Source organism: Acinetobacter sp. 24-47-62, from assembly GCF_056779765.1.
On sequence record NZ_JBWYIN010000020.1, the window covers coordinates 1 to 47,675 of the forward strand.

Consider the following 47,675-nt stretch of genomic DNA (forward strand, 5'->3'; position numbering starts at 1 on the left):
TAGTGTGGGGTTACCCATGTGAGAGTAAGTCATCGCCAGCTCATTATTCTAAACACCCCCTTCAATAGAAGGGGGTGTTTTTTTATATATATAAATTGAATTTGAAAATAATTTGAGTAGATATCGCGAAATTTTTGGATTCATACTGATGTTTAGTGTACTGCTGAAATTTTCTCTAAAAAATATTTTGTCCTTTCATGTCGCTCTAGTGGCTTATTAAAGAAGTCATCAGTCGAGCAATCCTCTAGAATTTTGCCTTGATCCATAAATATCACTCGATCTGAAACTTTTTTTGCAAATCCCATTTCATGGGTAACACACATCATCGTCATGCCTTCTTTTGCAAGTTGGCTCATGACTTCAAGCACTTCACCCACCATTTCAGGATCTAATGCAGAAGTGGGTTCATCAAAAAGCATACAGACTGGGTCCATACAAAGACCACGTGCAATCGCGACACGTTGTTGTTGACCACCTGATAATTGTCCTGGAAATTTATCTTTGTGTGCTGTCAAACCTACTCGATCCAAATATTGTAAGGCCTTTATTTTAGCGTCTTCAGTTGAGCGATTAAGTACTTTGATTTGTCCTATTGTTAGGTTATCTAACACTGTCATATGAGGAAAAAGTTCAAAATGTTGAAATACCATACCTACTCTAGATCTGAATTTTGCTAGATTCGTTTTAGAGTCTTTTAAAGCGGTACCATCAACGATAATATTTCCTTGTTGAAAAGGTTCTAAAGCATTTACTGTCTTAATAAGTGTAGATTTACCTGAGCCAGATGGACCGCATACAACGACAACTTCACCTTTGTTGATAGTGGTTGAGCATTCGCTAAGTACCTGAAAATCTCCATACCATTTGGATACATCTTGAATTTCAATCATTGGCATTTTGATTCTCCTTATCGAATAATGGCTATTTTTTGATGTAAGCGTTTAACTAGTCGTGAAAGTGCAAATGAAATGACAAAATAGACGACAGCAACAACTAGATAGAAAACGGCTTTGGTTTCCGAACCATAGGTATTAGCTAAAGTATTTGCATTGCCTAAGAAATCTGGTGCACTGATGACATAAACCAAAGACACATCTTGAAAAAGAACAATGGATTGCGTCAATATCACGGGTAACATATTTCTAAAAGCTTGGGGTAAAACTACGTATGACATCGTCTGGCGATAATTAAACCCCAAGGCGTAACCTGCATTCACTTGTCCTTTAGAAACTGATTGAATGCCAGAACGGACAATTTCTGAAAAAAAGGCAGCCTCAAAAATGGCGAAGGTTACTACACTTGAAAATAAAGGTCCCCAATAGGTGTGATATTGGAAATCGAAAAACTTAGGAAGTAAAAAGTAAAAGATAAAAATAACTTGAATGAGGGGAACACCTCGAAAAAAGTCGACATAAAATTTTGCAAATCCACTGGCAATTTTATTATTTGATAGACGCATCATCGCGATTGGTGTACCAAGAAGAATCCCACCAATAATCGAAAGAATGGTTACTGTAACTGTAAATTTAAAACCAGCGATCAAACTTGCAACGACATCGGGATGAGTTAGAACACTAAAGTCCATTTTATTTACCTCCCGAACCTAGACCTGGTACAGCCATCCGTTTCTCAATCCATGCCATCAGGTATTTAATTGAATAAGTGATGATGAGATAAACAGGTGTTGAAAGAATTAAAATGACCACGTCTTGAGAGGTTTCTTCTCGCATTGTTTTGGTATATGCAAAAAAATTCAAAACACTTAAGGCAAAAAGCACGGCTGAATTTTTAAATACATTCATTGCTTCTGATGTCAGTGTTGGCCAAACGATTCGATAAGCCACTGGCAGAATGACATAACGATAACTTTGGTTTAAATTTAAACCAATCGCATAAGCTGCATTTTTTTGACCTTGTGAAACGGTATTAATACCTGCTCGAACCTGCTCAGCAATCCTTGCAGCGGTATATAGACCCAGTGCAAATACACCAATAATTGCTGGATTATTATTTAAAATATTTTGCCACCATCCGCCAGGAACCATTTCACCACTTCCAGTACTCATACTTAATGGCAGGAGTTGAGGAAAAACGAATGCCCAGAAAAATAATTGAACGATTAAGGGTATATTTCTGAATAACTCTACATAACAAGTCCCAATGAATGAAAGTAACTTATTGGGTAATGTACGCATAATGCCAATAAGTGAACCAAGTAAAAATGCGATGAAAAAGGCAATGACAGCAGTCCAGATCATGGTCCAAATACCTGATCCAAGTATTTGTAACCAGGTCGGTGCATCAGCAACAGCTGAATAACTTGAACCTCCAATCGCACTACAGATAGATTCAGCCCAATCTTTTTTATCAACGCCATATTCGTTGGATGCCAAGCAAAATGACGTCCAATTTAAAGAACCAACAGCCATTGAAATTTCCTGCAATGGTTACGAGAAAAAAGGGCTTAAGTGTTTTTATTTAAGCCCTCATAATTTTTGTTATTTAATCCCTGCATCATTCGGAGATGCTTTTAATTTTTTAAATGAGCTACTCATAGGCATGTTTAGATTGATATTGCGTGGTGGAATAGGTGATAAGAACCATTTTTTATAAAGGGTATCCATTTGACCATTTTTCCACATTCCAGTTACCACACGATCTGCAATCGCTTTAAACTTGGCATCCCCTTTAGGCAGCATAATTCCGTAAGGTTCTGACGAAAGGACTGGACCTACAATTTTAAAATCTTGAGGTTTTGATGATTTGGCAATGAGCCCTGCAAGAATATTGTCATCCATAACAAATGCAGCTGCACGTCCCGAAGCGACCATTGCAAAAGAATCAGCATGATCTTTACCATAGACATTGGTAACTTTTATTTTTTCTCCTCGTGCACCCATTTTAATATATTTATCCGAGGTTGTTCCTTGCGTTGTGGCAACGGCTTTACCATTTAAATCACCTAAATCTTTGAAAGGCGCTGAAGCTTTGACTGCCATACGTACTTCAGTGGCAAAGTAATTTGTAGAGAAGTTGACTTGCTGTTGTCGCTGGACAGAGTTGGTTGTCGTCCCGCATTCCATATCAATGTTTCCAGCGAGCATTTCAGGAATTCGCGTGGAAGAAGTAACCGCTTTATATTCAACTTTTAAGTTGGGGAGTTTTAAGTCTTTTTTTAATTCGTTAGCTACGTTATTACAGATATCGATGGCATAACCCATAGGTTTACCACCCACGATATATGAGATTGGATCAGAAGATTCACGATACCCGATGATCACTTTTCCATTTTTTTTGATTTTCGCAATGGTGTCAGTGGCATTGGCTTGACTCATTGTTCCGCCAGCGATGATGAAGCCTAATGCGCTGAGAAGGACTTTACCAGATAGACTTTTCATCAAGAAATCTCCATGTCTTGTAGTGCATCGTTCTTATAATTTTGACAGTTCTCAAATTTGGTTGAAATCTATTCAAAATAAACTATTAATTATTTTTATACTTTCTATGAGAATAAGTAAAGAATAAAAAATACTCGAAATTCAAATGAATTTAGATTTTTTGATCAACGCGAAATAAATCATGAGCTTATAAAACCTTGATCATGAGTAAGTGGTTTATTTTTAATCAACCATAACTGCAGATAACGCTAAAAAATTATTTTTTTTAATTTAAACTTGAGTGTTCATATTTTTTTTGAATATTAATTAAAAAAAAGTGATTGAATTATAATATATTTTATACTTGTTTTTTATTAACAATTAAGACTAATTGATTAACCTAGCACTTGAAACTTATGTTATAAGAATTGTAGGCATGATTATTGCTTGAATAATAACGATGTTAGGGGGTAATGATTTATGAAATTAGCGTTAGGACTAAAAGTATCCAATTCTTTGTCTTTGACACCCCAGCTCCAACAAGCGATCCGACTTTTACAATTATCCAGCTTAGAGTTGGAGCAAGAAGTTCAATTGCAGTTGGATAGTAACCCCTTACTTGAAAAGGTGGATGATGATTCTCCAATGCAAAGTTTGGAGGACTTGAATCAGGAAAATTCTGCTAGTGATCTTACTCGAGAATTAAATGCAGATCATTTGCCAAATGATTTACCTGTAGATACGGAATGGGATGATGTATATACCCATCAATCATCATCAATGGAATTACCAGAATATGAAGAACGTGAGGATAATCGATCAATTCAAAATACACTGAAAGATCATATTTTAGAGCAAGTTAATCTTCTAAATTTCTCCCAAACTGATCTTTTGATCGCTTATTGCATCGTAGATGGTTTGGATGAAAAAGGCTTTTTAGATGAGAGCGTTGAAGAAATTCACCACGCAGTGCTGACTTTACTCGCACAGATGGATATTGAAGAAGATGTTGAGATAGATGAAATTTTAGTGGTGTTGAAACATATTCAAAGACTAGAGCCGATTGGCGTTGGTTCACGCAATCTTGTGGAATGCTTATATGTTCAGCTTCAAGTTTTGCCTAATACCTTACCATGCCGTAATGACGCGTTATTGTTATTACAGCATTATGAATTATTGATTGCCAATGACCTAAATAAATTACTGAAGCAAACAGGTTTTAAACTTGAACAGTTAAAAGCAGCGATACAACTTTTAAAATCATTACAACCCTATCCAGGGTTAATGTTTGAAAATAAAGAATCTGAATACCAGGTGCCTGATGTTGTGGTGGCAAAGAAAAATGACAGTTGGCATGTGCACTTAAATCCAGATATTTTGCCAAAATTACGTATCAACCCTTATTACGCAAATATGATTCGTCGAGCTGATCAAAGTGCAGATAATCAATACTTACGCAATCAAATGCTTGATGCTAAAAATTTTATTAAAAGTGTAGATGAGCGCCATAAAACGCTTTTAAAAGTAGCGACATGTATTGTTCAGCATCAACGAGATTTTTTAGAGTTGGGTGCTGAAGGAATGAAACCTTTGGTGTTGAGAGATGTGGCGGAGGAGGTTGAATTACATGAATCAACAGTATCTCGTGTAACGACCAATAAATATTTGCTTACGCCGAGAGGGTTGTTTGAACTTAAATATTTTTTCTCAAGCCATGTTGGAACAACGTCAGGTGGTGAAGCGTCTTCAACTGCGATCCGAGCAAAAATTAAAAAGTTGATTGCTGAAGAGAACCCAAGAAAACCATTATCTGATAATAGTTTAGCTAAGTTGTTAAATGAGGATGGTATCGATGTTGCACGTCGTACAGTCGCAAAATATCGCGAATCGTTACATATTCCTGCATCATCCGATCGAAAAGTCTTGATCTGAAATTTGAAGTGTGATTATTCTAGAGGTTCATTATGACGAAATAATGAATCTCTTTTTTTTAGTTACACGAGGTTTAGCCAGCATGATTTCATGACTTAAATTTGCAGAATAATTCTATGTTGAATGTTCTGTCATGCAATCACATGGCTTAACTCAATCAAATCCTTTAGAAGGAGAGGGATAGGATTATGCAAATAACAATTCGTGGACATCATTTAAGTATTACTCCTGCAATAGAAGAGAATATTCGTTGTAAATTCGCCGAAATGACCAAGCACCTTGATCAGGTCAATAGTATGCAGGTGAAACTCACAAAGGATCACCAAGTCGATAAGCGTTCGAAAAAAGGAAGTTCGAATCATATCGCTGAAGCAATCGTGCGTTTACCAGGCGTCGAACTTTTTGCTCAGGCATCTGGCGATGATATGTATGCATCAATTAAAAAATTGACTGAGAAAATAAAAAGACAGTTAATGCGATATCGTAAAATGCAAATGGCTTTTCAGCCGCTGCCTATATGACGGTATGTAGCTGAAAATAAAAAAAGAGGTATATTGCCTCTTTTTTTTATAGATAAATTGTATAGCAGATGAATTCATTGAATGAGTTATAGTAAAATAATCCGTTTTTACACAATCGATCGTCCCATGAGAGGTCTTTGCAATGAATAGTGAACAGCTCACTGAAATCTTAAAAGCTGCTTTCCCTTCTGCTGATGTTGCTGTAAGTGGACAAAGTGGGAAATTTGACCTCCGTATTGTAGATGATCTGTTTGAAGGTAAAAGAACAGTTGCTCGTCAACAAGCAGTTTATGCTCCTCTTAACGAATATATTAAAAGTGGTGCAGTTCACGCTGTAACCATACGCGCAATGACAAAAGAAGAATGGCGCAAAGCTAGTCTTTTCGGAGCTTAAGGAATAAATGGATAAATTTCTAATCACTGGTGGTAAAAGACTAGAAGGCGAAGTTCGCATCTCTGGTGCAAAAAATGCTGCATTGCCACTTTTAGCAGCAATGATTCTTGCTGAAACACCAATTACGCTCAGAAATGTACCCAAGCTTAAAGATGTTCATACGCTTGTAAAATTAATTGCAGGTCTTGGGATTAGCATGAAGTATGAAGGTGACACTGTTGTCGCTGATACTTCAACCCTTGATAATCAATTTGCACCATATGAACTCGTAAAGACTATGCGAGCTTCTATTTTGGTGCTTGGCCCATTGCTGGCGCGCTACGGTAGTGCAAAAGTATCTTTACCTGGTGGTTGTGCTATTGGCTCACGTCCTGTTGACCAGCATTTAAAAGCATTAGAAGCTTTAGGTGCGGAAATTGAAGTCGAAGCAGGCTATGTCAATGCAAAAGTTGATGGTCGCTTAAAAGGCGGTGAAGTTGTTTTCGATATGGTTACTGTGGGTGGGACAGAAAACATCCTCATGGCTGCTGTTTTAGCAGAAGGTGTTACTACCATCCGTAATGCGGCTCGTGAACCTGAAATCACTGATCTTGCACAAATGCTCATTAAGATGGGTGCGAAGATTGAAGGTTTAGATACGGATACATTAATCGTCACTGGCGTAGAAAATTTGCATGGTTGTGAATATTCAGTTGTTGCTGACCGTATTGAAACAGGATCTTATTTAGCGGCTGCTGCTATTACGGGCGGACGAGTTAAAACGACACATACAGATCCATTGCTGATGGAATCAGTGTTGGATAAATTTGAAGAAATGGGTGCAGAAGTTACGCGCGGTGATGATTGGATCGAACTCGATATGATGGGTAAGCGTCCTAAGGCCGTTAGTTTCCGTACATTGCCTCATCCAGATTTTCCAACAGATATGCAAGCACAATTGATGGCGGTCAATGCAATCGGTCGTGGGTTTGCAACAATTTCAGAAACGATTTTTGAAAACCGTTTTATGCATGTACCTGAATTGTCACGTATGGGCGCTAATATTCAGGTTGAAGGTAATGATGCAGTTGTAACAGGAGTTGAAAAACTTTCAGCTGCACCTGTTATGGCAACAGATTTGCGTGCTTCATTTTCTTTAGTTTTGGCTGCTTTAGCTGCTGAAGGAGAGACTTTAATTGACCGTATTTATCACATTGATCGCGGTTATGAAGATGTTGAAGCAAAATTACAAGGTTTAGGTGCCCAAATTAAGCGAGTGAGCGAGTAAGTTAATGAGCGATATGAGAAACGATGATCCTAATTTTGACGTAATGGGCAATTTTGATCATGGTTTAACCTTAGCATTAAGTAAAGGTCGTATTTTAAAAGAGACATTGCCATTGCTAGAAACAGCAGGGATTAATCTTTTAGAAGACCCAGATAAATCGCGTAAATTAATTTTTCCTACGACGCATAAACATGTTCGAATTTTAATTTTACGTGCATCTGATGTACCAACGTATGTAGAAAATGGTGCGGCTGATATTGGTGTTGCAGGTAAAGATGTACTGATGGAACATGGTGCACAAAATGTCTATGAACCATTAGATCTTAAAATTGCAAACTGTAAGTTAATGACAGCGGGCAAAGTGGGTATGGAGCGTCCGAAAGGTCGTTTGAAGATCGCGACCAAGTACGTGAATTTGACGCGTCAATACTATGCGAGCTTAGGTGAGCAAGTTGATGTGATTAAACTTTACGGTTCGATGGAGCTTGCACCATTGGTTGGTTTGGGTGATTACATCGTCGACGTCGTGGACACAGGTAATACACTTCGCGCGAATGGCTTAGAGCCTCTTGAAGAAATTTGCAAAGTGTCTTCTCGTTTAATCGTGAACAAAGCGAGCTTTAAGCGTAAGCAAGCCTTACTTAATCCGATTCTTGCACAGCTTGAAAAAGCGGTGGATGAACGTGAAGCAGCTAAAAAAGCATAATTTAATTTATGTTTGATAGACCGTCCGAAAGGGCGGTTTTTTTATTCTGCTAGAATATATTTTCTAACTTGCCGTTTATAGATCTTATTATTTTTCATAAATAAATTTCTATAAGAATCAAGGATATCTAATATTTCACCTGCTGATAAATTGTGATTTAAGCAGTTAAATATTGTTCTTTCAAGTTGGTTTAAGAAAAAGGAATAATCATTTCTTATTTTAAAGAAATTAGGATCATCATTTAATTCATAGAGTATCATTGATTTGGAAAGTATTTTCGATGAGTTAGTGGATAAGTCTCTTAAAAAATGTGAAATATCTTAGTTATATATTTCCTGAATTTTTAAATCAGGATTAATAGTTCTAAAAAAGGATGAGATATCTGTAAATATTCTAATATCATCATTAATTGCAATGAGTAATTCTTTAGCTTCATCTGCAAGAATTAGTGAGTTATGCTGCAGTTTCCAGTTTAAGAATCCGATAATTGCAACTATTGGCGTCAGTATATAAGCGGTTACAGTTACTATATCCACGATTCCAGTTTTAGTAACGGCACACATCAATGATTGACCTTGACAGTAATAAAAGTATTGAAAGAATCCACAAATAGCTAAAACAACGACATAAACACCTAAATAGTATCCAACATATTTTTCTATTTCTTTCATCTAAAATTACCTCGAATAAAAACGAATAATTTTAAGAATATAGCTGAAAAGAAAATTCAATTTAATCAAAAGTTATTTTCAATGATCTCTATACGAGTTGGTTGAATGAAGATGCCCACAAATCAACAGAAAACAGGTAAACTAAAGCTTCCCTTTAATTTCATTGTGGATAAATTGATGCGACGTTTATCGACTCAAGATCAAAACTTCAAGCAAGACTTTGCTGACTTGCTCGCTTTTGAAACCGTGAGTGACCCAGAACTTTTAAAAACAGTAGACCAAATCATTGCCGATGTTCGTCAACATGGTGATGCTCATGTTCTCAAACTCACACAACAGTTCGATCGACATCCAGCGCATCAATTTTCAGATTTAGAACTGACACAAGAGCAACTTAAAGCTGCATTTGATCATTTAACGACTGAAGTTCGAGAAGCTTTAGAGTTAGCTGCAAATCGTGTCCGTGAATTCCATCAGGCACAAAAACAAGATGGTTGGACCTATGTTGATGCTTTGGGTAACACCTTAGGTCAAAAAGTGACGCCGCTTGACCGTGTTGGAATTTATGTGCCAGGTGGTTTGGCTTCATACCCATCATCAGTACTCATGAATGCTGTTCCTGCTCACGTCGCAGGAGTGCCTGAAATTATTATGGTTGTGCCTGCACCAAATGGTGATTTAAATCCATTGGTGTTGGCAGCTGCGTATTTGGCAGGTGTCACTCGAGTTTTTACGATTGGTGGTGCACAAGCGGTTGCAGCATTGGCCTATGGTACTGAAACTATTCCAGCAGTAGACAAGATCACTGGACCGGGCAATCGTTTTGTTGCAGCAGCAAAACGCGCCGTATTTGGTCAGGTAGGTATTGATATGATTGCAGGTCCTTCAGAAATTTTAGTGTATGCTGAAGGGGACAATAATGCAGAATGGCTTGCAATGGATCTTCTGTCTCAAGCAGAGCATGATACTGTTGCTCAGGCTGTATTTATTACGCCAGACGAGCAACTGCTTCATGATGTCGCGATTGCAATTGAAGAGCACTTAAAAGCACTTCCTAAAGCAGAAATCGCACGAACTTCTATTGCTAATCGTGGTGCGCTCGTTTTAGTTAAAGACCGTGCCGAAGGTGTGGAATTGATCAACCAAGTTGCCCCTGAACACTTGATGCTATGTTTAGATGAAGCACAAGAAATGGCTGAAAGTATTCGCCATGCAGGTGCTATCTTCATGGGGCGTTATACGCCTGAAGCAATTGGTGATTACTGTGCAGGTCCGAACCATGTATTGCCAACCTCGGGTACGGCACGTTTTTCATCACCACTCGGGGTGTATGATTTCCAAAAGCGTTCAAGCTTAATCATGTGTTCAGAAGATGGCGTGAAAACTTTAGCGAAAACAGCAGATATTCTTGCACAGCAAGAAAACTTAGATGCTCACGCTCGTTCAGCGCGATATCGTTATCAGTAATTTAAACCATAAATTTGGTATGAATATTCCTCTCTAAATCTGTTTTTAAGCATTGCTTGAAATCGAAATGCAAGTGAGGTTAGGTGAGGGTAATTAAAAAATCTCTCCCTAACCTCCTTAGTCAGTGAGGGGAATTTAGAGAATTTAAAAATGAATATTACAGTAGAACAAATGCGTTTTTGGAGTCCAGAAGTACGTGAACTAGAGCCATATGTGCCTGGTGAACAACCCAAAATCCAAAATCTTTTAAAATTGAATACCAACGAGAACCCGTATCCACCATCTCCAAAAGTTGTAGAAGCGGTACAACAAGTTTTAGCAAATGGCGCGAATGTTTTACGTTTGTATCCTGACCCTGACGCATTGGAATTAAAGCAAGCAATTGCGAAACAGCAACATGTTCCAGTGGGGCACGTGTTTGTTGGTAATGGTTCTGATGAGGTTTTAGCTCATATTTTTAAGGCATTTTTTGTTCAAGATTTGCCAATTCTTTATCCAGATATTACCTACAGTTTCTATCCTGTTTATAGCCAATTTTTTGGTGTGAAAACTCAAATTTTGCCTTTAAACGAAAAATTTGAAATTGTTGTGGATGACTATAAGCAACCGAATGGCGGCATCATTATCACCAATCCAAATGCCCCTACCAGTATTGCACTGGATTTGTCTGCAATTGAGGAAGTACTTCAATCGAACACAAATTCAGTGGTTGTGATTGATGAGGCATATGTAGACTTTGGTGCTGAATCTGCAGTGGCTCTCGTAGAAAAATATGACAACTTGGTGGTCTGTCAAACGACCTCGAAATCACGTTCGCTTGCAGGATTACGGGTCGGGTTTGCGATTGCACAGCCGCATTTAATTGCAGCGTTAGAAGCGGTAAAAAATAGCTTCAATTCATATCCAATGGATCGTTTTGCGATTGCCGCTGCAGTGGCGTCTTTCGAGGATCAAGGCTATTTCGAAGCGCAAAATGCCAAAGTGATTGCCAGTCGTATAAAGTTAGTTGAGCAACTGCAATCTTTAGGATTTGAAGTGTTGCCTTCTGCCGCAAATTTTATATTTGCAACTTTACCAAGCAAAGATGCAGGTCAGCTTGCAAATGAATTGCGAGAGCGTGGCATTATCGTAAGATATTTTAATAAACCACGTATTAATCAGTATTTGCGTATCACCATTGGTACCGATGAGCAAAATCAACGTTTAGTAGACACCTTGAAGAATGACATTTTAAAAGTGTAAGTGCTGCAAATTTTTGTTGTGGAAAAAGCGACCAGATAGGTCGCTTTTTTTATGATTCGTACCATTGATTCATCAGTTTTAGCATAGCATCAACCTTATCAAAACATTCTTGATATTCTGCATCGCAATCTGAACTGATTGTAACGCCACCACCTGCCCAAATAGATACATCTTGCTGATATTTTTGAATTGTTCGAATCAAAATATTCCAAGAGCCAGTTCCATCAAAATTGAAATAACCAATAGAGCCACAGTATGCACCGCGTGGGGATCCTTCAAGTTCTTCAATAATTTCCATCGCTCGAATTTTGGGTGCCCCCGTTATTGAACCGCCGGGGAGCGCTGCGTGTAAAACATCTAATTGATGAACATCGGATTTTAACGTCGCTTCAATTTCACTGACCATGTGGTGGACTTGATTAAAGCTTTCAATGTTAAATAATTTTGGTGTCTTGACAGTGCCAGTTTCTGCATAAATGCTTAAATCATTTCTGAGAAGGTCAACAATCATCAGATTTTCGGCCTTATCTTTCTCAGAGTTGATGAGTGTTTGTTTGGATTCTTGGTCTTTTTGAGGATCTTTAAAGCGTGGCATGGTGCCTTTGATCGGTTTAGTGATCATTTTTTTATTGGGTCTAAACTCAATAAATAACTCAGGTGAACAGCTCAAAAGTTCAAGGTTATCAATTTTAAGATAAGCAGCATAAGGAGCATTTGTGAGTGCCCAAAAAGGTTTTGCTACACTGAGTAGTTCACCTTCAGCTTGTGCTACAAACTCTTGAGTTAAGTTAATTTGGTAACAATCCCCAGCAACAATGTAATCTTGTACTCGTTGAAATGCAGTTCGATATTGTTGTTTAGTCCAACGTGCTTGCATGGGTGAACTGAGTTGAAATGATGATGGACTAGATTGCTGAATGCAGTTTAATAATTGCGTATAAAGGCAATCGGCATTATGTTCAGTGCTATAGAAAATCCAATCATTATTTTCATAAATCAAATAGCTTTCATACAAGCCAAAAAACAATTGTGGTTGTTTTTTTACCTTGGTGTTGATTTGAAAATTTGCTGCAAAATTATAATCATAGTATCCAATGTAACCACCTCTGAAATAATGGCGTGCAGAGTCAGAAAGTGGATTTTCACTACATTGAACAAAATCTTTGAGTGAAGAAAATTGACTTTCATACTGATAATTAAAATCAGAGCAACGCACAAATTGACTGAATCCGCCGTTTATATAAACGCAATATTTTTTTGGCAAAAATCCGATAATCGGTAAATCCTGATTTTCAAGATATACCAATCCTGTCAATGAACCAATTTTTTGCAAAAAATCAGCTTTACATAGTCCTGAAATTTTTAAGTTTTGTTTAAAAAATGAAGCACTTAACATTTGTGACTTGTTACACTCTTTTCAGAAAATTTGCATCACCCATTTAATACTAGTTCACACTTATGCCATTTATCGGGAATAGGTCGAATTTTCTTAACAGATATTGATCATAAGATAACATAAGGTTAACTTAATACTGCAAAGCGAACTGCTCAAGGATGAAGTTTCAGTCGTTAAATTATAAAAACTTCAGAAACACGGAGAGCAGTCAAAAAAATGAAAAAAATGCTCTTGGGAGAGTACATAATGAAATTATTCACAAAATTGGCTTTAGTTTCTTCAATGGCGGTGAGCGTGAATGCTATGGCGATGCAGGCAATGGATGATGCATCACTCAGCGCAACGACTGGTCAAGATGGTATTACTATTGCCATTGATACAACTGCTGGTATCGAAATCGATAAGTTATATATTCATGATAATGATGGTTTTACAAATAGCGCTTTGACATTCGGTGATACGACCATTAATACAGCTGGCACTGCTGATCCAACAATTGGTGCTGGTGCAATCACGGTTAACGGTTTAACGATTTCAAAGGGTACTGGAAATACTCAAAACTTAGCAACGTTGAAAGTTGATGCCGCAGATGTTGGTGGTCAAGCGGTACTTAATGTTCTTGCTGAAACTGGTGCTTTAGACATCAATGTTGGTTCTATTGGGGTTGCAAGCTCTGGCACTTACAGTTCTGATGACAATGTTCGTGGTGTTGTTGAAGGTTCTGAAAAACAAATTATTACAGGTTTAACATTATCATTGGGTGCAACCAAAGCAAACGTTCAATTAGGTAATGCACCTCAAGGCGCTATGATTGTTGTTGATTCTGAAATCACTGGTGGTTTATCTACAAGCTTAACTATTAATGATACATCTACATCGGGCGGTGGTAGCATTGGAATCGAGGGCTTGAAAGTTACAAGTTCAGGCAGTAAAAACCTGAATGCTGACGCCAAAATTGGTGTAACAAAAGATGGATTATATATCAGCCCAGCTCAATCACCATTGAATGCTTACATCCAAAAAGTTTCTTTAGGTGAAGCTAATAAGAGTATCGGTTCAATCGAAGTTCAAGGTTTGAATTTGGGTAGCACTTCAATCAAAATTTCTGGTCACTAAGTTTTTATACAAAAAACGCGTGTTGATCACGCGTTTTTTAAATTTTGCGAATTTGAAATTAAAAAGTAAAAGTACTGTATTTTTAGGATGAAAAAGGTATTCTGAATATAAGAATAAATGTGAGTGCAAACTCCAACTACAGAATCATAAAGGCAAGTACGCCGAACTAGAACAGTTAACATTATGATAGAAATTACTTTAGGCTCTGCAATTATGTATTTTTTTGCGAGTCATGCTCTCGAAATTAAAGAAAAACCACGCGAAGCAGTTTATTACAGTGAGATTGCAGACTCACGACATCTATCTTATACAAAAAATCACCGTGAACCTGTAGCTATCAAGCCGGCTATCGAAAATCAGTTTAGAGGAATAGTTCGTCAAGCGTATGACTATAGTTGTGGTTCTGCGGCGTTGACGACAGTTCTTAATGGTCACGCTGGTCTAAATTTGACAGAACAACAAACCATGGAGGGATTGTTGCGATTTGGCGAGTATGATCGAATCATTGAGCGTAGAAGCTTTTCATTATTGGATATGAAGCGCTTCGTCACTGCTTTAGGTTATGAAAGTGGGGGGTACCGTGGTGAATTCAAAGACCTGATTAAACAGACACAACCTGCTATTGTTCCAATTCACTATGCAGGTTTTAAGCACTTTGTTGTATACAAAGCATATAAAGATGGAAGGGTTTATGTTGCTGACCCTGCATTAGGAAATATCAGTTTTGATGAAGCACGATTTAAAGAAATTTGGGAAAACAATACCTTATTTTTAGTGAACGTTCCTGAATCTCAACAGAAAGATCTATTGGCATTACAAGAAACAGATTTAAGACATGTCGATGATGCAACAATTAACCGTTACGCCTTAGTTGATGCACAATTTTCGTCAGATTATATGAATAAAATCGCAGATAAAGCCTCAACTATGCGTAAAGTATTAGATCTTGATCCCAAATCTCCAACGTATAATCAACCCATTACAACATATATGCGGCTTTACTATAAACGTAAGTAATTTAAATGCAATTAAATTGAATTGAAACAAAATCCAAATAATGAAGAATTGTGGTAGGAAGTAAAATGAATAATCAATGGACGAAAAGAACGCTACTCGCAATCAGTATTCAAATGATTGTCACAGGCGTCTATGCAGCACCCGAAACAGTTGAAGCTCCATCAGAAGAGAATATTTCTCAAGATACTCAAAATAATACTGAAAATAGTTCGGCGACCGAGCTTGAACAAGCACAATCAAGTTATACGGCAGAATCTACTGAAAATGTTGATGCAACACCTTCTCTTAAGCCAGGTGTTGAAGGGCAGGCTGCAAATGCGCTCCAACAAAAAGAAGGTGATGCGACGCAAGAGACTAACTTGCAGGAAGTTTTTTCCTCTAATGAGCGACAATATTCACTGATTAAGCGTGGTGAGTTTTCAACGTTCTATGATCTTGATTATTCGTACTATCGGGATTCACAAATAAATGCTTCGATCGATGAAGGACAATTGTATCAACTTCGTATTGATGAAGATGCAAATCATACGATTACCAATACCATCACAGCGCAATATGGTTTAAGAGATAACATCACGCTAAACGCTTCAATTCCATTGGTTGCAAAGTCTGATAGTGTCAAAGATACGACCACTGCTGGATTGGGTGATATTAGTTTAGGGGCGCGTTGGGAGCCATTTCCACTGAAAGAAGGTCGTTTGCCACTTATTTTGTTTGGTAATCTATCGACAAAAACAGGTGATAGCCCCTATGAAATTAATCCTTTGACGGATCTCTCAACAGGTAAGGGGTATTATTCAGTTGGTGTTGGTGCAAGTACAACAAAATATATTGATCCAGTTGTATTGTTTGCGTCAGTATCAACAAATTATGGTTTTAAAGAATCTGGCTTAAATCAAATCCGAGGGGGAGGAAATACTCAAGGTGAAGGTTTAACCGGGCGTAACCGTGTTTTAGATACTTTTGAACCCGGTGTTACGGCTGGATTCTCGTTCGGGTTTGCATATTCATTTAACTATGATGTCTCCTTGACCATGTCTTATCAGCAATCGATGAACATGGGTACCAAATTTACATATGATACAGGTGAATATTACGAGCCTGCGACTCAGACCAGCTCTATGTTTGCGGTGGCACTCGGTGTACGTGTTAGTCCGAAGACGATTGTCAATGGAACGATAGGTATCGGTTTAACTGAAGACTCTCCAGATGTTTCTCTCGGCCTATCGTTCCCATTAGATATACTTGGCTTCGGTAAGAAAAAAGCAAGCTAAAGGAGTTCGGAAATGAGTCAATTCCGTTTGCATCCTTTAGTTATAGCAATTGTTCTGAGTGGATGTAGTACGCAAGTCTTTGCACACCTTGGGCAGAATTTATCTGTAGATGTACGCTCATTATCAATGGGTAATGCTGTCACTGCAGATCCACCCGGGATTAGTGCAATTCACTTTAACCCTGCGGGTTTAACCAAACTCAAAGGTTTACAAACCGACGTTCAAGGCTTAGTTGCTAATTTTGATATTCAGCGTGAATTTTCAGCGCCATCAGGTTATGACGTCTTTGGATATTCTGATGATCCATTAATCTGTAATGATGCGCTTGATAATCCATCAAACCTCTGTACTGATTTTAAGGATTCTGTGAGAGGTGATGTCGAGTACGCATCCTTATATATTCCTATATTGAAAAAAATGGTGGATTTAGGAGAGGGATGGCCAGTAGCAGCTCCAACTGGAGGAATCTCCTACAACCCACCAGGATCTAAGTTTACTTTCGCTACTGCAGTTTATGCACCTCTGGTTGCAGGTTTCGGTGCAGAAGATGGTAATCCGGGTAACTTCATGGGGCAGCAAGTTGCCATGGAGCGTATTACATATTTATCACCATCGATTGCATATCAAGTAAATGATGAACTTTCAATTGGTGCTTCAGTGGGCATGTCTTATCAAGCCATTGCCATGAAAACAGATTTACGTTTTCCAAATGAAATGATTGGTCTTCTTCGGATGGTGGATGAGTCTGTCTGTGCCCCTTTCCGTGGAGGGAATGACAATATTGTCACGAATATTTTGTTATTCGGCTTATGTAATACCAATGAGGGCATGAATCCATTTTCAACTTTCGGGAAAATCAATGTTGAAATGGAGCAGAGTTTATCACCAAGCTACAACTTAGGTGTCTTGTGGGAACCCACTGAAGAGTTTGGTTTGGGGCTGGTTTACCAAAGCGGTGCTAAAATGCGCTTGAAGGGTAAATATATTGTAGAAAATGGAAACGCATCCCGAGAATTAATCAAAGGACTAAACTCCTCACCTACGGGGCAAGTTTTGGCAACCATACTTGGTTTTCCAAACTATGTACCTGCGATTGAAACTGGTCTAATGTCTATGGATTTAGAATATCCAGCACATTTCCAAGCGGGGATTAAGTACAAAGTATTCCCGGACTTACAGGTAAATTTCGATGTGGGATGGACTGACTATGCGGCTTGGGATAAGTTTAAATTTGAGTTCGATCGTCAAATTTCTGCTCTGAAGATTGCAAAACTGTTATCTAATGATGTAACAGACTCTTCTTTATCTCTGCCTCTAGGTTTTCAATCTCCATGGAGTTGGGGCGTTGGCATTGAATATTCTGCCAATGACCGTTTGAAATTCCGTGCTGGTTATGAACCTAGAACAAGTGCGATTCCAGATGGAAAGCGGAATACAATGGTACCGATCAATAATGCACAATTGTTTGGATTGGGTATTGGTTACCGTTTTGATGAAGATACAGATATTGATTTATCAGTCGGGTTCCTGCGTAGCCGCGATAGAATTCCAGCGGGATCAAGTAGCCTAGCCAATCTAGACGCCGTGGATAATTTATTACTTAATCCATATGCAGGCTTAAATGTATCGACAAATACCAAAGTTACGATTTTAGGTATTAATTATAGAACGAGATGGTAATGGACTTAAATCTTGAGCAATTTAAACAAATAAAAACAAGAGTGAGCCAGTCTCTCGGTTGTGTTATATGTACAGGTTCTTTTTTAGTAAGTCCTACATTGTATGCCCAAGACTTTTACACAATTATAGGTCCAGATGGCAGACCGATTGTCATCGAAAGAGCTGCATCTAGTGCTCAAAAAAACGAATCTATTAAAAATCAAAAATCAGTTCAAAGAGAAAATATTCAGCCAAAAATCATTCAAAAAAAACCAGCAGATGAGCCTAAAAAAATACATGTTGAAATCGCTCAGCCGAGTATTAAAGCTCCTACAGCGAGCAAATCAGTTGGGCGCAGTCAAAATGACAATGTTGAACAATCAACAGTGAGTGTTGAAAAAAAGACTCAAGATCAAATGACGAAAATTGATCTTGCACAGACTAAAGTCAATACGAAACATGAGCAGTCATTAACAAAAAATAAATCTACACACGATCAAAATTCTAAAGAAAGCGTTCAACCTGTTGAGCAGATTTCAGATAGCAAAAAAGCAGGTGGTTCACTGAAAGCTGAAACAGGAAGTCCTGTAACTCTGATTGATGGTGTTGAATACATTGATCATGAATATCTTGAAGATCGTGAGTTTAATCTGGAAGGAAGAAAACGGTTTTATGTAGTTCCTGATACGCAGGGTGTAGGTGCAGCTCGTTTTGAAACAATTGAGCGACAAAAAGGGATTACCAAAGCCGTTTTATCTCAGTTCCTACAGCCGACAGAGCCTACAGCGAAAGAAGCAATGGCTTTATCGAGTACGTATATGCGTATTGAAGCAAAAGATCTTGCGGAATCTTTGGAACATACATGTTTTAAAGATAAAAAAATTCAGAAAGCTAAGCGTTTGAAGGGTGCTCAAGGTGAAATTGGTTTATGGCCAGTTGCGCCATTGAAAGAACGTTTTGCTTACGAGGTGGTGGAGTTAGATGAATCAATTGATCAGATTCAAATTCAATCATTTGCTTCATCTCAAAATAACCCAACTTTTTATTGGCCGATTGCAGTATTTTTGGATCAGCAAGGTTGCATTTTAGAGGGAGCGACTGGTTTTAAAAGTACAGATACTCAAGCCAACGTCACGACATACTCTGCACTCGAAGGTATATTAAAAAAACCACCTCAAACACGATATTTATTACTCACCCCTTTAGTCGAATCAATTGATATTCAAAATCAAAAACTCGTGAATACTGGTCAGCTAAAGCTTAAGGCCATCAAATAAAAGAGAACTAGAATGAAAAAGTCTAATATTATCCCATTCACGTTTTCCACGCTTTTTTTAGCACTGACTGGATGTGGTGGAGAGAGTGCTAAAATAAATGAAGATCCTAACCGTGGTTCCGTTACAACCTCTAATGGTTGTTTAACCTCAAATGATGCTAATTGTCTTGGATTTGTCTTGGACTATCCTGTAGAGGGACTAAAGTTCGATTGTAGTACTGACAAACTGAATCACTATCGAACTGAACTCGATCCTAATGTTGCAACTGGTTCATGCCAAGTGGGAGACAAAGTTACATTTTATATTCAGGGTGAAGCCAGTGCTCGAAAAATTGAGTTAGGGACGGTCGATCTAGGTTCAATTGTGCCTAAGAAAATGAGTGATGTTTATATTCAGATTGGTGTACAAGATATGGCTCAAGGGCTAACTGGTAAGCCAATTGAAAATTTTAATATGTCCGATCCTACCTATAACGCAATGGTCGGAATTATACGAATTTTGCAAACATTAGGTGTAGATCAAATCAGTAATGTACCTGGTGATATACAGCAAGTTGTGCTGTCAAAAGACAATTTGGATGGTCTTCAAGTGATCAGCCAAAATATAACGGCCAATGAGTTCAACAATGGCAGTTATGTTCAGATCCTGAAACCATGGTTAGATGTCGATAAGGTATCAATTGATGATGCGGAAAAAGTAGCACAACAGATCATCAGAATGAGAAGTGTGGGTATTTATCAGGCCAATCACTTACTCTTTATTGGACAAAATACTAATTTCGCAGGGTTTCACGGCTCAAGCCTAAACAATAATCAAGCAATTGCTGATATGAGCGTAATTACTACGCGCGAAGGTTATGCGAGTGGTTATCTCTCACAGTGGAGAGGGAAACCAATTGTTACGGGTAGTAATACTTCAGAAGAGTTAGCACGAGTATTATTAATCAATCAAGTACCACCTGAAAAATTAGATGTCGTTTCTAATTCAAAAGATTGGTTGAATAATATCTCACAAAAAATACAAAAACCTTTAGTTTTTAAAAGTATTGAATCTTCAAATGACAAATTAGAAATCTATAAAGGAACTCTGTTTGGTCAATCCATTATTCCTGGTAATCAGTATGCTTATCAAGGATTCTTAGGCAGCAAGGATACACCTACAAGCACTGAGGTATATGGGGAGTGGCGTCAAGATGTCAATTCTGAGCGCTATACAGGTAAGCTTGATATTCTAAAATACAGTCCAGTGAGCTATTTAGATCGTAAAGTGTTCAAAACACGTAAAAATGTTGAAGCTGGGGATCAAATTATTTTCCCATTATACGCAGATTTAGTGTTTAACTTTAATGATAAAACGATTCCATCACAAACAGTGAGTATTGTCATTGATGAAAATGGAGATATACGAACCAATCGTACTGCATCGAGTTTAAAATCTACCACTTGTCCAAGCATTAAGAATACTTCAACCATGACCGATGAATTGGATGTTCAACAATTCATTATTGGTACGACAGGCACAACATATTCAACTGCAAATGATAAATCTCTGACAATACGTATGATTCTAGCGAATCCAATTTTTGGGAACCTAAATGGGGTCAGAGCTGGACTAAATAACAGACCAGACTTTGGAGTCGATTCTAATAGTGAACTTGTGTCATCTGGAGGCGTACGTTTAAATTTACAAAACTTAATCGTAAATAATGACATAAGAGCGGGTATTAATATCACGAGTTGGGATACTAAGGGCTCTACAGCCGCAGCTGAATGGGTGAATACGCATGCGACATACCAACACACGTACAATTCGATTCCAGAGAATAAACCAACGACTGAACAACTTAATCTAGCAAAGCTTAGAACAGGAACAATTGAAATTGCTTTAACACCTTGTTATCAAATAGGTCGAAAAGCTTAACCAAAAAAACTCCATCTTATGAGATGGAGTTTTTTTAACCTGTTTGATCAAGTCGAGTACCTAAGGTCTCTAAGTGTGTAGGAAAATGATTCGATTTTCGGTCTTCAAAATAATGACGAAGCGTTCGTTCAACACTTGGGAAAGCTAAACTATCCCATGGAATTTCGTGTTCTTCAAATAAACGACTTTCGATGGTTTCTTCACCAGCTCCAAATTTACCTTCAACAAGGTGAGATTTAAATAATACGTAAATTTGACCAATACGAGGGATATTGTACATACAGTACAATTGCTCAATTTCCACTTCAGCTTCAGCTTCTTCACGAGTTTCACGAGCTGCACCTTGCTCCATTGTCTCGAAGAGTTCCATATATCCTGCTGGTAGCGTCCAAAGACCATAGCGCGGCTCAATCGCTCTACGACATAAGAGTACTTTATCTTCCCAAATCGCTAAGGCTCCACAAATGACCTTTGGATTCACATAGTGAATGGTCTTACAATGCGTACAGACTTGGCGTACTTTATGATCACCTAAAGGAATCTGTTCGGTCGTCGGTTGCCCACAGGCCGTGCAAAAAGGCATATGCTGTCAAGTAAAAATGAGATGATTCAGCATACCCCAAAAAAATAACTTTCGCATCATTTATAGCCTTATGCACAAAATTTCATATATGATGGGATGAGAATAAAAAAGAGAGATCGAGCTATTCAAGATGATGGATCATTCATTAACATTGCAACTGCAACAACACCTTAGGTTTTCTAAACGCATTCAAAAAGCTGATGCTGCAGTATTACTTGCAATCACCAATGAAGATGATCCTAAAATTCTGCTGACGCGTCGCTCTATTTATATGAATAATCATGCGGGTGAAGTGTCATTCCCAGGAGGAAAAAGAGATCCGAACGACACCAGTAATATTGTCGTTGCACTCCGAGAAGCATGGGAAGAAACGGCTTTGAATCCGTTCGATGTAAAGTTGCTAGGTGATCTGCCTTCAGAGCGCTCAAAAGCGGGTGTTTTAGTAAAACCTGTTGTTGGATTGATACCGCCTAATGTGAAGCTTGTCCCACAACCTACAGAAATCGATCGTATTTTTTTTGCTTCAATCCGCGAAATGATGGATGCTCGCCCAACACCTTATGAAGTTCGATTGGCTAAGCAATCAATCTATTTTCCAAGTTTAAGAGTTGAGAATGAGGTGATATGGGGTCTTACAGCAAGGATCCTGATTTCGTTGTTTCAGTATGGCTTAAATTATAAAAAAAACTGGCCCTTTTTGCTCAATTCCCCAAGTTTTAAATCTTCAATTTTCAAACAACATTAAAATATTAAATGCATAGGATTGCTGCATATGATGTACAAATTTCAAGACAAAACCCCTTCAACGACGATTCAACCATGGAATGGATGGATTGCAGAAAATGCCACTGTGATTGGCGATGTTGAACTTGGACAAGAGGTGAGTGTTTGGTTTGGTGCGGTAATACGCGGGGATAACTGCAAAATTCGTATTGGTGATTTCAGTAATATTCAAGAAAATGCCGTCTTACACACTGATCCCGGCATTGAATTGAATGTTGGGCAATATGTCACCATTGGTCATCAAGCAATGTTACATGGTTGTACGATTGGAGATAATAGTTTGATTGGTATCAACGCCGTCATATTAAATAATGCTGTAATCGGTAAAAATTGCATTATTGGCGCGAATGCGTTGATTCCAGAAGGTAAAATCATCCCAGATAATTCATTGGTGATGGGCTCTCCTGGCAAAGTAATTAAAACATTAGATGAGTTTGCAGAAGCTAAACTCAAAATGAGTGCGATGCATTATGCGCATCATTTCAAAAATTTCACTCAGCTTGAAAAATTTGAATTTTAAATATAAGTGTTGAGATTGATACCAGCGTTCAATAATCACTAAATCTGAACAGATCTGCTCTCGCAGGAATAATTCGAGTGGAGTATGATTAGCACCATTTTTAACGATTTATAGGGGCATGCATGAAATTGCTTGCATTAGAAACTGCCAATGAGCAGTGCTCAGTTTCGTTAATTGATGAGAATCAAGTACTTTTTTATAAACTAGATGATCGTGCAAAAGCGCAGACCCAATCTATCCTCCCAATGATTGAAGCAGCTTTTCAGCAAGCTGAAGTACACGTTTCAGATTTGGATGCGATCGCTTTTAGTCGTGGTCCTGGCTCATTCAGCGGTGTGCGTATTAATGCAGCAGTCACTCAGGCACTTGCATGGTCACATGACGTGCCTGTGATTCCTGTTTCATCCCTTCAAGCTCTGGCACAGGCTGCTTATCGAATGTATCAACTGACAGAAGTTACGGCTGTACTTGATGCAAGAATGAGTGAGGTCTACATCGCAAGTTTTCAGTTAAATGCTCAAGGTTTAATGCAGTTGGTGGATGAAGAGCAATTATTAAATTATGAAAATGCTGCAGCCTATCAAAAGTTTCAAATGATTGGTTCGGGAACAAAATGTATTCATCCCGAATTAAATGATTATTCAAATGTCCAAGCAACTGCTGAGGATATAGCGACGATTGCACGTGAACATGCTTTAAAAAAACACTGGCTCAGTGCCGATCTCGCACTACCCGTTTATTTACGTGACAATGCGTGGAAAAAAATTCCAGAACAAGGCAAAGCATAATTAGGAATTTCTATGGATCTTTTACTGCTGCTTAAAGCGGCAATTATGGGTATCGTTGAAGGTATTACTGAGTTTTTACCCATTTCTAGTACAGGCCATTTAATTTTAGCCGCTGAACTCATGAATTTCTGGACCAAGGAAAAAAGTGATGTCTTTGTGATTGCCATTCAAATGGGGGCAATCGCAGCGGTTATTTATGAATATTGGTCGCGCTTATGGGGTGCTGCAACGGGTATGGTCACTGGCGAAGCACAAGGTAGAAGACTCGGATTTGGTTTAATCTTGGCTTCAATCCCAATTGTTGCAATAGGTTTGACCTTTGGGCAAACAGTAAAAGAGCTATTATTTAATAACTACGCGATTGCAATTGGCCTGATTGTGGGTGGTTTAATTATCATTTGGGTAGAAAAAAATCCCCCAAGAATACGTGTCAAAGAAGTTGAAGAGCTCAGTTATAAAGATGCAATTTGGATTGGTTTAATTCAAGTGCTCTCTTTGATCCCAGGTACATCACGTTCTGGTGCTACGATCATCGGGGCAATGTTTTTAGGCGTTTCCCGCAAAGCAGCGACCGAATTTTCATTCTTTCTTGGAATTCCAGTCATTATTGGTGCTGGATTATTAGATTTATATCAAAGCTATGATGTGTTCCAGACTGCTGAAGATTGGGCAGTGTTGACAACTGGGTTGATTGTTTCATTTGTCTCAGCTTTATTACTCATTCGAGCTTTGGTTGCCTATGTCGCAAAACGTGATTTTATGATTTTTGCTTGGTATCGAATTGCTTCAGGTTTAGTGATCCTTCTCTTTGCATTTACAGGTTGGAAATTATGGTAAGCGAAATACGCTTATTTGCTGAACGAGATTTTCTTGAGAAAGCACAGCATTTTAATGCTGTGCTTTCTTCTCGTGGGGTGCAGTCAACAATCGAAGAGGTTGAAAAATTGAATGCTCGATTTTTCAGACATCATCCTGAACTTGCGCTTTGTGTTGATCAAGATGGGTTGTGGCTGTGCGCACAGGGCATGCGTATGCAACCTGATTGGAAAGCCGAAGTCGGTCGCTTAAAACGTGCTAGCTTGAAATCTGAAATGATTGCGAGGGCATGCCAGTTATCTGAAAAACCCCAGCTCATTGATGCCACCGCAGGGCTTGGGCATGACAGTTTACTGATGGCACATTTAGGGGCAAATGTCACATTAGTTGAACGACATCCAATTTTATATACTTTGTTAGAATCTACTCATCAACAAGCGAGTCTTGACCCATTTTTAAAGAGTATTGTTGCGCGTATTCAGCTGGTTTTTTCAGATTCCGCTGATTATCTTAAGCAATGTGAAAACCAACACGTCGATGCTGATGTAGTATATTTAGATCCAATGTTTCCACAGCGCGATCAGAATCAAAATGCCATTAAAAAACAAGCGCAAGTTAAAAAACAAATGCAGCTGTTACATCTTCTGTTGCCTGAAGATGGAGAGATGGATTTAGGTGAAGAATTGTTGGCATTGGCTCAAAGCGTTGCTAAGCGAGTTATTGTAAAGCGACCAAGGCATGCTGTTTATCTCAATGCGCAAAAACCTGATCATCAATGGTTAGGTGATGCATGTCGATTTGATGCCTATTTTCAAACGATTGTTTCTGAGTAGTTTAGTAAATGACTCAAAAATAATCGAAAAATTGTTATATAGTTAAAAGTAGCATTGATAATTATTTAACCGAGCATAAACTTAAAAAAGCTGATCCAAGCACCTACACAGTAATCTTATGATAGACCTTAAACCTTCAATTAACTTTTGGCATGATTTAAAAAGTAACCAGCTTGCAGGGATTTGGTTATTTTTAGGTTCAAGGAAATCACTACAGATTGTAAGGCCATCAATTCTTCAACTTATTTTTTGGGGAATTCTTGGAGGTTCAGCGAGCTCTTTATTTAGCTGGTTGTTATCGAGTGGTGCTGGAGAATTTAACTCTCAAGGATTAGTGAGTTATGCGCTCTGGCCATTTATTGCTTTAATTGTTGGGATTTTCCTTTCACAGCGCACTAATAATCCACGTTTGATGTTGGTGCCAGCATTACTTTGGTTAGTACTAGACACACATATTGTGTTGATTCAGTGTCTTATCCAATATTATTTTAATAACTTTGACTATCAACCTAATTTCCTTGTTGATCATTTGCAGCACATATTTTCTTTATTGTTTGTTTGGCAAAGTTTAGCTGTTGTTTGGGTTTTTTCGCGTGAATTAAAATGGCCTTGGTGGGAGCGACTGCTCATCATGATCGCCACGTTTTTTACACTTTTTGTGTGGCAGATTTCGTCACAAAGTCAACCAATTTGGAAGGTAGATGAGGCGCCTCCAAGTATTTCAGAACAATCATTTTACGCGCAAAGCAGATTATTAAATCAGGCGCTTGAACAGATCCAATTTGGAGAGTTTGCGAACTCTCATTGGTATTTTATGGGCGTAGCTGGTGCAAGTTATCAAGATGTATTCAAATTGGAAATTCAAAGATTTAAAGATCAATTTGATACGCGTTTCGGAACCTTTGGTCGTTCAATTGCGTTAATTAATAATCCTGCGACTCGCGAAGAATATCCAATTGCGTCAAAGACCAGTATTGATTTGGCATTGCAACGTATTGGCGCTCAGATGAATCGTGAAAGTGATGTCCTGTTTCTTTATATGACTTCCCATGGATTGAGTAACCAATTTCAAATGGAGAATACGCCAATTGATTTGGAAGACATAGATCCAAAATGGTTGCGCCAAACGCTTGATAAATCAGGGATCAGGTGGAGAGTCATTGTGATTTCATCATGTTTCTCTGGTAGTTTTATTCCAGCGTTGCAATCGCCAGATACATTAGTCATTACTGCAGCTGCAGCAGATCGAGAGTCTTTTGGTTGTTCAAATGATGCAGACTCGACTTATTTTGGACGTGCTTTCTTTGATTTAGCGATGCGTGAAAAAAATAGCTTACGTGAAGCCTTTGAAGATGCATCAGTCAATATTGCGCATTGGGAAAATGCACAAGGGTTTATGCCATCAGAGCCACAATGGGTCATTGGTAAGAATATGGAAATTATGTTGCCGCAACTTGAAAAGAGATTATTTCCTCAGGTTGGATTATCAACCGTAAGTAGTGAACACCAGAGTGATAGTGCTCAGTTTACGAATATGCGATGATGTTTTAAAAATTAAATGTGTGAGGCAGTGCAATGGAATTGGTTCAAAAGAATAAATGTTTTGATGGTGAACAACGTGTTTATCAGATCAATTCAAAGTTTTTGAAAAATCCGACTAAATTTTCTGTATTTTTACCTTCACAGGCACTCGAAGGTCAAAAATGTATTGCGTTGTACTATCTTGCAGGTTTGACTTGTACTGAAGAAACTTTTGTCATCAAAGCACACGCACAACGTTTAGCTGCACAATTGGGAATTATATTGATTGCTCCGGATACATCACCTCGTGGTGACGACGTGGCGGTCGGGGATTCTTGGGATATAGGGCAAGGGGCTGGATTCTATTTAAACGCAACTCAAGCACCTTGGGCTGAGCATTATCAGATGGAGTCGTATCTTATACAGGAGCTGTATTCTCTAGTTCTTACATCGTTTCCTGTACAGGATGAGGGGATTGGTATTTTTGGTCACAGCATGGGAGGACACGGTGCACTCACGCTTGCTTGGAAGTATCCAGACTTATTTAAGTCAGTCTCAGCATTTGCACCGATTTGTGCGCCATCAATTTGTCCATGGGGTGAAAAGGCATTTTCAGCTTACCTCGGAGAAGAACGTGAGTTATGGAAAGCACATGATGCGAATGAACTCGTGAAAGCAAAGGGTGCTCTATATCACGAAGTTTTAATTGATCAGGGGGTTGCAGATCAGTTTTATGCTCAACTTAATCCAGCACTATTTGCTGAATCATGTAAAACCGTAGGTCAAAAGCTCACATTGCGGGAGCATGAGGGTTATGATCATGGATACTTCTTTATCCAAAGTTTTATTGATGATCATCTGCAATTCCATGCTTTACAATTGCAAAATTAATCTCATTTGAATTTTAAGATATTCATACTTAAGTTCGTTATAATGTGTGCGATATCACATTTAAACCATGTTGAATGATGACATCTCTCGGGATGTCATTTTTATAATCAGAGAAAATAATAATGAATTCATCAGAACACTCCGCTGAACAAGCACCCTTACCATTCATCAACGATCCATTTCCATTATCTGATGCAGATGAAAATCGACCGATTTATATGGGGAAAGTATTTAAATTTAAATTTCATGGCAATGCGATGGAGTACTTTGGCATATGGATCGTCAATATTTTATTGACGATTGCGACATTGAGCCTATATGCGCCATGGGCGAAAGTACGTCGTTTAAGATATTTTTATAACAATACCGAATTTTTTCATCGCTTTTTTGATTTTACTGGTTTACCGACTAAAATTTTGATTGGTCGACTGATAGCCATTGGCATTTGGGCAATATTTGCGATTGCCTCATATATGGATATGACGATAGCAGCATTTGGTGGACTGATTATTTATATTGCTCTTCCATGGTTGGTACGAGCCACAATTCGATTTAATGCGCGCAACAGTAAATTTGGGAACAGTCGTTTTTATTTTTCTGGCACGAATAAAGAAGCCTATAAACAATTTTTAATTGCGCTTGCTATCACCATTTTTACATTAGGTATATTTAGCCCTGTCGCAATTTGGATTTATAAAAAATATACGCTTAATCATTTGTACGTTGGACAACTCAAATTTCAATTAAACAATGACTGGCCTAGTTATATGCGAGCAGTATATGTTCCCATGATTCTCTTTGTATTGATTCTTATGCTCATCGGATTTGGTGGTTCGACATTATCAATACTCAGTGGTCATGGAATGGATATGATGCTGATGATGATCTTTGCCGTTTATGCGATTGGAATGTTGTTTATTGGTCCGTTAATACAGGCACGAATTTTTATTACTACGTGGAATAGCACAACACTCAACAGCAGTCAGTTTAAGACCAGTTGTAATCAATGGCGCTATGCATGGATTGTTGCGAGTAATTGGATCGCTAGAATCTTAAGTTTAGGATTATTGTCAGCATGGGCTGCTATTCGCATTTATCGATACCAAGTTGAGTCGATGAGCTTAGAATTAAATGATGATCCAAACCTGATGATGAATATTGCGCAAAGTGATCATAGTGCCATCGCGGAAGAAATTAGTGATATTTTTGATATTGATATTTCACTTTAGGAGTTAATTCAATGAATCAACCTCTCACAGTGACATATTATGATGGTGTTCTTTCTAAGCCTTTTACAGCACAGATTCGCCCTGCTAATCAAGACAGTATCGCTGTCAGTTATACAGATAAAGGCGAAGTGAAAACAGTCTACTATCATGCAGATGAAATGGTATTGCTTGGTAAAATTGGTCGACGTAATCCAGCTTTAGAGTTAACACATGACGCTAGGATTGAATTTCATGAGCGTCAGCTTCCTGAATGGTTGCCTGTTGAGCATAAAAATTTTCATCAAAAAGTATGGAAACTTGAACGTACACCATCGTTGATTATTTTTAGTGTTATTTTCGTGGTCGCACTTGGTTTCTCCGTCATTAAATGGGGAATACCGACGGCATCGCACATTGTTGCTTTCCAGCTGCCAGAAAATACGCTGAATCGTTTGGGTGGACAGGCAGAAGTTTATTTAGCCGAATACACTAAACCTTCTCAGTTATCACAGCAAAGACAGGATCGGATTCTCGCGGATTATCTGAAATATGTTGCTGAGGGTCGTCCCGCTCAGTTGAAATTTAGGGAAGGTACCTCGCTTGGAGCCAATGCACTCGCATTGCCAAACAATACAATTTATCTCACCGATGAATTAGTGAAGCTTGCCAAGAATGATCAGGAAATTATCGGCGTTTTGGCACATGAACAAGCACATTTATTAAAACGTCACAGCTTACAACAAGGTCTTTCGAGCCTAGGATTCAGCGTACTTTATATTGCTATCACTGGTGATGGATCGGATTTAATTGCGACTTTGCCAGTTGCCATGATTGGTGCAGGATATTCACGGAAGTTTGAGTTAGAATCAGATCAGTATGCGCTAGAACTCATGCATAAACATGAAATGGATACAGTGCATTTTGCAAACTTTTTAAAACGTATGAGTGATGATATGGGAGAAGACGAAGATCAATCAAAAATTCTTGATCTCTTTGCAAGTCATCCTGCCACTGAAGAACGAATTCGCCGTGTTACTGAATTTAAACAGCAACAATAATGAAAAGCCGACTTTATGTCGGTTTTTCTTTAACTTTCTCTAGACCATATAACTTGATAGTCAGCTTGAACCATGCGATTGATATGATCAAGCACGACATTTTCTAGTCGTATTAATTCTTCTAAAGATATTTCTTCTTTATTCACAATACTGACATGAAGTTGATCAGGTTGTATTGATAATTCAACTGTCACTTTTGGCATAAAAATTTGATATTGGTCATCGGTATTGGTGACATCAAATTTATGTTTCCAATGATTGCTTAATCGTTTAGCGATACGTAATGCTTCGGAGCTGTCTATCGTTGTGGTTGTTTTCATTATTTACCGTAATGCTTGAAATTTATTGTATCTTAACATTCATCTCACCATAAGGTTGTTCCGAATATGCAACATAGCTTTGCATAAGTCATATTCCGTCCTTGAATATTTTTTAATCAACGATTTGCATTTTGAGTTGAAATTTAAATAGCAGTAATTTCGAAGGAATGAATAAACGAAGTTTTGCTATAATCATCTTTTGAATTCTAATTTCCCGCCAGGTCCTGACATGTCCAAGCCATTCTTAATTGCTCCATCGATTTTATCTGCTGATTTCGCTCGCTTAGGTGAAGAAGTCGAAAATGTACTTGAAGCAGGTGCAGATGTGGTCCATTTCGATGTAATGGACAATCATTATGTACCAAATTTAACTTTTGGTGCTGGTGTATGTAAGGCACTTAAAAAATATGGTATTCAGGCTCCAATTGACGTTCATCTTATGGTGAAACCAGTCGATCGTATGATCGGAGATTTCTTAGAAGCGGGTGCAGATATCATCACTTTTCATCCAGAAGCATCAGACCATATCGACCGTTCATTGCAGCTGATTAAAGCTGGTGGTGCTAAAGCAGGTTTAGTTTTTAACCCTGCAACGCCTTTACATTACCTTGATTATGTACTGGATAAAGTGGATCAAGTCTTATTAATGAGCGTCAACCCTGGCTTTGGTGGACAAAAATTTATCCCAATAACGCTAGATAAACTTCGTGAAGCACGCAAAATTATTGATGCATCTGGTAAAGATATTCGCTTAGAAGTTGATGGTGGTGTTGGTCCAGCAAATATTCGTGAAATCGCTGAAGCTGGTGCTGATATGTTTGTGGCTGGTTCTGCCATTTTTGGAAAGCCAGATTATAAAGCTGTAATTGATGAAATGCGTGCAGAGTTGGCGAAAGTAGGTTCAATTAACGTTTGATCCGAAACATGTATAATACTACACACATCTGTGGATAAGTTTGTGGATAACTTGGTGGATATCTGTGTTGATAACAGTCTGGATAATTTGATTAGATTATAATCATATTTAGTTCAATGGTTTGTTTATTAGACAATAAATGTATAAAAAGGACTCATTTGAGTCCTTTTTTACAAAAAATGGATCTTCTTATCCTTTCTGTTGAATTGTTTGGGGGAGAAATTTTCGTTGCTCATTATTTGGCTTATCTTCGTGAATAAGTCTTAAAAGAGCGAGATAAAAAATCAATTTAAATTTAAACATCCTAGACCAGTGATTTTCTATAGTGCAGTGAAGTGTTCTAATTTGGTGCGGATTTAGTCTTCCATCTGACAATAGCGATCGCGTTCGCAATGCAATAGCCTAAAAATGCAGAAATAATCTAGAAAAGCTAGTCCTATAATGACCTATTTTTTGTAGGTGTATTTTGGGTCAAAAATTGTAAAATTGCGCCTATTTTGTGCGTGTGTTGATATAATTCAACCATCATTTGGAGGAACGACCTCCCTCATTTCTCTGAGAAAAATCGTCAGGACGGCCTGACTCTTAAATTATTTTAATTGGGAGCAGGCATCATGGCTTGGTTTATTCTTATTCTCGCGGGTTTATTTGAGATCGTTTGGGCATATAGTATGAAAATGTCTGAAGGATTTACTAAATTCACACCGACTGCAATTACTCTATTTTTTATGGTTCTCAGTTTTGGGTTGTTGGCACATGCCATGAAAACATTACCTCTGGGAACTGCCTATACGATTTGGACGGGGATTGGTGCAGTAGGGTCTTTTTTAGTCGGCATTTTTATTCTGGGTGAGCCTGCGACAGCAATGCGGATGATTGCGGCTATTCTGATTATTTCAGGTTTAGTCATGATGAAATTAGCTTCAGCGTAAGATTTAAGGCAGCGTATCCATGCGCTGCTTTTTAAATTGAGAGAGGGTTTATTTTGGCTTGGTTAGTCTTGATTGTTGCAGGGTTGTTGGAGGTGGTCTGGGCCTATTTTATGAAAGTTTCAGATGGATTCACCAAATTGACACCCAGTATTTTGACGATCGTTTTCATGATCGCAAGTTTTGCTTTACTTTCCCATGCGATGAAAACTTTACCACTCGGGACAGCTTATACCGTATGGACAGGCATAGGCGCTGTAGGTTCGTTTGTGGTTGGGATTTTTATTCTTGGAGAACCTGCAAATGCAATGAGAATGATCGCTGCAGTATTGATTATTTCGGGTCTAGTCTTGATGAAGTTATCATCAACATAGTTAGATGATTCAACTTACAAGCGATTAAAAAAATGACTCAGCTTTATTTAAAAAAAATAATGACACCTGTCGGTGAACTTCAATTGGTTGCTCATGATCAAGCATTGATTGTTGTCGCTTGGGAAAATGCACTTCCTCAGTTTATCCGAAATCAAATCGTCATTCAGCGGGATGATCACGAGATTTTATGCATTGCCGAAACACAGCTTCGCGAATATTTTTTAAAACAACGTCAGGTATTTGATTTGCCCATAGAACTTTATGGGACAGAATTCCAACGCTCGGTATGGAATGCGCTGTTAAAAATTCCTTTTGGAGAGTCTAGAACGTATAAGCAAATTGCTGAGGATGTTGGGAATGTAAAAGCGGTAAGAGCTGTAGGCTTGGCCAATGGAAAAAATCCTATCGCGATCATTGTACCTTGTCATCGTGTAATAGGTGTCAATGGCAAGCTGGTCGGATTTTCAGGAGGTGTGGAAAATAAGCTTAAGCTGCTGCAGCTTGAAGATGATGAGTGGTGATGTTATAACAGCATAAACATATGAAATACAAAAATTATGTCTAATGAAAATCCTATAATTACAATTGTTTTTAATCTCATATCGCAGTTATGGTGGTTGATCTTAATTCTAGCAATCATCCCTGTATTCAAAATGTTTGTACCTTATATCAAAGGAAAATTGGGTGAATACATTGTCCAATATCATGCAAAAAAATTTTTGAATGAGGACTATATTTTACTGAATGATCTAACATTTTTGGATCAGGACAATCAGACCACACAGATTGACCATATTTTATTGAGTCCTTATGGAATATTTGTGATTGAGACCAAAAACTATAAAGGTTGGATTTTTGGCTCATCACATCAAAAAATGTGGACTCAAAAAATTTATAAATCTAGCCATAAATTTCAAAATCCATTGCACCAAAACTACAAGCATATAAAGGTTTTAGACGGATTGTTAAAAGATTTAATCGATTCAAATCTGTCGATACATGGGTTAATAGTTTTCGTGCCTAATTGTGAGTTTAAAACACCAATTCCTGTACATGTTCATTGGGGTAAAAGTTGGATTGAAGAAGTTAAAAGCTACCAAATGAAAGTGATTGATGATCGTAGACTACAGAGAATTAAATATCGTATTGAAAAAGCAGCGCTTCAAAAATCGTGGAAAACCAATAGAGAACATATCCGATCAGTCAAAGAAAGACTAAAAGATTAATAAAAAAAAGCCCACAGTCAGTGGGCTTTTTATTTAGAAGCGTTTTGGAATTCTTTGGCCACCTTCAACTGGGATTTCAGCACGTTTTAATACACCAAATAGCCATGTTTCCGCATGGTGAACTGCATTTTTAATTTGATCACCTTGTGCCAATCTCCCTGCAATAAAACTAGCAAGAGAACAGCCTGAACCATGATACTCACCTTCAAGACGAGGACATTTTGTTTCAGAGACCATATCACCGTTAATGTAGAGTGCATTTCTAATATAAGTCGGTGTGTCTTCGTGACCACCTTTGACTAATACAGCTTTAGCACCCATTTCAAATAACTTCTGTGTAGCTTGATCTAAATCTTCACAGCCGGTTAATGCGCGAAGTTCAACGGTATTCGGTGTAAGAATCGTAGCAAGAGGAATCAATTCAACAAAAGCCTTGACCAATGTTGCTTGATTTCCTAATGAGCCACCACTATTGGCAACCAAAACTGGATCGAGTACGTATTGGAAATCAGGATGTGCTCTTAGGAATTCTGCCAAAGCGGCGATATTGTCGGTAGTGCCGAGCATGCCAGATTTCACTACTTTGATAGGAAGATCGTTCACTACAGCATTCGCTTGAGCCAGCAGTAAATCTTTTGAGGTTGCTTCAAATCCAAAAACTTGTTGAGAGTTTTGAATGGTTAACGCTGTACATGCGATTGCTGCATGAGCACCACTTTGGCCGATCGCTTCAATATCTGCTTGTAAGCCAGCACCACCAGATGGATCTAAACCAGAAAAGCACAATACAGTAGGGCGCACAACAATGTCCTTCATTGATCAATTTGGAGTAGTATAGGCAAGTTTCTGAGAAGTCTCGATAGCATTTCTAAAAAAGGTACAGCATGATTAAAAATATTCTCATTGATTTAGATGGAACGCTAACTGATCCTAAAGTGGGTATTACGACTTCTGCACGCTATGGTTTAGAAAAAGTAGGTCATTTTATCGCGGAAGATGAGAATATTGATTGGATTATTGGACCACCTTTAAAAGCCTCTTTGGCCAAAATTTTGAAGGTTGATGTGAATGATGATTTGGCGGAACAGGCTTTACTTGGTTATCGTGAGCGCTTTGCTGTAAAAGGTTTATTTGAAAATTTATTATTTGAAGATGTAGCAGAAACATTGGCAACACTTAAGAACAAAGGTTACAGATTGTTTTTAGCTACTGCAAAGCCTGAAGTGTATGCTCAGCAAATTCTTGAACATTTCAATCTTACACCGTATTTTGATTATGCCTATGGCAGTGAGTTAAATGGTGACCGCACCAATAAAGCTGAACTTATTGCATATATTTTAGAGCAAGAAAAAATCAAGCCAGAAACCTGTTTGATGGTAGGGGACCGAGAGCATGATATTATCGGTGCTCGAAAAAATGGAATTGAAACGATTGCGGTGGAATACGGTTATGGCAGTGATGCAGAGTTAGCCGCTGCTGCACCCAAAGCCAGAATTCAAGCTTTCCATCAAATTTTAAATTATGTTGATTAATCTAAGCCGAAATTTGGGCTCAAGAGCAACTCTCAAGAGATTGCTCTTCGTAGCTTAGCTTAGATCCAAATACAAGGATTCTTTGACCTCTTCCATCACGATGTAACTATGGGAGGATGCTGAGGACGGAAGCATTTTAAGCAGGTCACCCAGTAGTTGGCGATAAGCACTCATTTCTTTTAGTCTCGCTTTCACCAAGTAATCGAATTCACCTGAAATTAAATGACATTCTAAGACCTCAGGTATCTCAACTAAATTCTTGGCGACTTGATCAAAAACATCTCCAGATTTCGCCGATAATTTAATTTCTAGAAAAACGAGTAAATTACGCTCCAATAACTCCGGATTTAATCGGGCGTAATAGCCCATAATAATGCCATCTCGTTCTAGTCTTTTCACTCTTTCCGAGCATGGGGTTGTAGAAAGATTTACTTTTGCAGCCAGTTCACTAATGGCAATACGACCGTCCTTTTGCAGAATATCTAAAATCATACGATCAGTGCGATCTAATTTCCGCATGAATAATTTCCTTATTTTTTAATTTTTTCAGGATAAAACCCTTAAATTACCTAAATTATAACGATTAAAAGAGTGAAAAAAACTATTAAAGCAAAAATATACTAGTGAAATAAACTACACAGTGCTGAGGGATAGTTCATGCGCGTTATTGTATTAGGTAGTGGTGTCATTGGTGTTGCAAGTGCGTATTACCTAGCGCAACAAGGAGCAAGCGTCACTGTATTAGATCGTCAATCAGGTCCTGCCGAAGAAACGAGTTTTGGCAATGCAGGACAGATTTCTCCTGGGTATTCTACACCATGGGCCGCACCAGGAATTCCATTTAAAGCGGTTAAATGGATGTTTCAACATCATGCACCATTAGCAATTAATGTAGATGGAAGCTTGTGGCAGCTGAAATGGATGGCTCAAATGTTGAAGAACTGCAATGCGGCACATTACGCCATCAATAAAGAGCGTATGGTACGTGTTGCTGAATACAGTCGAGATTGTTTAAGAGAATTACGCGAAAATATTGGCATATCTTATGAGAATCGTTCAAAAGGAACATTACAAATTTTTCGTAAGGATGCGCAATTAGAAGCAGTTCAACGAGACATTGAAGTTTTAAAAGAAACAGGTGTCGAATTTGAGTTATTAGATCGTGAAGGTCTAGGTCGAGTTGAACCTGCATTAGCGGAAGTTAAAGACAAATTAGTCGGTGGCTTACATCTTCCAAATGATGAGACTGGCGATTGCTATATCTTTACCAACGCGCTTGCTGAATATGCAAAAGGTATTGGTGTTGAGTTTAAATTTAATCAAAATGTTGAAAAACTCGTAGTTGAAGGTGATGAAATTAAAGGCGTTGTTGTCGACGGTCAAGTACTTACAGCAGATCGTTATGTACTTGCCTTCGGTAGCTATTCACGAGATTTTATTAAACCATTAGGTCTAGATTTGCCCATTTATCCAGTAAAGGGATATTCATTAACTATACCTATCGTGGATGCGCAATATGCGCCTCAATCAACCGTATTGGATGAAACCTACAAGATTGCAATAACTCGTTTTGATCAACGAATTCGTGTTGGTGGGATGGCTGAGTTAAGTGGTTTTAATAAAGAGTTAAATGAGGATCGCCGTGGCACCTTAGAGATGGTAACACGTGATTTGTTCCCAGGTGGAGATATGGCACAAGCCAGTTTCTGGACGGGACTACGACCGATGACACCAGACAGTACGCCTATTATCGGTGCGACGAAATATAAGAATCTATTTTTAAATACTGGACATGGCACGCTCGGCTGGACCATGGCATGTGGTTCTGGAAAGCTGATTAGTGATTTAGTGCTGAATCGGACTCCAGAGATTAGTACCGATGGACTTTCAATTCAACGTTATAACCACGCAGCTTAAAGGCTGCGTGGTTTGCTATTAAAAAATATAATAGGACAAGGAATATGTCTCGCCCGATACAGGCTGTCATTCATTTAAACGCAATCAAACATAATTTGAAAGTTGCTAAGCAACATGTGCCAAATGCCCAAATTTTTGCTGTTGTAAAAGCTAATGCTTATGGTCATGGGATCGAGCGCATTTATTCAGCCTTAGTGGATGCAGATGGAATTGCACTTCTAGAGCTGAGTGAAGCACAACGAGTTCGAGATTTAGGTTGGAAAGGCCCAATTTTGCTTTTGGAAGGTATCTTTCAAGAAGCAGACTTACAGTTGTGTCACGATTTAGATCTTCAATTTACCGTTCATAACGAGATTCAAGTCGAATGGATTAAGCGGTTTAGTCTTGATGCTCATTTTAATATTTTTTTGAAAATGAACAGTGGCATGAACCGTTTAGGATTCCAACCTCAACGTTACCCTGAAATTTGGAGTCTGTTAACTGAATTGCCGCAAGTGGCATCAATCACTCACATGACACATTTTTCTGATGCTGATGGCGAGCGCTTGAATCAGGTTGGGGTTGACTATCAAATTTCAGTATTCAATCAAATCGTCAGCGTTTTAGGTGGTCCTTGTTCACTAAGTAATAGCGCAGCCATTCTTAGACATGCCAATCATGTCCACTCTAACATTGTACGTAGTGGCATTATGTTGTATGGGAGTTCACCGGATTATCCAACCCATACTATTCAAGATTGGGACTTAAAACCAACAATGTCTTTAAGAAGTGAATTGATTGCAATTCAAGAAATTAATCCTCAGCAAAGTATTGGCTATGGATCGTCATTTTTTGCAGAACAAGCTATGAAAATTGGCATTGTCGCTTGTGGATATGCAGATGGATATCAACGGATTACTCAATCTGGCACAGCAGTGCTTGTGAATGGGCAAAAAACTTCTTTAATTGGTCGTGTAAGTATGGACATGCTAGCTGTTGATATCACGCATATTGAAGATGCAAAAATTGGCAGTGAAGTCGTACTGTGGGGCGTCTCAAAGTATGGAAGTTTGTTACCGATTGATGAGGTCGCTGCAGGAGCGAGTACTGTGGGATATGAGTTAATGTGTGGCGTAACGACGCGGGTTCCATTTGTTCTAGAAATTTAATGTTAAAAATTCAACGATCAACACTAGGATCGATACTGAGTAATCAAGGAATTAATATGCAAAATCAGGATATTCAAAAATTCAATAGTAATGGCGTGATGAGTGCAGTTACAGTCTTTAATCAAGTGGCTTATCTTTCTGGTCAAGTACCTAAGATTACGACGCCTGATATCGCCTTACAAACGAAAGATGTGCTGAATACGATCGACGCTCTTTTGGCTCAAGTAGGCACAGATAAATCTCGTTTATTGTCAGCACAAGTTTTCGTGAAGAATTTGGAAGATTTTCAAATCTTCAATCAAATTTGGATTGAATGGATGGAGGATTCAATACCACCATCACGAGCAACCATTCAGGCTGACCTCGTTAATCCAGAATGGTTAATTGAAATCGCAGTGATTGCTGCATTGAAATAACTGAATATAAGTAAGACTTCACGAGGAAGAGTCATTTATGGCTCCTCTCATAATAACAAAATCTCTCGAATCTCAGTTTGAAGCGGAATTTAGGCTGATCGATTAGATTAGATGGTGTAAAAGGATGTTGAATAATGACAACCACAAATATTGATGAACAATCATCTCCCAATGAATTACAGCGTAAGCTTTCAAATCGACATTTACAACTCATCGCCATCGGTGGAGCGATTGGTACAGGGTTGTTTATGGGCTCAGGAAAAACGATTTCACTTGCAGGACCTTCAATCATCATCATTTATATGATTATTGGTGCTATGTTTTTTTTCTTGATGCGTGCCCTTGGTGAAATTCTTTTATCTAATCTGCACTACAAATCATTTATTGATATGGCACATGATCTCATTGGACCAGGTGCAGGGTATTATATTGGTTGGTCATATTGGCTGGGATGGATTTTGGTCGGTATTGCTGATTTAGCAGCAATTATCAATTATCTCAGTTTTTGGTTACCTCCAGATCAAATGTTTACCCCAATGGGGCAAGCAGCGATTAGTGCAGGATGTGTCTTATTCATACTCGCAATTAACTTAGTCACTGTAAAACTTTTTGGTGAAATTGAGTTTTGGTTTGCATTAATCAAAATTCTAGCCATTATTGGATTGATCTTGGTGGGTACCTTCATGGTGTTTACGAGTTTTCAGTCACCAAGTGGAGCTGTTGCAAGCTTCAGTAACATTTGGTCTCATGGTGGAATGTTCCCGAAAGGAACCATGGGTTTTTTGGCAGGCTTTCAAATCGCAATGTTTGCCTTTGTTGGTGTAGAGTTACTCGGGACGATGGCTGCGGAAACCAAAGATCCTGAAAAAAATTTACCAAAAGCGGTTAATGCTATTCCGACACGTATTATCATTTTCTATGTGCTTTCGTTGATCATGATTATGTCTGTGACACCTTGGATCAATATCCCAGCAGATCAAAGTCCATTTGTCACATTATTCTTATTTGCGGGTATTGGTTCAGCTGCTGTGATTATGAACCTAGTGGTTTTGTCTTCTGTGATGTCTTCCATGAACAGTGGTGTCTTTTCTACCAGTCGAATGTTATTTGGATTGGCCCGTGACGGCCAAGCCCCTCAAAAGCTAGCAGAACTTTCAAGTCGTGCCGTACCTGCTAAGGGATTAATCTTTTCATGTACATTTATTATGACCGGTGCAGCATTTCAGTATTTTGTGCCAAATACGATGGAAGCTTTTACATTAGCAAGTTCGCTGTGTGTGATTCTTTTCATTAGTATTTGGGCGATTATCATGGTGTGCTATATACGCTACCGTAAATTTCGACCTGAGCTACATGAAAAGTCGAATTTTAAAATGCCGGGTGGAGTGGCAATGTCATACGTTGTATTGGCATTTTTGCTATTTGCATTAATCATTTTAAGTTTAGAGCCAGACACGCTTAAAGCTTTGATGATTAGTCCAATCTGGTTAATTCTGTTGGCTGTAACATATCGTGTTCTTTATAAACCACGTATGCGTAAGCGTAACCATAATTAATTTTTAGAGAAAAAAAACCTCCACGAATGGAGGTTTTTTTATATTCTTTAGTTAGAATGTAGGTTTGACCACAACTAAAATTACAACTGCGAATAAGATCAATGTGGGCATTTCGTTGAAATAGCGCCAGAACTTATGACTTTTATAGTGTGCATTATCAATGAGTTTTTTACGGTAATATCCACACATTAGGTGGTATATGACCAGTAATCCGACTAAACCAACTTTTAAATAAAACCATAAAGCTTCATGATAATGTCGAGTTGCATCACCCCAGTCCACTAAAAAATGTGCAGTGATCAATGTTGCGATCATCGCAGGCCACATAATGCCACGATAAAGCTTACGTTCCATGACTTCAAAGCGTTGATGGCTTATGGCATCGTCACTCATCGCATGATAAACATAAAGCCGTGGTAGGTAGAACAAAGCAGCGAACCAACATACCACAGCAATAATATGTAATGCTTTTACCCATAGGAAAGCATCTGAAGGAGCATCCATCTAATCACCCATTATGGGCGGAATTAAATTAGCCTTCCCATTTCTTGAAAATGAGGCAGGCATTTACGCCGCCGAAACCAAAACTGTTACTCATTACAGTATTCAGTTTTGTATCGCGTTTTTCAAGTACGATATCAAATGGTTTCGCACCTTCATCAAGCTCAGTTACATTGATGTTTGGTGCAATAAAGTCATTCTGCATCATGAGAATAGAGTAAATCGCTTCTTGTACACCTGCAGCACCTAAGCTATGACCTGTCATAGATTTTGTTGAACTTAAAGGTGGTACTTGACCTTCACCGAATGCGCGTTCCATTGCTTTCAATTCAGTCACATCACCAGCTGGTGTAGATGTGCCGTGTGTATTTACATAATCAATTTTTTCAACACCATGCTGTTTTGCTTCATCGAGTGCCATCAAGATGCAACGTGTTGCACCTTCACCTGATGGTGCGACCATATCAGCACCATCAGAGTTGGCTGCATATGCAACGACTTCAGCAAGAATATTTGCACCGCGCGCTTGAGCATGCTCAAGAGATTCAAGTACCACGAAACCACCGCCGCCAGCAATGACAAAACCATCACGATCAGCAGAGTAAGGGCGAGAAGCGGTTTCTGGTGAGTCATTATATTTTGAGCATAAAGCACCCATTGCATCAAATAATAGACTTTGTGACCAATGGTCTTCTTCACCACCACCAGCGAGCATTAGATCCTGTTTGCCAAGTTGAATCAGGTTGTATGCGTAACCAATGGCATCAGCTGAGGTTGCACAAGCACTTGTAATAGAGTGAGCGATACCTTGTAATTTGAATGCCACACCAACGTTAGCTGTAATAGTATTTGACATATTGCGTGGAACAAAGAAAGGGCCAATTTTACGTGCGCCTTTCTCTTCAAGAAGTTCAATCATTTCAGCGACAGAAGCTGTAGAGTTGCCGCCTGAACCACCCGCAATACCATAACGAGGATTGCCCGCAAGATCTTCAGCTGTTAGACCCGCATTTTCAACTGCAGCGACTGCAGCGTTATAGGCATACATCGCACATACACCCATGAAGCGTTTCAGTTTACGGTCAATACCGTCAAAATTTTGTTCTGCTGCAGCACTAACATGACTTTTAAAATTAAGTTCAGCATAAGTTGGGTTAAAACGTGTGCCTGAAATACCATTTTGTAAGGCATGATTTACATCTTCTAATGTATTACCAATGCATGAGTTAATGCCCATACCAGTGATTACAACACGTTTCATTTACAATTCCCTATTATGGTGAAGTCATTTTATGGAAAAATTCACATCGATTTGATTGGATGTAAAAGACCATAAGATCTTGTCAAAAATTCGTATCATGATATCAGAATCTATTTTAAATTCTTATGGCAAATCAATATCGCAGCGTTAAAACGCTTATTGGCAGATATGTTCACTATATTGCAACCGAATAAAACACGATAAAGTTGAGATAACTCTTGACTGCACATAGAATTTTAAACATAAGTGATAAATGCGAAGGAGGGTTGTAAATGGCAAATTCTAATAATAAGCAATCTAGCGGACTGGTATCAAAAGCATTTGGAGTGGCTAAAAAGCTCAGTGCTACTGGATTTGAACTGGCACAACATGTTGCACCAGGATCAATTGCGAAATTGACGCAACAACCTGATCCACAAAAAATTATTGACATAACTTTAGATGAGAGAAAAATGACTGAACAAAAAAAGTACGAAACCCCTCAACAATTATTTCGTGATCATGTCCCTCAAATTTCTCAAAAAATTTTTGGTCGTCATTACAGTAAATTAAATAATGTTGCTTCTTTTATCTCTCCGGACTTAAACAACAAAGTTGCAGATTATTTTTTTGATAAATTAAATGATTTTGTTTCTGAGTTAAGTTCAGTTGAGCATGTATTAAAGGAAGTTGGTGCAAAAAGCTTGGATGAACTTAAATCAAGCCCTGATCGTGCGAATCGTATCGGTGAAGCATTAGCCAATCAAAATAAGTTGATTGCAGCGGTTCAGGGGGCAGTGTCTGGTGCGACAGGCGTAGTTGGTACGGCCATCGATATTCCTTTCTCGTTGGCATTTACGTTGCGTAGTATTTACCAAGAAGGGCGCGCGCACGGTTTTGAACTTAATCATCGTCAAGAGCAAGAGATCGTTGAGTATGTATTCAAACAAGTCGATTTAGGTGTTATTGCGGAAAAGCAAACACTTTTAGTGGCATTAAGAACAGTCACAAATTTATTGGGAACACAAGATACTCATCAGCTACAAACCCTATTGGGCTCTAGTAACGACTTCACGGCTTTAAAAAATTGGCTGAGTAATCCTGAAGGTGGTTATAAATGGAATTGGTTGAATCAGATTCCTCAAATTTCAATTTTATCTAAATTAGCACCTGTGGCTGGTGCTGGTATTGGTGCAGTATATAGCTGGCGTTTGGTGGAAGAGGCTCATTCTAAAGCTAGAGCTGTTTTTTCAGGAGCACAGCAGTACATTCTCCAACATCCAGATGAGCAGGTATCTGTTCAGGAGGCCTTTGAGCGCGGTACAGAATTATTAAAGCAATCTTCACTCGCATTGAATTCCACAGTGTCAATCAATAATGAGTTAGTGGTTGAGGTTGAAGAGTTTGCAAAAAAACTTGAAGGAGAAGAGTCTATTCAAGTTGATGAGTCTGCAGTTCATAATGATTCAATTTCAGCAATTAAAATTGAAGCAAAAACTGCGGAGTCTGAAAAAGAAGAAGCGGTCAGTGTTGAGGATGGTCTTAAGGCCTTAGCTGAAAAACATGTGGAATCGGCTTCTAATGAAAGTGTTCAAGACGCTGATAAAGACCAGCCTCAAGGCGAACCTATTGTGCAGGTAAAAGCACCCCCTAAGCGTCGTAATTCAAAAAAGAAAGACGAAGCAGCAAACTCACTACCTACGTCACAGAAAAAACAATAAATTTAGTTATGAATGGTTGATCAAATCATTCTGAAAATTTCGTTGTAAGCACACAATGGTCAATATTTGATGTCATGTTGAATGTTGACCATTTTTACTTCTTGGCTTACAATTGCATGCCCTCAAAAAGTAGTATTTTTTGGGGCTTTTTATTAACGGGAGAATTGCCACATGGCAACAACAAATCAGTTGATCCGTAAGGGTCGTACGACTTTGATTGAAAAATCAAAAGTTCCTGCGTTGAAGGCTTGTCCACAACGTCGTGGTGTTTGTACACGTGTTTACACAACTACACCTAAAAAACCTAACTCAGCAATGCGTAAAGTTTGCCGTGTTCGCTTAACTTCAGGCTTCGAAGTATCTAGCTATATCGGTGGTGAAGGCCATAACCTACAAGAGCACAGTGTTGTTCTTATCCGTGGTGGTCGTGTTAAAGACTTACCAGGTGTACGTTACCATACCGTTCGTGGTTCTTTAGACTGTGCTGGTGTTAAAGATCGTAACCAGTCTCGTTCTAAATACGGTACTAAGCGTCCTAAGAAATAATCTAATTAGATCATTTTCTTAAACGTATAGAACTGCAATCCTTTATCGTCTCGCTTGTCTGATTTCTGCATTTAATTTTGTGAAATTCAAGCGACGTGTAGTAAGGCCAGCGAATAGTACATGACACTTTGTACTGCTGCTGGATAAACCTGAAGTGTCATATTTATAGGTAGTATTAAAATGCCAAGACGTCGCGTAGTCGCTGCTCGTGAAATCCTTCCGGATCCTAAGTTCGGCAGCCAAACAATCGCTAAGTTCATGAACCACGTAATGCAAGATGGTAAAAAATCTATTGCTGAAAGTATCGTTTACGGTGCTTTAGACCGCGTTCAAGAAAAATCTAAAGTAGACCCAGTTGAATTTTTCGAGACTACTCTTGAAAAAGTTCGTCCTATGGTCGAAGTAAAAGCACGCCGTGTTGGTGGTGCTACATACCAAGTTCCTATGGAAGTACGCCCATCCCGTCGTACTGCTCTAGCGATGCGTTGGTTAGTAGATGCTGCTGCTAAGCGTTCTGAAAAAACTATGGCGTTACGCCTTGCTGGTGAGTTGCTTGACGCAGCTGAAGGTAAAGGTTCAGCGATCAAGAAACGTGAAGATGTGCATCGTATGGCTGAAGCCAACAAAGCCTTCTCTCACTACCGTTTCTAAGCGGATAAAACAGCCCCTATTCAGGAGGGTGGTAAGTCGGGTTTCACTGATTTGTCATCGAATCGCTTTAAGCTGCTCAGCAGCTTAAAGCGTCCTGTTTTAAACAACAAAATTTAGGAATGCAAGAAATCATGGCTCGTCAAACCCCAATTTCTCGTTACCGTAACATTGGTATCTCAGCACACATTGATGCTGGTAAAACAACGACTTCTGAACGTATTTTGTTCTACACAGGTGAGAGCCACAAACTAGGTGAAACTCACGAAGGTTCAGCAACAACTGACTGGATGGAACAAGAGCAAGAACGTGGTATTACTATTACTTCAGCAGCAGTAACTTGCTTCTGGAAAGGTATGGCTAACCAGTTCGAACAACACCGTATTAACGTAATTGACACACCGGGACACGTTGACTTCACGATCGAAGTTGAGCGTTCTATGCGTGTTCTTGACGGCGCGTGCATGGTTTACTGTGCTGTAGGTGGTGTACAACCTCAGTCAGAAACTGTATGGCGTCAAGCGAATAAATATAAAGTACCTCGTATTGCGTTCGTTAACAAAATGGACCGTACAGGTGCAAACTTCTTCCGTGCTGTTGAACAAGTAAAAACACGTCTTGGTGGTAATCCTGTGCCAATCGTGATTCCTGTTGGCGCAGAAGAAAACTTCCAAGGTGTAGTAGACCTTATCGAAATGAAAGCGATTATCTGGGATGAAGCATCTCAAGGTATGAAGTTTGAATACGGTGAAATCCCTGCTGACCTTGTTGAGCTTGCTCAAGAATGGCGTACAAACATGGTTGAAGCTGCTGCAGAAGCATCAGAAGAACTCATGGATAAGTACCTAGAAGAAGGCGATTTAACTAAAGAAGAAATCGTTAATGGTCTTCGTGCGCGTACATTGTTGAATGAAATTCAGCCAATGCTTTGTGGTTCAGCGTTCAAAAACAAAGGTGTTCAACGTATGTTGGATGCTGTTATTGAATTCTTACCAGCACCTACTGACGTTGATGCAATTAAAGGTATCTTAGACGACAAAGATGAGACAGAAGATTCTCGCGAAGCGTCTGATGAAGCACCGTTTGCTGCGCTTGCGTTCAAAATCATGAACGACAAATTCGTAGGTAACTTAACATTCGTTCGTGTTTACTCAGGTGTTTTAAAAGCTGGTAGTGCAGTTTATAACCCTGTTAAATCTAAACGTGAACGTGTTGGTCGTATTGTACAGATGCACGCTAATGACCGTCATGACATCGAAGAAATTCGTGCGGGCGATATCGCGGCATGTGTAGGTCTTAAAGACACGACTACAGGTGATACACTTTGTGACGAAAACAACGTGATCACATTAGAGCGTATGGAATTCCCAGAGCCAGTAATTGCACTTGCAGTTGAACCTAAAACTAAAGCTGACCAAGAAAAAATGTCAGTTGCTTTGGGCCGCTTGGCGAAAGAAGATCCATCATTCCGCGTTCGTACTGACGAAGAATCTGGTCAAACAATTATTGCAGGTATGGGTGAGCTTCACCTTGACATCATCGTTGACCGTATGAAGCGTGAATTCGGTGTTGAAGCGAACATTGGTAAACCAATGGTTGCTTACCGCGAAACGATTAAAAAATCTGTTGAGCAAGAAGGTAAGTTCGTTCGTCAAACTGGTGGTAAAGGTAAGTTCGGTCACGTATATGTACGTTTAGAGCCAATGGATCCTGAAGCTGGTAAAGACTACGAGTTCGCTGAAGAAGTTGTCGGCGGTGTTGTACCTAAAGAATTCTTTGGTGCGGTTGACAAAGGTATTCAAGAACGTATGAAGAATGGTGTCCTTGCTGGTTACCCAGTTGTAGGCATCAAAGCGACATTGTTCGATGGTTCTTACCATGATGTCGACTCTGACGAATTATCGTTCAAAATGGCGGGTTCTTACGCATTCCGTGATGGTTTCATGAAAGCAGATCCTGTTCTTCTTGAGCCTATCATGAAAGTTGAAGTAGAAACTCCAGAAGATTACATGGGCGATATCATGGGTGACTTAAACCGTCGTCGTGGTATGGTTCAAGGTATGGACGATTTACCTGGCGGTACTAAAGCAATCCGTGCTGAAGTTCCACTTTCTGAGATGTTCGGTTACGCAACACACATGCGTTCTATGTCTCAAGGTCGTGCGACTTACTCTATGGAATTTGCTAAATATGCCGAAACTCCACGTAACGTGGCTGAAGGCATCATTGCTAAGTTCCAAGCTGGTGGTAAAAAAGGTGACGACGAGTAATCTTTCGATTACTATAAGCCCAACTAATTCATAGTTTAAAACCAAGTGCTCATGGAGTGATCCTCCATGAGTAGTTTAAAAAGGAAAATCTCATGGCTAAGGCTAAGTTTGAACGTAATAAGCCACACGTTAACGTGGGCACAATCGGTCACGTTGACCATGGTAAAACAACTTTAAC

Annotated in this window: 49 protein-coding genes; 37 read left to right on the forward strand and 12 right to left on the reverse strand. The window is 38.8% G+C overall.

What is annotated here, in order from left to right:
• Positions 1 to 152: 152 nt before the first annotated feature.
• The 4 genes from AC1M87_RS13895 to AC1M87_RS13910 form a co-directional block, all read right to left on the reverse strand.
• Positions 153 to 896 (reverse strand): amino acid ABC transporter ATP-binding protein, encoded by a 744-nt coding sequence (locus AC1M87_RS13895; protein WP_481594029.1) that lies wholly within the window; start codon positions 894 to 896, stop codon positions 153 to 155.
• 11 nt (positions 897 to 907) lie between these two features.
• The gene (locus tag AC1M87_RS13900; RefSeq protein WP_180028741.1) at positions 908 to 1,585 is read right to left on the reverse strand and encodes an amino acid ABC transporter permease; all 678 of its coding nucleotides are present in this window, start codon (positions 1,583 to 1,585) and stop codon (positions 908 to 910) included.
• Between the two features lies 1 nt (position 1,586).
• Positions 1,587 to 2,429: an amino acid ABC transporter permease gene (locus tag AC1M87_RS13905; protein WP_035270829.1), complete on the reverse strand. Its 843-nt coding sequence runs from the start codon at positions 2,427 to 2,429 to the stop codon at positions 1,587 to 1,589.
• 69 nt (positions 2,430 to 2,498) lie between these two features.
• The gene (locus AC1M87_RS13910) at positions 2,499 to 3,398 is read right to left on the reverse strand and encodes an amino acid ABC transporter substrate-binding protein (protein WP_180028739.1); all 900 of its coding nucleotides are present in this window, start codon (positions 3,396 to 3,398) and stop codon (positions 2,499 to 2,501) included.
• Positions 3,399 to 3,857: 459 nt separating this feature from the next.
• Here AC1M87_RS13910 and AC1M87_RS13915 point away from each other — a divergent pair, with 459 nt between their 5' ends.
• The 5 genes from AC1M87_RS13915 to hisG all read left to right on the forward strand — a co-directional run bounded on the left by AC1M87_RS13915 (position 3,858) and on the right by hisG (position 8,197).
• Positions 3,858 to 5,309, forward strand: a complete 1,452-nt coding sequence (locus AC1M87_RS13915) for an RNA polymerase factor sigma-54 (protein ID WP_481594030.1) — start codon at positions 3,858 to 3,860, stop codon at positions 5,307 to 5,309.
• Between the two features lie 188 nt (positions 5,310 to 5,497).
• Positions 5,498 to 5,830, forward strand: a complete 333-nt coding sequence (hpf, locus tag AC1M87_RS13920) for a ribosome hibernation-promoting factor, HPF/YfiA family (RefSeq protein WP_035268921.1) — start codon at positions 5,498 to 5,500, stop codon at positions 5,828 to 5,830.
• Positions 5,831 to 5,972: 142 nt separating this feature from the next.
• Entirely contained in the window at positions 5,973 to 6,224 is a 252-nt protein-coding gene (gene ibaG / locus AC1M87_RS13925) for a BolA family iron metabolism protein IbaG (protein ID WP_035268923.1), read from the forward strand.
• 7 nt (positions 6,225 to 6,231) lie between these two features.
• Positions 6,232 to 7,491, forward strand: a complete 1,260-nt coding sequence (gene murA, locus AC1M87_RS13930; RefSeq protein ID WP_092768577.1) for a UDP-N-acetylglucosamine 1-carboxyvinyltransferase — start codon at positions 6,232 to 6,234, stop codon at positions 7,489 to 7,491.
• A gap of 4 nt (positions 7,492 to 7,495) precedes the next feature.
• Positions 7,496 to 8,197 carry an ATP phosphoribosyltransferase gene (gene hisG, locus AC1M87_RS13935; protein ID WP_035268927.1) on the forward strand — a complete coding sequence of 234 codons (702 nt, stop codon included), beginning with the start codon at positions 7,496 to 7,498 and terminating at the stop codon, positions 8,195 to 8,197.
• Between the two features lie 320 nt (positions 8,198 to 8,517).
• Here the strand turns inward: hisG and AC1M87_RS13940 are convergent, their stop codons facing one another.
• Positions 8,518 to 8,868, reverse strand: a complete 351-nt coding sequence (locus AC1M87_RS13940) for a hypothetical protein (protein ID WP_092768580.1) — start codon at positions 8,866 to 8,868, stop codon at positions 8,518 to 8,520.
• A gap of 165 nt (positions 8,869 to 9,033) precedes the next feature.
• On the opposite strand from AC1M87_RS13940, the gene hisD reads away from it, so the two are divergent.
• Positions 9,034 to 10,335, forward strand: a complete 1,302-nt coding sequence (hisD, locus tag AC1M87_RS13945; protein WP_171260738.1) for a histidinol dehydrogenase — start codon at positions 9,034 to 9,036, stop codon at positions 10,333 to 10,335.
• 150 nt (positions 10,336 to 10,485) lie between these two features.
• Complete coding sequence (hisC, locus tag AC1M87_RS13950) at positions 10,486 to 11,577, forward strand: histidinol-phosphate transaminase (RefSeq protein WP_481594031.1); 1,092 nt, start codon at positions 10,486 to 10,488, stop codon at positions 11,575 to 11,577.
• A 49-nt stretch (positions 11,578 to 11,626) separates the two neighbouring features.
• Here the strand turns inward: hisC and pabB are convergent, their stop codons facing one another.
• On the reverse strand, positions 11,627 to 12,973 hold the full coding sequence (pabB, locus tag AC1M87_RS13955; RefSeq protein ID WP_481594032.1) for an aminodeoxychorismate synthase component I: 1,347 nt from the start codon (positions 12,971 to 12,973) through the stop codon (positions 11,627 to 11,629).
• Between the two features lie 246 nt (positions 12,974 to 13,219).
• On the opposite strand from pabB, the gene filA reads away from it, so the two are divergent.
• The 6 genes from filA (at position 13,220) to filF (ending at position 21,236) form a co-directional block, all read left to right on the forward strand.
• Positions 13,220 to 14,089 carry a putative pilus system protein FilA gene (filA, locus tag AC1M87_RS13960; RefSeq protein ID WP_092768589.1) on the forward strand — a complete coding sequence of 290 codons (870 nt, stop codon included), beginning with the start codon at positions 13,220 to 13,222 and terminating at the stop codon, positions 14,087 to 14,089.
• 183 nt (positions 14,090 to 14,272) lie between these two features.
• Positions 14,273 to 15,106 carry a putative pilus system C39 family peptidase FilB gene (gene filB / locus AC1M87_RS13965; RefSeq protein WP_481588027.1) on the forward strand — a complete coding sequence of 278 codons (834 nt, stop codon included), beginning with the start codon at positions 14,273 to 14,275 and terminating at the stop codon, positions 15,104 to 15,106.
• A 65-nt stretch (positions 15,107 to 15,171) separates the two neighbouring features.
• Positions 15,172 to 16,380 (forward strand): putative pilus system protein FilC, encoded by a 1,209-nt coding sequence (gene filC, locus AC1M87_RS13970; RefSeq protein ID WP_481594033.1) that lies wholly within the window; start codon positions 15,172 to 15,174, stop codon positions 16,378 to 16,380.
• Positions 16,381 to 16,392: 12 nt separating this feature from the next.
• Positions 16,393 to 18,060 (forward strand): putative pilus system OmpP1/FadL family transporter FilD, encoded by a 1,668-nt coding sequence (filD, locus tag AC1M87_RS13975; protein ID WP_481594034.1) that lies wholly within the window; start codon positions 16,393 to 16,395, stop codon positions 18,058 to 18,060.
• Positions 18,060 to 19,316 carry a putative pilus assembly protein FilE gene (gene filE / locus AC1M87_RS13980; protein WP_481594035.1) on the forward strand — a complete coding sequence of 419 codons (1,257 nt, stop codon included), beginning with the start codon at positions 18,060 to 18,062 and terminating at the stop codon, positions 19,314 to 19,316. The genes filD and filE overlap by 1 nt, the downstream gene beginning before the upstream one ends.
• A 12-nt stretch (positions 19,317 to 19,328) precedes the next feature.
• Positions 19,329 to 21,236 carry a putative pilus system protein FilF gene (gene filF / locus AC1M87_RS13985; RefSeq protein WP_481589570.1) on the forward strand — a complete coding sequence of 636 codons (1,908 nt, stop codon included), beginning with the start codon at positions 19,329 to 19,331 and terminating at the stop codon, positions 21,234 to 21,236.
• Between the two features lie 34 nt (positions 21,237 to 21,270).
• On the opposite strand, the gene AC1M87_RS13990 is transcribed toward filF, so the two are convergent.
• Positions 21,271 to 21,819, reverse strand: a complete 549-nt coding sequence (locus tag AC1M87_RS13990) for an NUDIX hydrolase (RefSeq protein ID WP_035268253.1) — start codon at positions 21,817 to 21,819, stop codon at positions 21,271 to 21,273.
• 130 nt (positions 21,820 to 21,949) lie between these two features.
• Here AC1M87_RS13990 and AC1M87_RS13995 point away from each other — a divergent pair, with 130 nt between their 5' ends.
• The 9 genes from AC1M87_RS13995 (at position 21,950) to AC1M87_RS14035 (ending at position 30,237) form a co-directional block, all read left to right on the forward strand.
• Complete coding sequence (locus AC1M87_RS13995; protein ID WP_035268255.1) at positions 21,950 to 22,564, forward strand: CoA pyrophosphatase; 615 nt, start codon at positions 21,950 to 21,952, stop codon at positions 22,562 to 22,564.
• Between the two features lie 27 nt (positions 22,565 to 22,591).
• Positions 22,592 to 23,122 (forward strand): gamma carbonic anhydrase family protein, encoded by a 531-nt coding sequence (locus AC1M87_RS14000; protein ID WP_035268256.1) that lies wholly within the window; start codon positions 22,592 to 22,594, stop codon positions 23,120 to 23,122.
• A gap of 122 nt (positions 23,123 to 23,244) precedes the next feature.
• The gene (gene tsaB, locus AC1M87_RS14005; RefSeq protein ID WP_092768604.1) at positions 23,245 to 23,910 is read left to right on the forward strand and encodes a tRNA (adenosine(37)-N6)-threonylcarbamoyltransferase complex dimerization subunit type 1 TsaB; all 666 of its coding nucleotides are present in this window, start codon (positions 23,245 to 23,247) and stop codon (positions 23,908 to 23,910) included.
• Positions 23,911 to 23,922: 12 nt separating this feature from the next.
• Positions 23,923 to 24,747, forward strand: coding sequence for an undecaprenyl-diphosphate phosphatase (locus tag AC1M87_RS14010; RefSeq protein WP_035268259.1), 825 nt, complete (start codon positions 23,923 to 23,925; stop codon positions 24,745 to 24,747).
• Positions 24,741 to 25,559: a class I SAM-dependent methyltransferase gene (locus tag AC1M87_RS14015; protein WP_481594036.1), complete on the forward strand. Its 819-nt coding sequence runs from the start codon at positions 24,741 to 24,743 to the stop codon at positions 25,557 to 25,559. The genes AC1M87_RS14010 and AC1M87_RS14015 overlap by 7 nt, the downstream gene beginning before the upstream one ends.
• Before the next feature lie 118 nt (positions 25,560 to 25,677).
• On the forward strand, positions 25,678 to 27,102 hold the full coding sequence (locus tag AC1M87_RS14020) for a C13 family peptidase (RefSeq protein ID WP_035268271.1): 1,425 nt from the start codon (positions 25,678 to 25,680) through the stop codon (positions 27,100 to 27,102).
• A gap of 32 nt (positions 27,103 to 27,134) precedes the next feature.
• Complete coding sequence (fghA, locus tag AC1M87_RS14025; protein ID WP_481594037.1) at positions 27,135 to 27,971, forward strand: S-formylglutathione hydrolase; 837 nt, start codon at positions 27,135 to 27,137, stop codon at positions 27,969 to 27,971.
• Positions 27,972 to 28,189: 218 nt separating this feature from the next.
• Positions 28,190 to 29,200, forward strand: coding sequence for a YjgN family protein (locus AC1M87_RS14030; protein WP_257219954.1), 1,011 nt, complete (start codon positions 28,190 to 28,192; stop codon positions 29,198 to 29,200).
• An 11-nt stretch (positions 29,201 to 29,211) separates the two neighbouring features.
• Positions 29,212 to 30,237, forward strand: coding sequence for a M48 family metallopeptidase (locus tag AC1M87_RS14035; protein WP_481588035.1), 1,026 nt, complete (start codon positions 29,212 to 29,214; stop codon positions 30,235 to 30,237).
• A 29-nt stretch (positions 30,238 to 30,266) separates the two neighbouring features.
• Here the strand turns inward: AC1M87_RS14035 and AC1M87_RS14040 are convergent, their stop codons facing one another.
• The gene (locus tag AC1M87_RS14040) at positions 30,267 to 30,557 is read right to left on the reverse strand and encodes a DUF2218 domain-containing protein (protein WP_481594038.1); all 291 of its coding nucleotides are present in this window, start codon (positions 30,555 to 30,557) and stop codon (positions 30,267 to 30,269) included.
• A 229-nt stretch (positions 30,558 to 30,786) separates the two neighbouring features.
• Here AC1M87_RS14040 and rpe point away from each other — a divergent pair, with 229 nt between their 5' ends.
• From rpe to AC1M87_RS14065, 5 genes are all read left to right on the forward strand, one after another.
• Complete coding sequence (gene rpe, locus AC1M87_RS14045; protein WP_481594039.1) at positions 30,787 to 31,473, forward strand: ribulose-phosphate 3-epimerase; 687 nt, start codon at positions 30,787 to 30,789, stop codon at positions 31,471 to 31,473.
• Between the two features lie 614 nt (positions 31,474 to 32,087).
• Positions 32,088 to 32,405, forward strand: a complete 318-nt coding sequence (locus AC1M87_RS14050) for a DMT family transporter (RefSeq protein WP_092768625.1) — start codon at positions 32,088 to 32,090, stop codon at positions 32,403 to 32,405.
• 53 nt (positions 32,406 to 32,458) lie between these two features.
• Positions 32,459 to 32,776 (forward strand): quaternary ammonium compound efflux SMR transporter SugE, encoded by a 318-nt coding sequence (sugE, locus tag AC1M87_RS14055; protein ID WP_180000188.1) that lies wholly within the window; start codon positions 32,459 to 32,461, stop codon positions 32,774 to 32,776.
• Positions 32,777 to 32,808: 32 nt separating this feature from the next.
• Complete coding sequence (locus tag AC1M87_RS14060) at positions 32,809 to 33,297, forward strand: methylated-DNA--[protein]-cysteine S-methyltransferase (RefSeq protein ID WP_481594040.1); 489 nt, start codon at positions 32,809 to 32,811, stop codon at positions 33,295 to 33,297.
• A gap of 36 nt (positions 33,298 to 33,333) precedes the next feature.
• Positions 33,334 to 34,002 carry a nuclease-related domain-containing protein gene (locus AC1M87_RS14065; RefSeq protein ID WP_481594041.1) on the forward strand — a complete coding sequence of 223 codons (669 nt, stop codon included), beginning with the start codon at positions 33,334 to 33,336 and terminating at the stop codon, positions 34,000 to 34,002.
• 33 nt (positions 34,003 to 34,035) lie between these two features.
• Here the strand turns inward: AC1M87_RS14065 and AC1M87_RS14070 are convergent, their stop codons facing one another.
• A complete protein-coding gene (locus tag AC1M87_RS14070; RefSeq protein WP_035268321.1) occupies positions 34,036 to 34,803 on the reverse strand; it encodes a hydroxymethylpyrimidine/phosphomethylpyrimidine kinase in 768 nt (255 codons plus the stop codon).
• A gap of 83 nt (positions 34,804 to 34,886) precedes the next feature.
• On the opposite strand from AC1M87_RS14070, the gene AC1M87_RS14075 reads away from it, so the two are divergent.
• Positions 34,887 to 35,534 carry an HAD-IA family hydrolase gene (locus AC1M87_RS14075; RefSeq protein WP_092768637.1) on the forward strand — a complete coding sequence of 216 codons (648 nt, stop codon included), beginning with the start codon at positions 34,887 to 34,889 and terminating at the stop codon, positions 35,532 to 35,534.
• Between the two features lie 54 nt (positions 35,535 to 35,588).
• Here AC1M87_RS14075 and AC1M87_RS14080 read toward each other — a convergent pair whose 3' ends face one another.
• Positions 35,589 to 36,053, reverse strand: a complete 465-nt coding sequence (locus AC1M87_RS14080; RefSeq protein WP_092768640.1) for a winged helix-turn-helix transcriptional regulator — start codon at positions 36,051 to 36,053, stop codon at positions 35,589 to 35,591.
• 138 nt (positions 36,054 to 36,191) lie between these two features.
• Between AC1M87_RS14080 and AC1M87_RS14085 the strand changes: the two genes are divergently transcribed.
• The 4 genes from AC1M87_RS14085 (at position 36,192) to AC1M87_RS14100 (ending at position 40,571) form a co-directional block, all read left to right on the forward strand.
• Positions 36,192 to 37,451: a D-amino acid dehydrogenase gene (locus tag AC1M87_RS14085; protein WP_481594042.1), complete on the forward strand. Its 1,260-nt coding sequence runs from the start codon at positions 36,192 to 36,194 to the stop codon at positions 37,449 to 37,451.
• Positions 37,452 to 37,495: 44 nt separating this feature from the next.
• Positions 37,496 to 38,599, forward strand: coding sequence for an alanine racemase (gene alr, locus AC1M87_RS14090; protein WP_481594043.1), 1,104 nt, complete (start codon positions 37,496 to 37,498; stop codon positions 38,597 to 38,599).
• A 56-nt stretch (positions 38,600 to 38,655) separates the two neighbouring features.
• Positions 38,656 to 39,015, forward strand: coding sequence for a RidA family protein (locus AC1M87_RS14095; RefSeq protein WP_035268302.1), 360 nt, complete (start codon positions 38,656 to 38,658; stop codon positions 39,013 to 39,015).
• A gap of 134 nt (positions 39,016 to 39,149) precedes the next feature.
• A complete protein-coding gene (locus AC1M87_RS14100) occupies positions 39,150 to 40,571 on the forward strand; it encodes an amino acid permease (RefSeq protein ID WP_481594044.1) in 1,422 nt (473 codons plus the stop codon).
• Between the two features lie 51 nt (positions 40,572 to 40,622).
• Here the strand turns inward: AC1M87_RS14100 and AC1M87_RS14105 are convergent, their stop codons facing one another.
• Positions 40,623 to 41,075, reverse strand: a complete 453-nt coding sequence (locus AC1M87_RS14105; RefSeq protein ID WP_035268308.1) for a CopD family protein — start codon at positions 41,073 to 41,075, stop codon at positions 40,623 to 40,625.
• 28 nt (positions 41,076 to 41,103) lie between these two features.
• Entirely contained in the window at positions 41,104 to 42,333 is a 1,230-nt protein-coding gene (locus AC1M87_RS14110) for a beta-ketoacyl synthase N-terminal-like domain-containing protein (RefSeq protein ID WP_035268310.1), read from the reverse strand.
• Positions 42,334 to 42,605: 272 nt separating this feature from the next.
• On the opposite strand from AC1M87_RS14110, the gene AC1M87_RS14115 reads away from it, so the two are divergent.
• From AC1M87_RS14115 to AC1M87_RS14135, 5 genes are all read left to right on the forward strand, one after another.
• Positions 42,606 to 44,033, forward strand: coding sequence for an EcsC family protein (locus AC1M87_RS14115; protein WP_481594045.1), 1,428 nt, complete (start codon positions 42,606 to 42,608; stop codon positions 44,031 to 44,033).
• 171 nt (positions 44,034 to 44,204) lie between these two features.
• Complete coding sequence (rpsL, locus tag AC1M87_RS14120) at positions 44,205 to 44,579, forward strand: 30S ribosomal protein S12 (RefSeq protein ID WP_004648013.1); 375 nt, start codon at positions 44,205 to 44,207, stop codon at positions 44,577 to 44,579.
• A 180-nt stretch (positions 44,580 to 44,759) separates the two neighbouring features.
• Positions 44,760 to 45,230: a 30S ribosomal protein S7 gene (gene rpsG / locus AC1M87_RS14125; RefSeq protein ID WP_004648014.1), complete on the forward strand. Its 471-nt coding sequence runs from the start codon at positions 44,760 to 44,762 to the stop codon at positions 45,228 to 45,230.
• Between the two features lie 131 nt (positions 45,231 to 45,361).
• Entirely contained in the window at positions 45,362 to 47,497 is a 2,136-nt protein-coding gene (gene fusA / locus AC1M87_RS14130) for an elongation factor G (protein WP_481594046.1), read from the forward strand.
• 92 nt (positions 47,498 to 47,589) lie between these two features.
• Positions 47,590 to 47,675, forward strand: an 86-nt coding sequence (locus AC1M87_RS14135) for a GTP-binding protein (RefSeq protein ID WP_001029592.1), incomplete at its 3' end; no start/stop codon positions are given.

Coding starts and splice junctions, on each gene's coding strand:
- AC1M87_RS13895 (WP_481594029.1), bottom strand. CDS start 896: ATGCCAATGATTGAAATTCAAGATGTATCCAAATGGTATGGAGATTTT.
- AC1M87_RS13900 (WP_180028741.1), bottom strand. CDS start 1,585: ATGGACTTTAGTGTTCTAACTCATCCCGATGTCGTTGCAAGTTTGATC.
- AC1M87_RS13905 (WP_035270829.1), bottom strand. CDS start 2,429: ATGGCTGTTGGTTCTTTAAATTGGACGTCATTTTGCTTGGCATCCAAC.
- AC1M87_RS13910 (WP_180028739.1), bottom strand. CDS start 3,398: ATGAAAAGTCTATCTGGTAAAGTCCTTCTCAGCGCATTAGGCTTCATC.
- AC1M87_RS13915 (WP_481594030.1), top strand. CDS start 3,858: ATGAAATTAGCGTTAGGACTAAAAGTATCCAATTCTTTGTCTTTGACA.
- hpf (WP_035268921.1), top strand. CDS start 5,498: ATGCAAATAACAATTCGTGGACATCATTTAAGTATTACTCCTGCAATA.
- ibaG (WP_035268923.1), top strand. CDS start 5,973: ATGAATAGTGAACAGCTCACTGAAATCTTAAAAGCTGCTTTCCCTTCT.
- murA (WP_092768577.1), top strand. CDS start 6,232: ATGGATAAATTTCTAATCACTGGTGGTAAAAGACTAGAAGGCGAAGTT.
- hisG (WP_035268927.1), top strand. CDS start 7,496: ATGAGCGATATGAGAAACGATGATCCTAATTTTGACGTAATGGGCAAT.
- AC1M87_RS13940 (WP_092768580.1), bottom strand. CDS start 8,868: ATGAAAGAAATAGAAAAATATGTTGGATACTATTTAGGTGTTTATGTC.
- hisC (WP_481594031.1), top strand. CDS start 10,486: ATGAATATTACAGTAGAACAAATGCGTTTTTGGAGTCCAGAAGTACGT.
- pabB (WP_481594032.1), bottom strand. CDS start 12,973: ATGTTAAGTGCTTCATTTTTTAAACAAAACTTAAAAATTTCAGGACTA.
- filA (WP_092768589.1), top strand. CDS start 13,220: ATGAAATTATTCACAAAATTGGCTTTAGTTTCTTCAATGGCGGTGAGC.
- filB (WP_481588027.1), top strand. CDS start 14,273: ATGATAGAAATTACTTTAGGCTCTGCAATTATGTATTTTTTTGCGAGT.
- filC (WP_481594033.1), top strand. CDS start 15,172: ATGAATAATCAATGGACGAAAAGAACGCTACTCGCAATCAGTATTCAA.
- filD (WP_481594034.1), top strand. CDS start 16,393: ATGAGTCAATTCCGTTTGCATCCTTTAGTTATAGCAATTGTTCTGAGT.
- filE (WP_481594035.1), top strand. CDS start 18,060: ATGGACTTAAATCTTGAGCAATTTAAACAAATAAAAACAAGAGTGAGC.
- filF (WP_481589570.1), top strand. CDS start 19,329: ATGAAAAAGTCTAATATTATCCCATTCACGTTTTCCACGCTTTTTTTA.
- AC1M87_RS13990 (WP_035268253.1), bottom strand. CDS start 21,819: ATGCCTTTTTGCACGGCCTGTGGGCAACCGACGACCGAACAGATTCCT.
- AC1M87_RS13995 (WP_035268255.1), top strand. CDS start 21,950: ATGATGGATCATTCATTAACATTGCAACTGCAACAACACCTTAGGTTT.
- AC1M87_RS14000 (WP_035268256.1), top strand. CDS start 22,592: ATGATGTACAAATTTCAAGACAAAACCCCTTCAACGACGATTCAACCA.
- tsaB (WP_092768604.1), top strand. CDS start 23,245: ATGAAATTGCTTGCATTAGAAACTGCCAATGAGCAGTGCTCAGTTTCG.
- AC1M87_RS14010 (WP_035268259.1), top strand. CDS start 23,923: ATGGATCTTTTACTGCTGCTTAAAGCGGCAATTATGGGTATCGTTGAA.
- AC1M87_RS14015 (WP_481594036.1), top strand. CDS start 24,741: ATGGTAAGCGAAATACGCTTATTTGCTGAACGAGATTTTCTTGAGAAA.
- AC1M87_RS14020 (WP_035268271.1), top strand. CDS start 25,678: ATGATAGACCTTAAACCTTCAATTAACTTTTGGCATGATTTAAAAAGT.
- fghA (WP_481594037.1), top strand. CDS start 27,135: ATGGAATTGGTTCAAAAGAATAAATGTTTTGATGGTGAACAACGTGTT.
- AC1M87_RS14030 (WP_257219954.1), top strand. CDS start 28,190: ATGGGGAAAGTATTTAAATTTAAATTTCATGGCAATGCGATGGAGTAC.
- AC1M87_RS14035 (WP_481588035.1), top strand. CDS start 29,212: ATGAATCAACCTCTCACAGTGACATATTATGATGGTGTTCTTTCTAAG.
- AC1M87_RS14040 (WP_481594038.1), bottom strand. CDS start 30,557: ATGAAAACAACCACAACGATAGACAGCTCCGAAGCATTACGTATCGCT.
- rpe (WP_481594039.1), top strand. CDS start 30,787: ATGTCCAAGCCATTCTTAATTGCTCCATCGATTTTATCTGCTGATTTC.
- AC1M87_RS14050 (WP_092768625.1), top strand. CDS start 32,088: ATGGCTTGGTTTATTCTTATTCTCGCGGGTTTATTTGAGATCGTTTGG.
- AC1M87_RS14060 (WP_481594040.1), top strand. CDS start 32,809: ATGACTCAGCTTTATTTAAAAAAAATAATGACACCTGTCGGTGAACTT.
- AC1M87_RS14065 (WP_481594041.1), top strand. CDS start 33,334: ATGTCTAATGAAAATCCTATAATTACAATTGTTTTTAATCTCATATCG.
- AC1M87_RS14075 (WP_092768637.1), top strand. CDS start 34,887: ATGATTAAAAATATTCTCATTGATTTAGATGGAACGCTAACTGATCCT.
- AC1M87_RS14080 (WP_092768640.1), bottom strand. CDS start 36,053: ATGCGGAAATTAGATCGCACTGATCGTATGATTTTAGATATTCTGCAA.
- AC1M87_RS14085 (WP_481594042.1), top strand. CDS start 36,192: ATGCGCGTTATTGTATTAGGTAGTGGTGTCATTGGTGTTGCAAGTGCG.
- alr (WP_481594043.1), top strand. CDS start 37,496: ATGTCTCGCCCGATACAGGCTGTCATTCATTTAAACGCAATCAAACAT.
- AC1M87_RS14095 (WP_035268302.1), top strand. CDS start 38,656: ATGCAAAATCAGGATATTCAAAAATTCAATAGTAATGGCGTGATGAGT.
- AC1M87_RS14100 (WP_481594044.1), top strand. CDS start 39,150: ATGACAACCACAAATATTGATGAACAATCATCTCCCAATGAATTACAG.
- AC1M87_RS14105 (WP_035268308.1), bottom strand. CDS start 41,075: ATGGATGCTCCTTCAGATGCTTTCCTATGGGTAAAAGCATTACATATT.
- AC1M87_RS14110 (WP_035268310.1), bottom strand. CDS start 42,333: ATGAAACGTGTTGTAATCACTGGTATGGGCATTAACTCATGCATTGGT.
- AC1M87_RS14115 (WP_481594045.1), top strand. CDS start 42,606: ATGGCAAATTCTAATAATAAGCAATCTAGCGGACTGGTATCAAAAGCA.
- rpsL (WP_004648013.1), top strand. CDS start 44,205: ATGGCAACAACAAATCAGTTGATCCGTAAGGGTCGTACGACTTTGATT.
- rpsG (WP_004648014.1), top strand. CDS start 44,760: ATGCCAAGACGTCGCGTAGTCGCTGCTCGTGAAATCCTTCCGGATCCT.
- fusA (WP_481594046.1), top strand. CDS start 45,362: ATGGCTCGTCAAACCCCAATTTCTCGTTACCGTAACATTGGTATCTCA.